General features: G+C 72.3%; 49 protein-coding genes, 1 tRNA gene and 3 pseudogenes (1 of these 53 running past the window's edge). 37 read left to right on the forward strand and 16 right to left on the reverse strand.

The window, feature by feature from the left end:
- Positions 1-339: 339 nt before the first annotated feature.
- Positions 340-999 carry an NAD(P)H-binding protein gene (locus tag AB0J06_RS17870; RefSeq protein ID WP_357429787.1) on the reverse strand — a complete coding sequence of 220 codons (660 nt, stop codon included), beginning with the start codon at positions 997-999 and terminating at the stop codon, positions 340-342.
- 282 nt (positions 1,000-1,281) lie between these two features.
- Here AB0J06_RS17870 and AB0J06_RS17875 point away from each other — a divergent pair, with 282 nt between their 5' ends.
- Positions 1,282-2,376: an N-acetylmuramoyl-L-alanine amidase gene (locus AB0J06_RS17875; protein WP_357429789.1), complete on the forward strand. Its 1,095-nt coding sequence runs from the start codon at positions 1,282-1,284 to the stop codon at positions 2,374-2,376.
- A 12-nt stretch (positions 2,377-2,388) separates the two neighbouring features.
- Here the strand turns inward: AB0J06_RS17875 and AB0J06_RS17880 are convergent, their stop codons facing one another.
- Both AB0J06_RS17880 and AB0J06_RS17885 read right to left on the reverse strand, forming a co-directional pair.
- Positions 2,389-4,359, reverse strand: coding sequence for a sensor domain-containing diguanylate cyclase (locus AB0J06_RS17880; protein ID WP_357429791.1), 1,971 nt, complete (start codon positions 4,357-4,359; stop codon positions 2,389-2,391).
- Positions 4,356-6,353, reverse strand: coding sequence for an EAL domain-containing protein (locus AB0J06_RS17885; RefSeq protein WP_357429793.1), 1,998 nt, complete (start codon positions 6,351-6,353; stop codon positions 4,356-4,358). Before AB0J06_RS17885 ends, AB0J06_RS17880 begins: the two co-directional genes overlap by 4 nt.
- 54 nt (positions 6,354-6,407) lie before the next feature.
- Here AB0J06_RS17885 and mfd point away from each other — a divergent pair.
- The 4 genes and pseudogenes from mfd to AB0J06_RS17905 all read left to right on the forward strand — a co-directional run.
- Positions 6,408-9,911 (forward strand): annotated as a pseudogene (gene mfd / locus AB0J06_RS17890) (transcription-repair coupling factor); the annotation flags it as partial.
- 143 nt (positions 9,912-10,054) lie between these two features.
- Positions 10,055-10,744, forward strand: a complete 690-nt coding sequence (locus AB0J06_RS17895) for a hypothetical protein (RefSeq protein WP_357429796.1) — start codon at positions 10,055-10,057, stop codon at positions 10,742-10,744.
- A gap of 14 nt (positions 10,745-10,758) precedes the next feature.
- Entirely contained in the window at positions 10,759-11,760 is a 1,002-nt protein-coding gene (locus tag AB0J06_RS17900; RefSeq protein ID WP_357429798.1) for a nucleoside triphosphate pyrophosphohydrolase, read from the forward strand.
- 201 nt (positions 11,761-11,961) lie between these two features.
- Positions 11,962-13,578 carry a DUF885 domain-containing protein gene (locus AB0J06_RS17905; RefSeq protein WP_357429800.1) on the forward strand — a complete coding sequence of 539 codons (1,617 nt, stop codon included), beginning with the start codon at positions 11,962-11,964 and terminating at the stop codon, positions 13,576-13,578.
- 31 nt (positions 13,579-13,609) lie between these two features.
- On the opposite strand, the gene nudC is transcribed toward AB0J06_RS17905, so the two are convergent.
- Positions 13,610-14,443 carry an NAD(+) diphosphatase gene (nudC, locus tag AB0J06_RS17910; RefSeq protein WP_357429802.1) on the reverse strand — a complete coding sequence of 278 codons (834 nt, stop codon included), beginning with the start codon at positions 14,441-14,443 and terminating at the stop codon, positions 13,610-13,612.
- A gap of 22 nt (positions 14,444-14,465) precedes the next feature.
- Positions 14,466-15,176, reverse strand: a complete 711-nt coding sequence (locus tag AB0J06_RS17915) for a hypothetical protein (RefSeq protein WP_357429804.1) — start codon at positions 15,174-15,176, stop codon at positions 14,466-14,468.
- Positions 15,177-15,388: 212 nt separating this feature from the next.
- Between AB0J06_RS17915 and eno the strand changes: the two genes are divergently transcribed.
- From eno to AB0J06_RS17995, 16 genes and pseudogenes are all read left to right on the forward strand, one after another.
- A complete protein-coding gene (gene eno, locus AB0J06_RS17920) occupies positions 15,389-16,690 on the forward strand; it encodes a phosphopyruvate hydratase (RefSeq protein WP_357429806.1) in 1,302 nt (433 codons plus the stop codon).
- A 30-nt stretch (positions 16,691-16,720) separates the two neighbouring features.
- Positions 16,721-17,362: a septum formation initiator family protein gene (locus AB0J06_RS17925; RefSeq protein ID WP_357429808.1), complete on the forward strand. Its 642-nt coding sequence runs from the start codon at positions 16,721-16,723 to the stop codon at positions 17,360-17,362.
- A 3-nt stretch (positions 17,363-17,365) separates the two neighbouring features.
- Entirely contained in the window at positions 17,366-17,914 is a 549-nt protein-coding gene (locus AB0J06_RS17930) for a DUF501 domain-containing protein (RefSeq protein WP_357429810.1), read from the forward strand.
- Positions 17,914-18,426 (forward strand): amino-acid N-acetyltransferase, encoded by a 513-nt coding sequence (locus AB0J06_RS17935; RefSeq protein WP_357429812.1) that lies wholly within the window; start codon positions 17,914-17,916, stop codon positions 18,424-18,426. The genes AB0J06_RS17930 and AB0J06_RS17935 overlap by 1 nt, the downstream gene beginning before the upstream one ends.
- Positions 18,427-18,470: 44 nt before the next feature.
- Positions 18,471-19,406 (forward strand): Ppx/GppA phosphatase family protein, encoded by a 936-nt coding sequence (locus AB0J06_RS17940; RefSeq protein WP_357429907.1) that lies wholly within the window; start codon positions 18,471-18,473, stop codon positions 19,404-19,406.
- Positions 19,407-19,508: 102 nt separating this feature from the next.
- Positions 19,509-19,841 (forward strand): PadR family transcriptional regulator, encoded by a 333-nt coding sequence (locus AB0J06_RS17945; RefSeq protein ID WP_357429815.1) that lies wholly within the window; start codon positions 19,509-19,511, stop codon positions 19,839-19,841.
- Complete coding sequence (locus AB0J06_RS17950) at positions 19,838-20,833, forward strand: hypothetical protein (protein WP_357429817.1); 996 nt, start codon at positions 19,838-19,840, stop codon at positions 20,831-20,833. The genes AB0J06_RS17945 and AB0J06_RS17950 overlap by 4 nt, the downstream gene beginning before the upstream one ends.
- Positions 20,834-20,916: 83 nt before the next feature.
- Positions 20,917-21,471 carry a hypothetical protein gene (locus AB0J06_RS17955; protein ID WP_357429819.1) on the forward strand — a complete coding sequence of 185 codons (555 nt, stop codon included), beginning with the start codon at positions 20,917-20,919 and terminating at the stop codon, positions 21,469-21,471.
- Between the two features lie 167 nt (positions 21,472-21,638).
- Complete coding sequence (locus AB0J06_RS17960) at positions 21,639-22,331, forward strand: dienelactone hydrolase family protein (RefSeq protein WP_357429821.1); 693 nt, start codon at positions 21,639-21,641, stop codon at positions 22,329-22,331.
- Positions 22,332-22,414: 83 nt separating this feature from the next.
- Positions 22,415-23,149, forward strand: a complete 735-nt coding sequence (locus AB0J06_RS17965) for a uracil-DNA glycosylase (protein ID WP_357429823.1) — start codon at positions 22,415-22,417, stop codon at positions 23,147-23,149.
- Positions 23,150-23,257: 108 nt separating this feature from the next.
- Positions 23,258-23,962, forward strand: a complete 705-nt coding sequence (locus AB0J06_RS17970; RefSeq protein WP_357429825.1) for a DUF4129 domain-containing protein — start codon at positions 23,258-23,260, stop codon at positions 23,960-23,962.
- 22 nt (positions 23,963-23,984) lie between these two features.
- Complete coding sequence (locus AB0J06_RS17975) at positions 23,985-24,572, forward strand: hypothetical protein (RefSeq protein ID WP_357429827.1); 588 nt, start codon at positions 23,985-23,987, stop codon at positions 24,570-24,572.
- Positions 24,569-25,552: pseudogene (locus tag AB0J06_RS17980) on the forward strand (MoxR family ATPase); the annotation flags it as partial. The gene AB0J06_RS17975 and the pseudogene AB0J06_RS17980, both read left to right, overlap by 4 nt.
- 170 nt (positions 25,553-25,722) lie before the next feature.
- Entirely contained in the window at positions 25,723-27,066 is a 1,344-nt protein-coding gene (locus tag AB0J06_RS17985) for a DUF58 domain-containing protein (RefSeq protein WP_357429909.1), read from the forward strand.
- The gene (locus tag AB0J06_RS17990) at positions 27,063-27,614 is read left to right on the forward strand and encodes a hypothetical protein (RefSeq protein ID WP_357429829.1); all 552 of its coding nucleotides are present in this window, start codon (positions 27,063-27,065) and stop codon (positions 27,612-27,614) included. Before AB0J06_RS17985 ends, AB0J06_RS17990 begins: the two co-directional genes overlap by 4 nt.
- A gap of 104 nt (positions 27,615-27,718) precedes the next feature.
- Complete coding sequence (locus AB0J06_RS17995) at positions 27,719-29,071, forward strand: NAD(P)/FAD-dependent oxidoreductase (RefSeq protein ID WP_357429831.1); 1,353 nt, start codon at positions 27,719-27,721, stop codon at positions 29,069-29,071.
- A 28-nt stretch (positions 29,072-29,099) separates the two neighbouring features.
- Here the strand turns inward: AB0J06_RS17995 and AB0J06_RS18000 are convergent, their stop codons facing one another.
- On the reverse strand, positions 29,100-30,941 hold the full coding sequence (locus tag AB0J06_RS18000) for a hypothetical protein (RefSeq protein WP_357429833.1): 1,842 nt from the start codon (positions 30,939-30,941) through the stop codon (positions 29,100-29,102).
- Between the two features lie 134 nt (positions 30,942-31,075).
- Between AB0J06_RS18000 and AB0J06_RS18005 the strand changes: the two genes are divergently transcribed.
- The 3 genes from AB0J06_RS18005 to AB0J06_RS18015 all read left to right on the forward strand — a co-directional run bounded on the left by AB0J06_RS18005 (position 31,076) and on the right by AB0J06_RS18015 (position 32,505).
- Positions 31,076-31,156 (forward strand) — tRNA-Leu (locus AB0J06_RS18005).
- 112 nt (positions 31,157-31,268) lie between these two features.
- Complete coding sequence (locus AB0J06_RS18010) at positions 31,269-32,090, forward strand: Bax inhibitor-1/YccA family protein (protein ID WP_357429835.1); 822 nt, start codon at positions 31,269-31,271, stop codon at positions 32,088-32,090.
- A gap of 94 nt (positions 32,091-32,184) precedes the next feature.
- Positions 32,185-32,505 carry a hypothetical protein gene (locus AB0J06_RS18015; RefSeq protein WP_357429837.1) on the forward strand — a complete coding sequence of 107 codons (321 nt, stop codon included), beginning with the start codon at positions 32,185-32,187 and terminating at the stop codon, positions 32,503-32,505.
- Between the two features lie 94 nt (positions 32,506-32,599).
- On the opposite strand, the gene AB0J06_RS18020 is transcribed toward AB0J06_RS18015, so the two are convergent.
- From AB0J06_RS18020 to AB0J06_RS18030, 3 genes are read right to left on the reverse strand one after another with little or no spacing between them, the layout of a single operon-like run.
- Positions 32,600-33,862 carry an acetyl-CoA C-acetyltransferase gene (locus tag AB0J06_RS18020; RefSeq protein WP_357429839.1) on the reverse strand — a complete coding sequence of 421 codons (1,263 nt, stop codon included), beginning with the start codon at positions 33,860-33,862 and terminating at the stop codon, positions 32,600-32,602.
- A 55-nt stretch (positions 33,863-33,917) separates the two neighbouring features.
- On the reverse strand, positions 33,918-34,706 hold the full coding sequence (locus AB0J06_RS18025; protein ID WP_357429841.1) for an SGNH/GDSL hydrolase family protein: 789 nt from the start codon (positions 34,704-34,706) through the stop codon (positions 33,918-33,920).
- The gene (locus tag AB0J06_RS18030; RefSeq protein WP_357429843.1) at positions 34,703-35,809 is read right to left on the reverse strand and encodes an SGNH/GDSL hydrolase family protein; all 1,107 of its coding nucleotides are present in this window, start codon (positions 35,807-35,809) and stop codon (positions 34,703-34,705) included. Before AB0J06_RS18030 ends, AB0J06_RS18025 begins: the two co-directional genes overlap by 4 nt.
- Before the next feature lie 209 nt (positions 35,810-36,018).
- Here AB0J06_RS18030 and AB0J06_RS18035 point away from each other — a divergent pair, with 209 nt between their 5' ends.
- A complete protein-coding gene (locus AB0J06_RS18035) occupies positions 36,019-36,375 on the forward strand; it encodes a YkvA family protein (RefSeq protein WP_357429845.1) in 357 nt (118 codons plus the stop codon).
- Positions 36,376-36,492: 117 nt separating this feature from the next.
- On the forward strand, positions 36,493-37,863 hold the full coding sequence (locus AB0J06_RS18040) for a cystathionine beta-synthase (RefSeq protein ID WP_357429847.1): 1,371 nt from the start codon (positions 36,493-36,495) through the stop codon (positions 37,861-37,863).
- 506 nt (positions 37,864-38,369) lie between these two features.
- Here the strand turns inward: AB0J06_RS18040 and AB0J06_RS18045 are convergent.
- From AB0J06_RS18045 to AB0J06_RS18060, 4 genes are all read right to left on the reverse strand, one after another.
- Positions 38,370-38,885: a GNAT family N-acetyltransferase gene (locus tag AB0J06_RS18045; RefSeq protein ID WP_357429849.1), complete on the reverse strand. Its 516-nt coding sequence runs from the start codon at positions 38,883-38,885 to the stop codon at positions 38,370-38,372.
- Positions 38,886-38,934: 49 nt separating this feature from the next.
- Complete coding sequence (locus AB0J06_RS18050) at positions 38,935-39,873, reverse strand: ribonuclease Z (RefSeq protein ID WP_357429851.1); 939 nt, start codon at positions 39,871-39,873, stop codon at positions 38,935-38,937.
- Between the two features lie 323 nt (positions 39,874-40,196).
- Positions 40,197-40,853 carry a peptide-methionine (S)-S-oxide reductase MsrA gene (gene msrA, locus AB0J06_RS18055; RefSeq protein ID WP_357429853.1) on the reverse strand — a complete coding sequence of 219 codons (657 nt, stop codon included), beginning with the start codon at positions 40,851-40,853 and terminating at the stop codon, positions 40,197-40,199.
- A 203-nt stretch (positions 40,854-41,056) separates the two neighbouring features.
- Positions 41,057-41,476, reverse strand: coding sequence for an HIT family protein (locus tag AB0J06_RS18060; RefSeq protein ID WP_357429855.1), 420 nt, complete (start codon positions 41,474-41,476; stop codon positions 41,057-41,059).
- Between the two features lie 73 nt (positions 41,477-41,549).
- Here AB0J06_RS18060 and AB0J06_RS18065 point away from each other — a divergent pair, with 73 nt between their 5' ends.
- The 4 genes from AB0J06_RS18065 (at position 41,550) to ilvA (ending at position 46,306) form a co-directional block, all read left to right on the forward strand.
- Positions 41,550-42,692, forward strand: coding sequence for a cystathionine gamma-synthase (locus tag AB0J06_RS18065; RefSeq protein WP_357429857.1), 1,143 nt, complete (start codon positions 41,550-41,552; stop codon positions 42,690-42,692).
- Between the two features lie 76 nt (positions 42,693-42,768).
- Positions 42,769-44,169 carry an amidase family protein gene (locus tag AB0J06_RS18070; protein WP_357429859.1) on the forward strand — a complete coding sequence of 467 codons (1,401 nt, stop codon included), beginning with the start codon at positions 42,769-42,771 and terminating at the stop codon, positions 44,167-44,169.
- 68 nt (positions 44,170-44,237) lie between these two features.
- A complete protein-coding gene (locus AB0J06_RS18075; protein WP_357429861.1) occupies positions 44,238-45,086 on the forward strand; it encodes a DUF4328 domain-containing protein in 849 nt (282 codons plus the stop codon).
- Positions 45,083-46,306, forward strand: coding sequence for a threonine ammonia-lyase (gene ilvA / locus AB0J06_RS18080; RefSeq protein WP_357429863.1), 1,224 nt, complete (start codon positions 45,083-45,085; stop codon positions 46,304-46,306). Before AB0J06_RS18075 ends, ilvA begins: the two co-directional genes overlap by 4 nt.
- A gap of 79 nt (positions 46,307-46,385) precedes the next feature.
- Here the strand turns inward: ilvA and greA are convergent, their stop codons facing one another.
- The gene (gene greA, locus AB0J06_RS18085; protein WP_357429865.1) at positions 46,386-46,886 is read right to left on the reverse strand and encodes a transcription elongation factor GreA; all 501 of its coding nucleotides are present in this window, start codon (positions 46,884-46,886) and stop codon (positions 46,386-46,388) included.
- Positions 46,887-46,997: 111 nt separating this feature from the next.
- On the reverse strand, positions 46,998-47,432 hold the full coding sequence (locus tag AB0J06_RS18090; RefSeq protein ID WP_357429912.1) for a DUF4307 domain-containing protein: 435 nt from the start codon (positions 47,430-47,432) through the stop codon (positions 46,998-47,000).
- 145 nt (positions 47,433-47,577) lie between these two features.
- Here AB0J06_RS18090 and mca point away from each other — a divergent pair, with 145 nt between their 5' ends.
- The 7 genes from mca to purE all read left to right on the forward strand — a co-directional run bounded on the left by mca (position 47,578) and on the right by purE (position 56,015).
- Entirely contained in the window at positions 47,578-48,459 is an 882-nt protein-coding gene (gene mca / locus AB0J06_RS18095) for a mycothiol conjugate amidase Mca (RefSeq protein ID WP_357429867.1), read from the forward strand.
- A 49-nt stretch (positions 48,460-48,508) separates the two neighbouring features.
- Positions 48,509-48,742, forward strand: coding sequence for a hypothetical protein (locus tag AB0J06_RS18100; RefSeq protein WP_357429918.1), 234 nt, complete (start codon positions 48,509-48,511; stop codon positions 48,740-48,742).
- A gap of 319 nt (positions 48,743-49,061) precedes the next feature.
- Positions 49,062-51,596 carry an EAL domain-containing protein gene (locus AB0J06_RS18105; protein WP_357429914.1) on the forward strand — a complete coding sequence of 845 codons (2,535 nt, stop codon included), beginning with the start codon at positions 49,062-49,064 and terminating at the stop codon, positions 51,594-51,596.
- Between the two features lie 13 nt (positions 51,597-51,609).
- A complete protein-coding gene (locus AB0J06_RS18110; protein ID WP_357429869.1) occupies positions 51,610-52,218 on the forward strand; it encodes an HAD-IA family hydrolase in 609 nt (202 codons plus the stop codon).
- A 64-nt stretch (positions 52,219-52,282) separates the two neighbouring features.
- The gene (locus AB0J06_RS18115; RefSeq protein WP_357429871.1) at positions 52,283-54,310 is read left to right on the forward strand and encodes a thioredoxin domain-containing protein; all 2,028 of its coding nucleotides are present in this window, start codon (positions 52,283-52,285) and stop codon (positions 54,308-54,310) included.
- A gap of 44 nt (positions 54,311-54,354) precedes the next feature.
- Positions 54,355-55,506 (forward strand): 5-(carboxyamino)imidazole ribonucleotide synthase, encoded by a 1,152-nt coding sequence (locus AB0J06_RS18120; protein ID WP_357429873.1) that lies wholly within the window; start codon positions 54,355-54,357, stop codon positions 55,504-55,506.
- Between the two features lie 8 nt (positions 55,507-55,514).
- A complete protein-coding gene (gene purE / locus AB0J06_RS18125; RefSeq protein ID WP_357429875.1) occupies positions 55,515-56,015 on the forward strand; it encodes a 5-(carboxyamino)imidazole ribonucleotide mutase in 501 nt (166 codons plus the stop codon).
- 10 nt (positions 56,016-56,025) lie between these two features.
- On the opposite strand, the pseudogene AB0J06_RS18130 reads toward purE, so the two are convergent.
- A pseudogene (locus AB0J06_RS18130) lies at positions 56,026-57,671 on the reverse strand (permease) (it continues 3,351 nt past the right edge of the window).

Here is a 57,671-nt window from a genome sequence, read left to right on the forward strand (position 1 = left end):
GAAGCTAAGCCCTCCAGCGCCGATGGTACTGCACCCGGGAGGGTGTGGGAGAGTAGGACACCGCCGGACAAACATTCCAGCAAGGCCCACCCCTCCGGGGGTGGGCCTTGCTGCATTCCCACACCAAACAAAAAAGGGGGGGCGGCCCGTTCACGGGACCGGCCCCCCCTTTCTTTTTCGAGTATCCGGGCCGGAGCATCCCACACGCACACAGGCGCCGATCAAGGAACAGTGCGCCGATCACGGCCATATTCACACGATCGGAGATCACACCACGGGAACATGCCCTTGATCCACGGGGCAGGGCCGCGAGCCCGCGGAGACCGGGTGACGCGACGGTCAGCCGCGCCGGCGGATCCGGGCGATCGCGTCGGGGATCGGTGTTTCCCCACCGACCAGCTCCAACGTCTCCCCGCCGGTCGCGACGTCGAGCAGCGCCATGAGCACCTGGGCCACATCGTCGCGGCTCACGTCGCCGCGCTCGACGTGCGGCTCCAGCCGTACCCGGCCGGTCGCCGGCGCGTCGGTGAGAAGTCCGGGGCGCAGGATCGTCCAGTTGAGCGGCCGCGCCCGGAGATCCTCCTCCGCGCTCTTCTTGGCCCGCAGGTAGGCGGCGAACACCTCGTCGTGGGTTACCGATGGTGGGGAGTCCACGCCCATCGACGACACCAGAAGATAGCGATGGACTCCGGCGCGCTGCGCGGCGTCCGCGAGCAGCGCCGCGGCAGCGCGGTCGACCGTGTCCTTGCGGGGGATCCCACTGCCCGGGCCGGCGCCGGCGGCGAACACCACCGCATCGGCTCCACGGAGCTGTGCCGCGACGTCGTCGACGCTCGCCGATTCGAGATCGCAGATCGCCGGGACGGCGCCGACGTCACGGAGATCGGGCACGTGCTGCGGGTTGCGGATCAGACCGACCGCGACGTCCCCGCGCGCGGCGAGCATCCGCTCCAGACGCAGTGCGATCTTGCCATGGCCCCCGGCTATGACGACGCGCATGGCCTCAACCTAGACGAGCCGGTGGACGTCTGCGGCCCACTGCCCGCGCCGTTACCGCAGTTGCGGTACGTGAGCCGCGATCCGGGCGGCTGTTCGGACAGGAGTCGTCGACGAGCGTGTCGCGTTCGACTCGGCATGGGGGCTGCGAACCGGACGCCGTCGAGACTTCGTGGGTCACCGCCGATCGGTTCGGCGGCGCAGGTCGGAGAACTCGGCGGTGATATCGCGAGCGGGTGAAGACGCCAGGGCCACGGGGGCCGGATCGGATTGGGAGGAAGAACCTTGACGAGCAGACGGACACTCCTTACCGCGGCGGCGGGCATGGCGGCCGCCGCCGCCATCCCGCCCGTCAGCGGGATGGCCGGGTGGACCGGCGCGGCAACCGTGCCCGGCATGTTGGCTCGACGGATCAGCCCGATCGTCGGGGGCACCCGCGTGACGCAGACTCCGTTTTCGGTCAGTCACCTCGTCGTGGCCTGGCGCGGAGCCGGTCAGCCGGGCATCCGTACGCGGTCCGGGTCGGGCTGGGGTGATTGGCGCGCGGTGCGGGCATCCCAGCACGGCAGGCACGGTGCGTCCGGTCAGCGGTCGGCGCTGTTGACCGTGCCGGACGGCGTCGGCTACGAGATCGACTGCTGCGGCGGAGCGCAGGACGTCTCTGTCACGGAGCTGAACACGGCGAATCACCCGATCGCGCTCCGTCCGCAACCCGGCAGGCCTGAGCTGCGTATCGCCAACCGCACCGCGGCGGTCCGCTACGTCGACCGCGGGTCGTGGGGCGCCGACGAGTCGTCGCGTCTCGTGGGGGGCGACGAGGCATGGCCCCCGCAGTACGGCTCGGTGCAGACCCTGACCGTGCATTACACCGCCAGCGCGAACGACGATCCGAACCCGGCCGCGACCGTGCGGGCCATCCACTACTACGACGCGGTCACCCAGGGCTGGGGCGACATGGGATACAACTTCCTCATCGACGAGGCCGGCACGGTGTACGAAGGCCGCAGGTCCGGTACGAGAAGCGGGCCGGGCTTCGGTCCGACCACGACGGATGGCCGCCCGCAGGTGGTCACCGGGGCGCACGTCACGGACTACAACCTCGGCAACGTCGGTGTCGTTCTGCTCGGAGACTTCGCCGGCCGACTGCCGACGCCGGCGGCGCGGCACGCGCTGACCGAGGTGCTGGCGCTGCTCGCCGGCGTCGCCGGCCTCAACCCGCTGCGCACCACGAAGTACGCCGATCCGTCTCTGGGCGTCGCGAGAACGGTCGGTACGATCGCCGGCCACCGCGACTACGCGGAAACGGAATGCCCGGGGGCGCTGTTCTATCCGCAGCTGGCCTCGCTGCGTGAGGACGTCAACCGGCGGCTGCACAGCTGACCGCCGACGGCGTCAGCGGCCGCTGACCGTCGCCGAGTGTCCCTCGCTGGTCGGTGGCGCCGCAGGGGAGTCCGGGGGCGGCTGCTCGCCCTGTTCCGCCTTGTTCTCCCGTTTGGCGCGGTACATCGCGGCGTCCGCCTGGCGCAGCAGCGAATCGGCCTCATCGGCGTCACCGGCGACGAATCCCACGCTCGCGCGTACCTGCAGCTGCCATCCCTCGACGAGCATCGGCTGCTCGAGCAGGGTGAGGAACCGCGTCGCGAGCCGCCGCGCGGTCTCCTCGTCCGCGCCGGGCAGCAGCACCGCGAACTCGTCACCACCGAGCCGGGCCGGCGTGCCGTCCCCCGGTACGGAGGCGCGCAGCCGGTCGGCGATCCCGATGAGGACCTCGTCGCCGATGTGATGGCCGTAGGTGTCGTTCACCCATTTGAAGTCGTCCAGATCGATCAGGAGCACGGCGGCGAGCCCTGCGCGGGTCGCCGCGACGAGCCGTTCACCGAAGAGTTCGCGGTTGGCGAGCCCGGTCAGCGAGTCGTGGGAGGCCTGGTGCCGCAGTTGGTCCTGGAGCATGCGCGCCTCGGTGACGTCCCGCGCGTTGCTGACCACGCCGCCGACGCTCGGCTCCGTCGTCAGGTTGCGGCTGACCACCTCCAGCCACCGCCACGACCCGTCGGCGTGGGCGTACCGCGCCTGGTAGGTCAGGGTCGAGTTGGGGGTGAGCATCAGATGCGTCATCTGGGGCATGATCCCCGGCAGGTCGTCGGGGTGGATGTGGGAGATGACCCGCGTGCCGAGCAGCTGTCTGTGGTCGATTCCCAGGACCCGATCCGTCGCCGGAGTGAGGTAGGTGAACGCGCCCCGGTGGTCGACGATCGAGGTGATGTCCGTCGAATGCTGCAGCAGCGACCGCATCAGCTCCCCCTGCCGACCGAGCTCCAGCAGACTGGAGTCGAGGCGGGTGACCAGGGTCGCGTTCTCGCGGAAGGCGAGCATCTGGCGGCCGACGACGAGACAGGTGATGGCCAGCAGCCCGCCCATCGTGACCCAGGCGCGCGCGGTGAGTCCGGCCGGCAGCACGAACGGCAGCAGCGTGAACATCCCGGCCAGGGTCACGTACGGGAGCGCGTCGTACCGGCGTCGCAGCTGGCGCAGCAGTTGCTGCGGGTCGCGTCGCGTGCCGATCTCGTGGATCCGCGGCCCGGCGCAGAGCAGCGCCGCGGGGAGCAGCCGTGCCGCCAGCGCCACGTGGAGCTGGTCGGTGTCGGCGGAGGCGAGGCCCCCGGTGAAGCCCTGCAGCGCCGCCGCGGCGAGCATGGGCAGGGCGGCCGCCGCGGTCACCGGTGCGGCGCCGGTGAGCAGCATCTTCACCGTCGCGAGCGCGGTCACCAGCAGAATGATCGCGCCCAGCCCCGCCGCGAGGGGTTGGCCACCGTTCGCCCCGGGCATCGTCAGGAACCACACCAGGACGGTGACGCCGACCATCACCGCGGCGGCGTCGAGCCAGAAGCGGACGCGGGCCGGGCGCGAGCTGGCGGGCGTCGGATAGGTCAGGATCACCCAGACGATGGCGGCGTTGCCGATGAGGACGCAGCCGGCGTGGAAGAGATTGGGTAGCGCGGCGTGGGGCCCCGGACGCACCCACGCCACGGCCGCCTGACTGATGCCGCCGGCCGCGAAGATCAGGCCTGCGGCGCTGAGGGTACGCCAGAACCGGCGCGCCGCAGGTGGCGTGCCGGGGACCGCGGCGAGCCGGCGCGGGATCAGCCACAGCAGCAGATTGAAGATCGGTACCACCGACCAGAAGACCCGAAGTTGGTTCGCCGGTCCGGTCAGATCGAGCAGGAACCAGCCGGCCAGCAGCGCGCACCCGACGAGCAGCGGCAGAAGTACGGGATCACGCAGCAGCGTGGGGCCGGGACGGGGCGCGTCGCCGGGAAGCAGCGGTACAGCGGGTTGACCCGCCGCGCTGCCGACCGGGCTCACCGCCGCACTCCCGTTCCCACGGGCGAATCGTCGGACGGGAGTTCGGTGTTGCTGGCGGCGAGCGTCGCGTCGACCACGTCCACCGGACCGGGACGGGCGAAGAGGAAGCCCTGTGCCAGCGGACAGCCCATCTCGCGCAGCAGCCGCGCCTGCTCCTCCGTTTCCACGCCCTCCGCGATCGCCGGCAGCCGCCGGCTCGCTCCGAGCTGCAGCACGGCGCGGGTGAAGGCGTGGTCATCGCTCGACGCCGCGCCCGTGGCGGGAACGAACGACCGATCGATCTTCAGGATGTCGACGGGGAGCTGAGCCAGGTACGACAGGGAGGAGTAACCGGTGCCGAAGTCGTCGATCGCGATACGCACCCCGTGCTCGCGTAGCCGCTCGAGCGCGGCCAGCGACCGTCCCGCACCTTCGTCCGCCGAACCGATCAGCACGGTTTCGGTGATTTCCAGGATCAGCGCCTCGGGCGGCAGCCCCACCTCGGTGAGGGTGCGCAGCACCAGGTCGGCGAAGTCTGGCTCCGCCAGTTGTCGGCCGGACACGTTGACGGTGAGCGAGATGCCGTACCGGTCGTACCAGCGGCGGGCGTCGGCGCAGGCGCGGCGAAGCACCCACGCGCCGAGAGGGATGATCAGGCCGGTCTCCTCGGCGACCGGGATGAACTCGGCGGGGGAGATCGGTCCGCGCGCGGGGAGCGTCCAGCGCAGCAGCGCCTCGACCGCCACGGCCCGGCCGCTGGAGAGCTCGACGACCGGCTGGTAGTGCACGGCCAGTTGATCGATGGCGAGCGCATGCCGAAGGCCGTCGGCCAGCCAGGTGAAGGCTTCGCGGGCGGCCCGCATCTCCGGCCGGAACGGTGTGACGCGGTCGCGTCCACCCCGCTTGGCCGCGTAGAGCGCCAGGTCGGCGTCGCGCAGTGCGTCCTGCGGGGTGACCCGGGGGTCGGTGATCTGGACCAGTCCGATGCTGGCGGAGAGGTAGACGTCCCGTCCGCCGATCAACAGCGGCACCTTCATGGCCCCGCGGATCTGCTCGGCGAGGTCCACGGCCTGCACCGGCTCCACGTCCTCGAGGAAGAGCGCGAACTCGTCACCACCGAGGCGGGCGAGGGTGTCGGCGGGCGAAACCAGTTCTCGGAGTCGCAGCGCCACATCGAGGAGCAGTTCGTCGCCGCTGCCGTGGCCGAGCGTGTCGTTGACGTCCTTGAAGCCGTCCAGGTCGAGCAGGAGCAGCGCGTGCCGCGTCCCGCCGTCCCGGCGGCTGAAGGCCCACTCCATGCGTTCGGCCAGCAGGCCCCGGTTCGCCAGCCCGGTGAGCGGGTCGTGCAACGCGTGGTGGCGCAGCTGTTGCTCGAGGGCCTGCCGTTCCCGGAGCGCCTCGGCGAGGTCGCCGGCCTGCCGGTCGAGCTCCACCGTCCGGCGGTCCAGTTCGAGCGTGCGCCGCTGCGCGACGCGGGCTACCAGGCTCAACCGCAGCACCAGAAGCACGGAGAGCGCGCCGGAAAGCGTGGCGGGCACCGCGAGGTGATGCCACTCGGTGCGGTCCCACCCGCCAGGCTCGGTCGTCGCGATCATGCCGAGGAGACACGCGGGACCGATCAGGGTCGCCACCGCGAACGCCATCGTGCGCCGGGCGGTCAGTGGGGTGCGCCGGTTGTCGCCCGGGCGCGCCGTCCACAGCAGCGCCGGATGCAGCCCCGCCACGCCGAGTAGCAGGTAGGACGCCAGCCACAACCCGTTGTCGAGCACCTCGACCGAGCGGTCCGGCGCGCCGGCGGCATTCGCGAAGAACAGCGTGTTCCCCGCGAGCATCGCGCCGATGGCGAGCAGAACGAGCCGGTTGGCGGGGCTCCGCGCGCTGACGCTGAACAGCACCTTCATCGCGCAGGCGAAGAGCGCCAGGTCGAAGAGCGGATAGGCCAGCGCGAGCGCCGGGGCCAGCCCGGTCAACCCGGTGTGGTGCAGGTAGGGGTGGAACAGGAACACCCAGTCCACGGTCGCGAGGGCGGCGGTGACGATGAACGCGTCGAGGAGGACGCGGCGACCACGGCCGAACAAGGCGGGGCCGGCCGGCCCGTGCTGGCGGTCACCGCGACCACGCGGGAGGCCGACGATCTGGCCGCCGCGCTCGGTTGCCTGCTCCCCGCGGAGCAGGTCGCGGTCTACCCGTCGTGGGAGACCCTGCCGCACGAGCGGCTCTCGCCCCGCTCCGACACCGTCGGCCGGCGGCTCGCCGTGCTGCGCCGGCTGGCCCACCCCGACGCCGAGCGCCACGACGGTGTCACCGGGCCGCTGCGGGTGGTCGTCGCCCCGGTCCGTTCGCTGCTGCAGCCGCAGCTCAAGGGGCTCGGCGATCTGGAGCCGGTGCAGTTGGCCCCGCGCGTCGAGGCCGAGCTCGAGGAGATCGCCCGGCGGCTGATCGACATGGCGTACGCCCGGGTGGACCTGGTCACCAAGCGCGGCGAGTTCGCGGTCCGGGGCGGGATTCTCGATGTCTTCCCGCCGACCGATGAGCACCCGTCGCGGGTGGAGTTCTGGGGCGACGAGGTGGAGGAGATCCGCACCTTCGCCGTCGCCGACCAGCGCACCATCGAGGCGGTCGACCGGCTGTGGGCGCCCCCGTGCCGCGAGTTGCTCCTCACTCCCGAGGTGCGGCGAAACGCGGCAGCGCTCGCCCAGCAGCATCCGGAGCTCGCGGAGATCCTCGACAAGCTCGCCGAGGGGATCCCGGTGGAGGGGATGGAGTCGCTCGCGCCGGCGCTGCTGGACGGCAGTGACTCGCTCGAACTCCTCCTGCACTGCATGCCGGAGGGGACCCACGTACTTCTCTGCGATCCGGAGCGGATCCGCACCCGCGCGCACGACCTGGTCCGTACGTCGGGGGAGTTTCTCGAGGCCAGTTGGGCGGCGGCCGCCGTCGGTGGCGAGGCCCCGGTGGACCTCGGCGCGGCGGCCTTCAAGAGCCTGGCGGAGGTACGCGCCACCGCGCACGAGCTCGGCCAGCCGTGGTGGTCGCTGTCGCCGTTCGGCCTGACCGAGGCGGCGCCGGCCCGTCCCGCCGAGCCGTGGCGGGATGCGCCGGAGCTGCCGACGACGGTGACCGGCGACGTGGGGGAGGCGATCGTGCTCGCCGCCCAGGCGACGCCGCTCTACCACGGCGACACCGGCCGGGTCGTCGACGACCTGAAGCGGTGGGTCGGCGAAGGCTGGTCCGTCGCGCTGGTCTTCGAGGGGAAGGGTCCGGCGCAGCGCGCGGTGGCGGTGCTGCGCGACGCGGGGCTGGGCGCCGCGCCGGTCGACGAGATCGTTACGCCGCCGCAGCCGGGCGAGGTCCTGGTGACCTGCGGTTCGCTCAACCACGGCTTCCTCGACGAGGTCTCGCGCTTCGCGATCATCACGGGTAACGACGTGACCGGTGGCCGGGGCTCGTCCACCCGGGACATGCGCAAGATGCCGAGCCGGCGACGCAACACCATCGATCCGCTGGAGCTCAGGGCGGGCGACCACGTGGTGCACGAGCAGCACGGCATCGGGCGCTACGTGGAGCTGGTGCAGCGCACCGTCAACGGCGCGGACCGCGAGTACATGGTGATCGAATACGCCGCCTCGAAGCGGGGCCAGCCCGCCGACCGGCTGTTCGTTCCGTCCGACCAGTTGGATCAGCTCTCCCGTTACGTCGGCGGCGAGCAGCCGACGCTGCACAAGATGGGCGGGTCGGAGTGGCAGAAGTCCAAGGCCCGGGCGCGCAAGGCCGTCCGTGAGATCGCGGCCCAGCTCATCCAGCTCTACGCGGCGCGTAAGGCGTCGAAGGGGCACGCCTTCGGCCCGGACACGCCCTGGCAGCGGGAGCTGGAGGACGCGTTCCCCTATACGGAGACCCCCGATCAGCTCTCCGCGATCGAAGAGGTCAAGCGGGACATGGAGCAGCCGATCCCGATGGACCGGCTGATCTGCGGCGATGTCGGCTACGGCAAGACCGAGATCGCGGTGCGCGCGGCGTTCAAGGCGGTGCAGGAGGGCAAGCAGGTCGCGGTGCTGGTGCCGACGACCCTGCTGGTGCAGCAGCACTACAACACGTTCGCCGAGCGGATGAGCCAGTTCCCGGTCGAGATCCGCCAGTTGTCCCGGTTCCAGACGCCGAAGGAGGCCGCGGAGACGGTCGCGATGGCGGCCGAGGGAAGCGCGGACATCGTGATCGGCACGCACCGGATCCTGCAGAAGTCGACGCGGTTCAAGGACCTCGGCATGGTCATCGTCGACGAGGAGCAGCGCTTCGGCGTCGAGCACAAGGAGCACCTGAAGAGCCTGCGCGCGGCGGTCGACGTGCTCGCCATGTCGGCGACGCCGATTCCGCGCACGCTGGAGATGGCGATCACGGGGATCCGGGAGATGTCCACCATCGCCACGCCGCCCGAGGAGCGGCACCCGGTGTTGACCTTCGTCGGGGCGTACGACGACCGCCAGGTGGCCGCCTCGATCCACCGTGAGCTGCTCCGGGACGGCCAGGTCTTCTACCTGCACAACAAGGTGGACACGATCGACAAGGCGGCGCGGCGGCTGCGCGAGCTGGTGCCGGAGGCGCGGGTCGCCGTCGCGCACGGCCAGATGGGCGAGGACGCGCTCGAGAAGGTGATGGTCGGCTTCTGGGAGAAGGAGTTCGACGTCCTGGTCTGCACCACGATCGTGGAGTCGGGCATCGACATCCCGAACGCCAACACGCTGATCGTGGAGCGGGCCGACATGCTGGGCCTGTCGCAGCTGCACCAGATCCGCGGCCGGGTCGGCCGGGGCCGGGAGCGCGCGTACGCCTACTTCCTCTACCCGGCGGAGAAGCCGCTGACCGAACAGGCCCACGAGCGGCTGGCCACCATCGCCCAGCACACGGAGTTGGGCGCCGGTATGTACGTGGCGATGAAGGACCTGGAGATCCGCGGCGCCGGCAACCTGCTCGGCGGCGAGCAGTCCGGTCACATCGAGGGGGTCGGGTTCGATCTCTACGTGCGGATGGTCGGCGAGGCGGTGCAGGCATTCAAGGGTGAGCGGCCGGAGGAGGAGATCGACGTCAAGGTCGATCTGCCGGTCGACGCACATCTGCCGCACGACTACGTCGGCGTGGAGCGGCTGCGCCTGGAGATGTACCGGAAGCTGGCCGAGGCGCGGGACGACGCGGCGCTGACGGAGATCGTCGCGGAGATGACCGACCGGTACGGCGAGCCGCCCGAGCCGGTCGCGAACCTGGTCGCGGTCGCCCGGTTCCGCCTGCTGGCCCGCTCGTACGGGTTGAGTGACGTGTCGGTGCAGGGTAAGCATGTGCGGTTCAGCCCGCTGCCGCTGCCGGATTCGAAGCAGCTGCGGCTCAAGCGCTACCATCCGGACGCGGTCTACAAGTCCGTGACGGACCAGGTGAGCGTGGTTCGGCCGACGACCCGCCGGGTGGGCGGCGAACCCCTGCGCGACCAGGCGCTGCTGGAGTGGTGCGCGCAACTGCTCAAGGACGTGCTCGGCGACCCGGTCGTGGCGCCGCCGGCGGCCGCACCCACCCCGGCGCGGTGACCACCGACCCGATGATCACGAGGTTGGCGCCATTCGGCACCGGCGAGTCGCGGCGGGCGGCGGCATCATGGGTTCGGAAGAGGGAAAAAGTGTCCGTGGCCCCGGCCCGGGGCCGGCAACCGACGCATGAGAGAGTGTCGTCCATGCAGCGTGCCCGTCGTCTGGTGTCGATCCCGGTCATTGCGGCGGTCGGCCTCCTCGCCCTCGCCGGTTGCCGTTCCGAGCCCGGCGTCGCCGCCTACATCGGCGATACGAAGATCACCGAGGACCGGGTGACGGCCATCGTGGACGACGCCACCACGCAGCTCGGTGAGAACGCCGAGGCGCAGCCGCCGACCCGCGCCATGGTGGTCAGCACGCTGGTGCTCCGCGAGGTCTGCGACCGGCTCAACCCCGTCCCGCCGGCCGGGCAGCCCACCCCGCCCCCGGTCTCTCCGGAGCAGTTGTCGCAGAACCTGGGTGTCCCGCCGACGACCACGTTGGCCAAGGAGAGCGCCGAGCTGCAGACCTGCCTGATGCGCATCCAGGCCGGCCCGCCGATCGCCCCGAGCGCGGAGCAGCTCGCCGACGTGGTCACCCGCGGCAAGGCGGCGGGGGCAATCCCGCCCGATTTCCCGGCGGACCAGGCCGCCGCGCAGCTCGACGGTGAGCAGCTGCGCAGCGCGCTCGCCAGCCGTAAGGCGATCAGCGAGGCCGTCGACCGCTACCACGTGACCGTCAACCCGCGGTACCGCCCGCTGGAGTTCCCGGTGCTGCGCTTCCAGGGCAACGTCACCGCGGTCGGGGTGCCGATCGGCGAGGCCGCGTCGGACGCGGTGATCGACCGCCGCTGAGCGGTCGCCGAGCGATGACAGCACGAGTCGTCCTGCTGGTCACCTCGCCCCGGCTCCCCGCCGGTTTGCTGAGTGCGGCCGCCTGGGACGCCGTACGTCGGCATCCGGTCCTGACCGCGGCGGAGAACGAGCTCACCACGGCGCTGCGGTTGGCGGGCGCCGACGTCACCGTGGTCCCCGAGCGGCCGGTCGATGTGCTGCTGGACGCGATCGCCGCGCACGGCACGGTGATCTGGCTCGCCGGCGCGACCGGCGACGAGGAGCTGGCCCGCCAGCTCGGGCTGCGGTTGGCGCGCGAGCCGGGGTTGGCCGAGCTGGAGCTGATGTACGGCTCGTGGGATCCGGCCGGGGCCCGGTTGCTCGACGCGGTCGCGGTGATGGACCGGCTCGTCTCGCCGGGCGGCGACCCGTGGAAGCGGGCCCAGACCCACGCCACGCTCGCGCAGTTCCTGCTCGAGGAGTGCTACGAGGCGTACGACGCGATCGCCGCCGGCGATCTGGGCGCGCTGCGCGAGGAGCTCGGCGACGTGCTGCTGCAGGTGGTGCTGCACGCGCGGCTCGCCGAGGAGCTGCCCGAGGAGCAGCGCTGGAGCGTCGACGACGTCGCGGGTGGCCTGGTGGAGAAGATGATCCGCCGCAATCCGCACGTCTTCGCCGGGGCGCGGGCGGGGACGGTAGAGGAGATCACCGCCACCTGGGAGCAGATCAAACGCACGGAGAAGGCGCGTGGCTCGGCGATGGACGGGATCGCGCTGGCGCAGCCGGCGCTGGCGCTCGCCGCGAAGGTGCTGCAGCGCGCGTCCCGGGCGGGGGTCGACCTGCCGTTGCCCGCGGCGCCGCAGGGTCTGAAGGACGTGTGTCTCGACAGCGAGGAGGCGCTCGGCGCCGGTCTGCTGTCGATCGTGGCGCGGGCGCAGGCCGCCGGCCTCGACGCGGAGGCGGCGCTGCGCCGGGCCGCGCTCTCCTACGCCGGCGCGGTTCGGGCCGCCGAGGGCGTCGCCGACCCGTCCGACTGACGGTCGTCGCGACTGCGGGTTCGGACGGTCAGGCCGAGCGCCAGGCCGAGCGCCACGACGAGCACGCCGAGACTCTGGCCGGGGTCCGGCAGCCGGCCCGCCTGCAGGGCGGCGGTGGGTGGACCTCCGCCTTGCCCGGACCGCTGCCCGGGCCTCGTCTCGGCTCGGCGGGATCCACGAGACATGGCCTAAATTGATCCCATGCCGCAGTTCGTGCCGCTCGCAGAGCGCATCGTGGACGCCCTCCTGGACAGCAGCCCGGCGCACGCCGCCGAGGCCGGTGACCACCGGCTGGATGACCGGCTGCCGGACCTGTCGCCCGGTGCTGTCGCCGAGGAGGTGACGATGCTGCGCGACGCCGCCGCCACGCTGTCGGGCGTCGATGACGACGCCCTCGATGTGCAGGAGCGGGTCGACCACGCGGTGCTCACGGCCATGGTGGACCGGCGGCTCTTCGAGCTCAGCGAGGTGCGCGAGCACGAGTGGAACCCGTTGGCCCACAATCCCGGCCCGCTGTTGCACGCGCTGCTCGCCCGGCCGTTCGCCCCCGCCGACGTCCGTCTGACCAGCCTGGCCGGCCGGCTGGCCGCCGTGCCCGACGCGCTCGCCACCGCCCGCGCCACGCTGCACGACGTGCCGCAAATCCACGCCGAGACCGCGCTCGGCCAGTTCGCCGGAGCGACCGCGCTGATCCGCGACGAGCTTCCGGCGCTGCTCGCCGAGGCGCCGGGGCTGCGGGCGACGGTCGAGCCCGCCGCGCGCGGGGCGGTCGCCGCCCTGGACGAGTTCGGGACATGGCTGCGTGCCGGCCTCGCCGACGAGGTGCCGGGGCGCGACCCGCGCCTGGGGCGGCGGCTGTGGGAGGCGCGGCTCTGGCACACCCTCGACACCGAACTCTCCGCCGCGCAGGTGCTCTCCCGCGCCGAGATCAACCTGGAGCGGATCACCGGCGAGATCCGCGAGGCGTCCGCCGCGCTGGTCGGTGGTCCGGCGAGCGACGAGACGGTACGCCGGGCGTTGGACCTGCTCGGCGCGGAGCATCCGGACAACTCTTCCATCGTGGAGCTGGCGAGGAGCACGCTCGATGAGACGACGGAGTTCGTCCGGGCACACGATCTCGTGTCCCTGGTCGATGATCCGTGCGTCATCCAGGAGATGCCGGAGTTCGCCCGCGGCGTGGCGGTCGCCTACTGCGATCCACCCGGCCCGTTGGAGACCGCGGCGCTGCCGACCTTCTACTGCATCGCGCCCACCCCGGCCGACTGGTCCGCGGAGCGGGTGGAGTCGTTCTACCGCGAATACAACGACCACATGATCCGCAACCTGACCGTGCACGAGGCGATGCCGGGTCACTTCCTGCAACTGGCGCACGCCCGGCGCTTCCGGGGCAGCACCCGCGTGCGGGCCGTCGGCTTATCCGGTCCGTTCGTCGAGGGCTGGGCGGTCTACGCCGAGGAGCTGATGACCCGGCAGGGTTTCGGCGGGCTGCCGATCCAGCTGCAGCAGCTGAAGATGCAGCTCCGGATGACCATCAACGCCATTCTCGACCAGCTCGTGCACTGCGAGGAGCTGCCGGAGAGCGACGCGATGGCGCTGATGACCGGCCGCGGCTTCCAGGAGGAAGGGGAGGCGGCGGGCAAGTGGCGGCGGGCGTTGCTCACCTCGACCCAGCTCTCCACGTATTTCGTCGGCTATTCGGAGGTCGCCGAAATCGCCGCCGCCCGCCCTGCGGGCACGTCCACGCGGCAGTGGCACGATGCGATGCTCGCGCACGGCTCGCCGCCCCCGCGCCACCTCTGGACGCTCCTCCGCGGCTAGACCGGACCCCGGCTAGACCGGACCCCGGCGATCAGCGGCTGTTTTTCACCGCCTCGTCGATCAGCCACCGCGAGATGGAGTAGGTCGGCGGCAGCTCGTCGGGGAGCGCGTCAAGGGGGAACCAGCGTGCCTCGGCCACCTCGCGGCCGTCGACCACCGGTTCGGCATCGTCGTCCGAACTGACCGCCGTGAAGCCGGCGAGCACCACCCCCGGCCCCGACATCGCCCACGGCTGGCTGCCGAAGTAGGACAGCCCCTGCACGCTCAGCCCGACCTCCTCGCCGACCTCGCGGTGCACCGCCTCCTCCAACGACTCGCCGGCCTCCACGAAGCCGGCGACGAGCGCCCACAGCTCGGTCGGCCCGTACGCGTGCCGCAGCAGCAGCAACTCGTCGACCCGGCCGGGCGCGCCGGGGCGGCGGATGGCGGCGAGCACGGCGGGGGAGAGTTGCATCGGCACGTAGAGATCGCAGGCCGGGCAGCGCCGGGCGTGTTCGCCCGGCACGTCGCCCAGCTCGGCGGTGCACGCGCCGCAGAAGCGGTGGCTGCGCCGCCACGTCATCACCTGCAGTGCCCGGCCGGCCAGGGCGGCGAGCGGCTCGCCCAACTCGCCCGCGAGCGCCCGCCAACTGCGCCAGGCCCCCAGCCCGCTGTCGGGCGAGGGGAGGGCGGCGGCCCAGACCCGGTGACCGTCCAGCGTGCCGAGCGGCACGCACTCGGTCCCGGTGGGCAGGTCACGCACGTACGGGAACGGCCCGTCGGCGCCGACGAGCAGCTTGCGTCCGGCGACCACCAGGCACAGGTCGTCGGCGCCGGCGACGCCGGTCGGCGTCGCGTGCGGGACGAAGCGCGGGCGGGGGGTCATCGCGCCGGCGGGAGCGGCCCCGTCACCTGGCTCCGGGACGGTGGTCGACGATCCGGGCGCCGCTGGGGATCTTGAAGGCGGTGGCGTCGACGGAGTCACGGTACCGGCTTATCGCGATGTCGACCTGCTGTCCATCGACCACCCCGGTGAAGCTGCCGAGCACCCCTTCGGTGGTGATGCAGGCGTCGAAACTGGAGGCGGCGGCGTTCTTGACCTGCCGCACCTGTACGCAGGTGGCGTGCCGTCCCGCGATGGTGGTGTCCTTCTGCTCGACGATCGCGTCGGCGTCGAGCGCGGCGGCGGTCAACAGTCCGATCACCACGGTCGGGGTGACCAGGCCCCGCTCGCCGGCGGTCGCGAACGCGCTCGCCGCGGGCTTGGCGCCCGGCGACGGAGGCGGGGTCATGGTGCAGATGCTCTCCGCGCCGGCCGTCCGGCACTCGGTGGTGGCATCGGCGGTGACGATCAGCCGTCCGCCCGGGAAGATGTACGCCGACCGGGGCGGTTTCGGCGTCTGCGCGATGGTGGCGTTGTCCGCGCCGGGCAGTCGGTAGTCGGCGGAGTAGGTGAGCTCGCCGGCGCGGTCGAGCCGGGCCGCCAGGTCGTTGACCAGGTCGGCGCGTCCGATGACACGGCCGGCGTCATCGAGGGTCTGGCAGCCCGCACCGGTGATCAACACACCCGCGGCGGTCCAGGCCGTCAGGGCTCGGGTCAGGCGTGACGGAGCAGGCATGGGCACCAGCCTTGTCGATGAGGTCAGGCACGCGCAAACAGGTTCGCAATCTCCGCGTAGATAGTCCGAAAATATCCTTTAGTCCACGATACGGCGGCGCCGGTCGCGGCGCGTGGAGGCAACGACCTGAGCGCGGTCGCCGCCCGATACGCTGCCAACGGAACGGTCGCACCGTCGCGGCCCGGAAGAACGACCACGAGGAGCGACATACAGTGGCCACCATTGAGCAGATCGTCGCGAGGGAGATCCTCGACTCGCGCGGCAACCCGACGGTCGAGGTCGAGGTCGGACTCGACGACGGCAGCACCGCCCGCGCCGCCGTGCCGTCCGGCGCGTCGACCGGCGCCTTCGAGGCGATCGAACTCCGCGACGGCGACACCGACCGCTACAACGGCAAGGGCGTGGAACGGGCGGTCGCCAACATCGAGGACCGGATCGTCGACCAGCTCATCGGCTACGAGGCCAGCGAGCAGCGCCTCATCGACCAGCGGATGTTCGACATCGACGGCACCGTCGACAAGTCCGGGCTGGGCGCCAACGCGATCCTCGGCGTGTCGCTCGCCGTCGCCAAGGCGGCCGCCAACAGCGCCGAGTTGAGCCTCTTCCGCTACCTGGGTGGCCCCAACGCCCACGTGCTGCCGGTGCCGATGATGAACATCCTCAACGGCGGGGCGCACGCGGACTCCAACGTCGACGTACAGGAGTTCATGATCGCGCCGATCGGCGCGCCGACCTTCCGCGACGCGCTCCGCTCGGGCGCGGAGGTCTACCACGCGCTGAAGTCCGTGCTGAAGAAGAAGGGGCTCGGCACCGGCCTCGGCGACGAGGGCGGTTTCGCCCCCAACCTGCCGACCAACGCCGCCGCCCTCGACCTGATCGCCGAGGCCGTCGAGGCCGCCGGCTACCGGCTCGGCCGCGACATCGTGCTCGCCCTCGACGTGGCGGCGACGGAGTTCTTCCGCGCCGGCCAGGATTCGAGCGACGGCTCGTACCTCTTCGAGGGCGCCGGCAAGTCGTCCGAGGAGATGACCAACTACTACGCCAAGCTGGCGGAGACCTACCCGATCGTGTCCATCGAGGACCCGCTCGCGGAGGACGACTGGGCCGGTTGGGCGACCCTCACCGCCAGCCTCGGCGACAAGATCCAGATCGTCGGCGACGACCTGTTCGTCACCAACCCGCAGCGCATCGCCCGCGGCATCACCGAGCGCGCCGCCAACGCCGTCCTCGTGAAGGTCAACCAGATCGGGTCGCTGACCGAGACCTTCGACGCGGTCGACCTGGCCCACCGCAACGGCTTCCGCTGCATGATGAGCCACCGCTCGGGCGAGACCGAGGACACCACGATCGCGGACCTGGCGGTGGCCACCGGCTGCGGCCAGATCAAGACCGGCGCGCCGGCACGGTCGGAGCGGGTCGCCAAGTACAACCAGCTGCTGCGCATCGAGGAGGAACTGGCCGACGCGGCGCGCTACGCCGGTGCCTCCGCGTTCCCGCGGTACCGTTCCGCGTAACCTGGCCACGGGGGAGGGGGTGCCACGGCGATGACGCAGCGCCGCACACCGAGTGGACAGGGTCCGGCTCGCCGGCCGGCACAGCCCGGCCGGGTCGGGGCCCGGGGCACCGCTCGCGCGACGGCCCGCGGTTCCGGCGTACGCCTCGACCCGCGCGGGACCGCCGGCCGTACCCCCGGGTCCGGCCGGTCCGCCGACGCCACGCGCTCCGCGAGCCGCCCCGCGGCGGCCCGCCGCGCGGCCGCCGGTGGCGCCGCCACGCGCACCTCCGCCCCCCAGCCGCGCCGCTTCACCGGCCGGGCCACGGTCCTGGTCGCCGTCCTCATCACGCTCGCCCTCGGCTACACCTATCCGGTCCGGCTCTACCTGAGCCAGCAGTCCGAGATCACCCGCATGGAAGCCGCCCAGGAGGCCCAGCGCAGGCGCATCGGCGAGCTGACCGAGGAGGCGGCCAAGTGGAAAGACGACGAGTACGTCCGCATCCAGGCCCGGAAGCGGTTCTACATGGTCTACCCCGGCGAGGTGCCGCTGCTGGTCCTCTCCGACCCGGAGGGGGCCGCCCGCGACGCGGGCACCGCCCCGACCGCCGGCAAGGCGCAGCCGCCGGACCCCTGGTACGACACGCTGTGGTCGAGCATCCGGGCCGCCAACACCGAAAGGCCGAAGGAGTGAGCTGTGACGGTCGTACCGCCGGAGAAGCCGGCCGCTGAGGTCGTACCTCCGCCGGTGCGGGAACCGGCCACCGAGAGCGACCTCGCCGCGGTGGCCGCGCAGCTCGGACGCACGCCGCGCGGCACCCGCGCCGTGGCGCACCGCTGCCCGTGCGGCCGCCCGGACGTCGTTGAGACCACCCCGCGGCTGGCCGACGGCACCCCGTTCCCGACCCTCTACTACCTGACCTGCCCCCGCGCGACCAGCGCGTGCAGCCGGCTGGAGTCGGCCGGGGTGATGAAGGAAATGGCGGACCGCCTCGCCACCGATCCCGAGCTCGCCGAGCGCTACCGGGCGGCGCACGAGGATTACCTGGCGCGGCGGAACGCGATCGGCGAGGTGCCGGAGATCGCCGGAGTCTCCGCCGGCGGGATGCCCGGCCGGGTGAAATGCCTGCACGTTCACCTCGGACACGCGCTCGCCGCCGGGCCCGGCGTCAACCCCTTCGGCGACGAGACGCTCGCCCTGGTCGAGCCGTGGTGGCTGGCGGGCCCGTGCGTGGAGCCGGGCTAGTGGGTCCGGGCATCGTCGTGCGCCGGGCGCGCACGGCGGACGTGCGCGGCATCCGCCGCCTGATCGACACCTACAGCGGCTCCGGGCGGCGGCTGCTGGACAAGGCGACCGTGGTGCTCTACGAGGACCTTCAGGAGTTCTGGGTCGCGGTCCGCGAATCCGACGGCGTGGTCGTCGGGTGCGGCGCGCTGCACGTCATGTGGGAGGACCTCGCCGAGATCCGTACCGTCGCGGTCGATCCCGCGTGCCGGGGCATGCGGATCGGTCACCGGATCGTCGCCGAGCTGCTCGCGGTGGCGCGCGAGTTGGGGGTGGCCCGGGTCTTCGTGCTCACCTTCGAGACCGGGTTCTTCGGCTCGTTCGGTTTCGTCGAGATCGACGGCGCGCCCGTGCCGCAGCCCGTCTTCGAGCAACTGCTCAGCTCGTACGACGAAGGCGTGGCGGAGTTCCTGGATCTGGAACGCGTCAAGCCGAACACGCTCGGCAACACCCGCATGCTCCTGCACCTCTGAGCCCCACGATCGCCGTGATCTCGTAGGGTTGCGCTGTGACGAGAGTGGCGGCGATCGACTGCGGGACCAACTCCATCCGGCTCCTCGTGGCCGACCTGCCCCCGGCCGGGGCCGGATCCGACGTGCCCCTGGTCGACGTCGTGCGGCACATGAGGATCGTGCGGCTCGGCGAGGGGGTCGACCGCACCGGCCGGCTCTCCGCCGCGGCCATCGAGCGCACCCGTGTGGCGCTGGCCGACTACGCCGCCGAGATCGACGCGCTCGGCGCGGAGCGGGTACGGATGTGCGCCACCTCCGCCTCGCGCGACGCCGCCAACGCCGACGAGTTCCGGGCGATGGTGGAGTCGACCCTCGGCGTGCCGCCCGAGGTGGTCACCGGTGACGAGGAGGCGCGACTCTCCTTCATGGGCGCCGTACGCGGGCTCGCCGCCGACACCCGGCCGCCCTACCTGGTGGTCGACATCGGCGGCGGCTCCACCGAGTTCGTCCTCGGCGACTCGACCGTGCACAGCGCGATCTCCGTCGACATCGGTTGTGTCCGGATGACCGAGCGGCACCTGCACGGTGATCCGCCGACGCGTGACGAGATCGCCGCCGCCGAGACCGACATCACGTCCACCGTCGACCGTGCGCTCGCCGCCGTACCGGGCCGGGAGGCGAGCACGCTGGTCGGCGTCGCCGGCTCGGTCACCACGGTCGCCGCCATCGCGCTCGGGCTTCCCGCGTACCAACCGGAGCGCATCCACCGGGCCCGGGTGTCGTACGACGAGGTGGCCAAGGTGACCGCGGACCTGCTCGGACGTTCGGCCGCGCAGCGGATGGAGATCCCGGTGATGCACGCCGGCCGGGCCGACGTGATCGGCGCGGGCGCGCTCGTGCTGCGGGTCATCATGGAGCGCACCGGCATGTCCTCGGTGGTCGCCAGCGAGCACGACATCCTCGACGGCATCGCCTGGAGCCTTTCCTCGACGACTGAGTAGATGTTCCGCCTGTACTGGGCCGGCATCGTTTCCGCGCAGTCATCGCGCCCGCGGTACTGCGTTCTTGACGGTACCTCGTATTGCGCAGTAGCGTCTCTATCCGTGGACACCACCCAGTTGCTCAAAGGCGTACTGGATCTCGCCGTCCTCGCCGTCCTGCGTCACGGGGACGGCTACGGATACGACATCATGCGCCGCCTGCGCGCCGCCGGCATCGAGGAGATCGGCGACGCCTCCGTGTACGGGACGTTGCGCCGGCTCTTCAACGCCGGGCTGCTGACGACCTACGTGGTCCCGAGCGAGGAGGGGCCGCACCGCAAGTACTACGCCCTCAACGCCGCCGGCCGGGACCAGCTCAACCGCTCCGGCAAGGTGTGGCACGCCTTCGCTTCCACCATGGACAGCCTGCTCGATGATCGGGGGGTGGCGGCATGACCGTCACGGAGCAGTCAGAGATCGCCCGCTACGTGGAGCGGGTGCGGGCGGCGCTCGACGACCTGCCGCCGTCGGTCCGTGACGAGCTGCTGGAGGAGCTGCCCGAGCATCTCGCGGAGGTGGCGGCCGAGGCGGACGGTTCGCTGACCGACCGGCTCGGGCCGCCGGAGGCGTACGCCGCCGAGCTGCGCAGCGCGGCCGGCGTCGCCACGCCGGCCAGCGGTCCCGACCTGGACGCTCGGATCGCGGCCGCCGCGGCCAAGGCGCGGGGTCGGCTCCGGGCCGCCGACACAAGGATCGGACCCGTGATCGGGTACGCCAAGGCGAGCGACTTCCTGCGCCTGCTGCGGCCCGCCTGGTGGGTGCTGCGCGGCTATCTGGTCGCGATGTTCGTGACCGTGCTGACCACCGGCGAGCGGTTCGGTCTGCTGCCGCGCCTCGAGGGAAGCACCGCCGCGGGAATGCTGCTGTTGGCCGGGTTCGTCGTCGGCTCGATCTGGCTGGGCCGACGCAGCTCTCGGCTGACCCGCTGGCCGAGGTTCTTCGCCAACGTCGGGACCGGACTCATCGTCCTGTTCGGCGTGGTCGGCTTTGTCGACGTGGACCAGCGCGGAATGTCCGACGGCTACTACGAACAGTCCTACAACGACAACCCGTACTCCAACGTGCAGGACGTCTACGTCTACGACAGCGAGGGTCGGTTGGTGGAAGGGGTCCGGCTGTTCGACCAGAATGGTCAGCCCATTCGGCTCGGTTATCCGTCGTGTCCCGAGGCGCAGGAGGCGGGGGGCGACCCGCTCAAGCTGCCATACCCGTACTGCCCCAGTTCCGCCCCGTTCCGGTTCCCCGCGGCCGGTTCCACCACGGCGGTACCCGTCTCACCGGCCACTCCGGCGCCTGTCCCGGCGACGCCGTCGGGATCGCCGGCTCCGTCCGCGCCGTCCGCGCCGTCCGCGCCGTCCGCGACACCCGCGCCGTCGCCCACCGGCTGAACGGGGGAGAGGTGGGGTGGCGGGTTGGGAACGCCTGTCGCTACGGTGTCCTGCGCTGATAGACCCCTTGAGAGGACCCCTACGTGTCTGAGCAGGTCACCCCGCCCCCGCCCCCGTCCTCGCCCGCGACCGGGGCTCAGGTGCCACCGCCCGCCGGTGACGGAGCCACCCCACCGCCCCCCGGTGACGGAGCCACCCCGCCGCCGGCCGGTGACGACGCCACCCCGCCGCCGGCCGGTGTCGGGCCCACCCCTCCGCCCGCGTTCGGCGCTCCGGCCCAGGAGCCGAAGAAGCCGTCGGTGATGGGGGGTATCGGCAAGCGCGTCATCGGCGCCGTCGTCGCCTTCGCGGTCATCGCTCTCGGTGGTCTGGCGTGGAAGCAACTGACCGGCGCGCCGGAGACCGCCAAGGCGGGCGACTGCATGGTCGGTCAGAGCGCCGACAAGCTGAAGACAGTGGAGTGTGGCGACGCGAAGGCCGAGTGGAAGGTCTCCGGCAAGGTCGACAACAAGTCCGAGTCCGAGGCGAACGACGCCAACGCGATGTGCGCTGCCTACCCGGCCTCCGAGGTGGCCTACTGGGAGGGCGAAAAGGGCGGCAAGGGCTACGTTCTGTGCCTGGAGCCGATCAAGAAGTAATCGATCTCCTTCCGCTGCGGCGGCGGGGCGTACGCCAGATCACGAGGAGGCGTACGCCACGCCGCCGCCGCCTTTCCCCGTCCCGGTTGGCCATGGCACGCTGACGCGCACACATGTGCGCCACTGTGCGACCAGCCAACGATGACTGACCGACAGGAGGACGGCCGATGGGCGAAATGGTGAGCTATCGCAGCAACGGGGGATCGAGCGAGGGCTATCTCGCCCTGCCGGCCACCGGGAGTGGTGCGGGCAGCCCGGCCGTCATCGTGATCCAGGAGTGGTGGGGGCTGGTCCCGCACATCACCTCCGTCGCGGATCGCTTCGCGTCCGCGGGGTTCGTCGCGCTCGCCCCCGACCTCTACCGCGGCGCGCACACCAGCGAGCCGGACGAGGCCGGCAAGCTGCTGATGGGGCTGGCGATGGACCAGGCGGCCCAGGACATCGCGGGCGCGGCCAGCTATCTGGTCGAGCGGCCGGAGGTGACCGGCAAGGTCGGCGCGGTGGGCTTCTGCGCCGGTGGCAGTCTCGCGCTCTGGTCAGCGACCCTTTCGGACCAGATCGTCGCCACGGCCGGCTTCTACCCGGTGATGCCGTGGGAGCGGATGCGTCCGGACTGGTCCGACTACGCCGGCAAGGCCGCACTCATCCACTGCTCCGAGGAGGACGGCACGTCGGCCGCCGAGGGGATCCAGACCGCCAAGAGCTGCATCGAGAACGCCGGCGGGGAGTGCGTCCTCTACGACTACCCCGGCACGAAGCACGCGTTCTTCAACGACGACCGGCCGGAGGTCTACGATCGGGCGGCGTCCTCGAGCGCGTGGGCGCGCACTCTGGAGCTGTTCCGGGCGCGGCTCGGCTGACCGGGTCACGCGTCGTCGATCAGGGCGTCCCACGCGCTGCCCGCGCCGGGGGCGCCCTGATCGCGTACCAGGAGAGGAACCAGGTGAGCCGTACCGCTGACGAGGTCTCCGCCCAGGCTCGGCTGGCGGCCGACCTGATCGAGCTCGACAGCGCGGTGGCCGGTTGTTATGCCTGCCCCAGGCTCGTCGCCTGGCGCGAAGAGGTGGCGGCGACCCGGCGGGCGGCGTTCCGCGACGAGGAGTACTGGGGGCGGCCGCTGCCGGGCTTCGGCACCTCCGACGCCCGGATCGCCATTCTCGGCCTCGCGCCGGCCGCGCACGGCGGCAACCGGACGGGTCGGATCTTCACCGGCGACCGTTCCGGGGACGTGCTCTTCGCCGCCCTGCACCGTGCCGGGCTGGCCAATCAGCCGACGAGCGTGGCGCTCGACGACGGCCTGACGCTGCGGGACACCCGGATCTTCCCCGCCGTGCGCTGCGCGCCGCCGGCCAACAAGCCGACCCCTGCCGAACGTGAGACCTGCGCCCCCTGGTTTCACCGGGAGGTTGAGCTGATCCGTCCCACCCTGCGGGTGGTGGTCGCGCTCGGCGCGTTCGCCTGGGCCGCGTGGTGGCCGGCGCTGACCGCCGTGTACGGCGTGCGCCCGCCCACGCCCCGCCCCGCGTTCGGGCATGGGGCACACTGGTCGGGCGCGGGAGCGCCCGAGCTGTTGGGCTCCTACCACGTCAGCCAGCAGAACACCTTTACCGGCCGTCTGACACCCGCGATGCTGGACGAGGTCTTCGCCCGGGCGAAGACCCTCGCGGGGTTGACGTGACTCGGGCTCACACGGCTAGGGGCGACCGCGCGGCGGAGGGACGGCGATGAGAAGCCGCCGGCCGGAACGCGGAATCAGCGCTACGGAAAATCGGACGTAACCACCACAATGGACTTTGTTGCTCTCCGTCGCCTCTGGCCCCTTGCGGCCGTCGCGCTGCTGCTCGGCCTCGCCTCCCTCGCCGCCGCCCACTCGTCGCTGCAGTTCACCCGGATCGAGGACGTCCCCGCACCGCCGGAATATCCGCCGGACCAGCCGTCGCTCCCCCCGACGGCCCGGGCGGTCGCCGAAGCCGAGCAGAGCAGCCTGCCGGACTGGCTCGCGACCGTCGCGATCGGTCTGTGCGTCGCGGCCGTCGTGGTGGTCATCGTGCTGCTGCTCCGCACCGTCATCCGAGACCTGTTCCGCCGTCGGGCCGGGCGGGTGGCGAAACCGACCCGTCCGTCGGCGGCGCGCACCACCGCCGACGTCGTCGCCGCGCTCGATGCCGGTCTGGTCGACCTCTCCGACTCCGACGCCGATCCGCGCCGGGCCGTGATCGCCTGCTGGGTGCGGTTGGAGCAGGCCGCCGCCGCGGCCGGCACGCCCCGGCAGGTCGGCGACACCCCGACCGACCTGGTGACCCGACTCCTGGCCGGAGACGGCGCCGCCGCCGGGCCCGCCGTCGTCAGCGCCGAGGTGCTCTCCGCGTTCGCGCACGTCTACCGGGAAGCCCGCTACGCCACGCACACCGTCGACGAGCGGATGCGGGCGCAGGCTCGCTCGGCCCTGCAACGACTCCGCGGCGAACTGACCGCCGGAGCGGCGTCATGAGCGGGCGCGGCGGGGCGGCGGCGTGAGCGACATCGCGAGCATCGACGACCTCCTCCAGCACGAGGAGGAGCGGCCGCCGCCCAGGGCGCGCAGGCCGCGTCGAGGCATGGGCTGGTGGCTGCGCACCCTGCTCACCGCGCTGGGGCTCACCGCGCTCACCGTCTTCGGGCTACGCGTCGTCGGCGTCGCGGTCTCCGTCGTGGCGGTGCTCGCCGGATACCTGGCCCTGCTGATGCTGCGGCGGTTCACCGGACAGGTCGCCGCGCCACCGCCGTCACGGTCCCGTGCCTACCGGCGCTCGGCGGGGGACAGCACCCTCTACAACTGGGGTGCGGAGGACGCGCTGCGCACCGTGGTGGCCGGCTGGGAGCGGCAGCTCGGGGGCGTGGGGGGCGAGGCGAAGCGGCTCCCCTCGGCGGTGCAGGCGTTGATCGGTGAGCTCGCCGACGAACGGCTCCGGCAACGCCACGGGTGCACCCGGGCCAGTGACCCGACCCGCGCCCGTACCCTGCTCGGCGACTCGCTCTGGAAGTTTCTGACCACCCCGTCCCCGCGTAAACCGACGCCCCGTGACTGCGCGGCGATCGCGGCGCAATTGGAGAAACTATGAACGACACGGTTTCGGTCCCGACCGCCGAGGTCGGGCGCCTGGCGCGCGCGGTACTCGACGCGGTCGGCACGGTGCTGGTCGGCAAGCGGGACGCGCTGGAACTGGTCCTCTCCGGCATCCTGGCCGGTGGCCACGTGCTCCTGGAGGACCTGCCGGGGCTGGGCAAGACGCTGACCGCGCGGTCGTTCGCGCAGGTGCTCGGGCTGGACTTCCGACGGCTCCAGTTCACCCCCGACCTGCTCCCCGCCGACGTCACCGGCTCCTTCCTCTACGACCAGCGGCGGGCCGACTTCACGTTCCGGGCCGGCCCGGTCTTCACCAACCTGCTGCTGGCGGACGAGATCAACCGGACGCCGCCGAAGACCCAGTCGGCGCTCCTGGAGGCGATGCAGGAAAAGCAGGTCTCGGTCGAGGGTGTGACGTACCGCCTCGACGCGCCCTTCCACGTGCTGGCCACCGCCAACCCCATCGAGTACGAGGGGACGTACCCGCTGCCCGAGGCGCAGCTCGACCGCTTCCTGCTCCGGGTGTCGTTCGGCTATCCGAACCGCGACGAGGAGTGGGAGGTGCTGCGCCGCCGGATGTCCCGACGGCAGGAGGAGGCGGAGCTGGAGCCGGTGGTGGACGCGGCGACGCTGCGCGCCATGCAGGCGGCGCTGGAGAACGTGGTGGTCGAGGACTCCATCGGGCGGTACATCGTCGATCTGACCGCCGCCACCCGCGAGCACGCCTCGGTCCTGGTCGGCGCCTCGCCGCGCGGTTCGCTCGCCCTGCTGCTGCTGTCCCGGGCGCGCGCCGCCCTGGCCGGGCGCGACTATGTGATCCCCGAAGACGTCAAGGAGGTCGCCGCGCCCGCGCTGGCCCACCGGATCACGCTGCGCCCGGAAATGTGGCTGCGCCGGGTCGACCCGTCCTTCGTGGTCAGTGAGGTGCTGGCGCAGACACCTGCCCCGGCCAGCGGCGCCCTGCCCACGTACGCCGGCGGTTTCGGCGCGCCGCCGTCGCCGCGCGCCGGATACGTCGCGGAGGCCGGCACCGCTCACCGTGACGGCTCCCGGCGCACCGCGCCATGACCAGCGCCGCAACGCCGTTACGGGCCGCGGTGCCCCGGCCGGAGCGGCGGGAGCCGGCGACCGTGGCGCCGGCGTGGATGCCGACCCGCGCGCTCGGCCGGGCGGTGCTCCTGACCGGGCTGCTCCTGATCGCCGGTGTGCTGCTCGGCCGGGTCGACCTCATCGTGCTGGCCACCCCGTTCGCGCTCGGCACGGGATACGCGCTGCGCCGCCGCCCGTCGGCCGCGCCGGAGCTCCGGCTCGCCGCCGACGACGTGCACCTGATCGAGGGCGGGTTGGTCACCGGGACGGTCACCGTCGGCAACCCGGATGCGGTCACCTACGACCTCGTCGTCGTCCGCACCCTCGTCTCGCCCTGGCTGCGGATCGACGCGACCGGGCTCGCCGGGGACGACCGGATGCGCAGCCGGCTCCGCCCCAGCCGCGGCGTGCCGGACCGCCCCTTCGCCGTCGCCGTCTCCAGCGGCGACGAGGTCGACCTGGAGCTGCGCGGCACGGCGCTGCGCTGGGGGCGCCAACCGCTCGGCCCGGCGGCGGCGCGGGTGGCGGCCTGTGACGGACTGCTCGCCAGCCGCCCGGCGCTGACCGGCGTCCGCGGCGTCCGCGTCTACCCGGTCACCGAGCCCTTCGACGCCGATGAGGCGATGCCGCGCGCGGCCGGGCTGGTCGGCGGGCACCGCTCGCGCCGGCCGGGGGAGGGCGGCGAACTGGCCGGGGTGCGCATCTTCGGCCCCGGCGACCGGCTGCGCCGCATCGACTGGCGGGTTTCCCTGCGGGCGCGGCAGTTGCACGTGGCGGCCACGCTCTCCGACCGGGACGCCGAGGTGGTGCTCCTGCTCGACGTGCTCGCCGAGGTGGGGCGCTCGGGTGGCGTCAACGGCAGCGCGTCCGTGCTGGACACCACGGTCCGGTCCGCGGCGGCGATCGCCGAGCACTACCTGCACCGGGGCGACCGCGTCTCGATGCTCGAATACGGTCCGGCCGCCCGCCGGCTCCGTCCCGCCAGCGGCCGTCGCCAATACCTGACCCTGCTGGAGTGGCTGCTCGACGTGCGGGTCGAGCCCTCGCCGTACGAGCCCTACGACCACGTCTTCGGTCCGCACCTGCTCTCCTCCAACGCGCTCGTCGTGGTCCTCACCCCGCTCGTCGACCCGCGTTCGGCGGAGATGCTGGCCCGGCTGGCCCGCTCCGGCCGCGTCGTGGTGGCCGTCGACACCCTGCCGGAGGGGAGTGCGCCGCCGCGGCGCGGGCCGTGGACCGAGGTCGCCCACCGGCTCTGGCGGCTCGATCGCGAGAACACCATCGGTCAGCTCCGCGAGCATGGGGTGCCGGTGGTCGCCTGGGCCGGAGCGGGAAGTCTCGACCTGGTGCTCCGCGACGTCGCCCGGCTCGCGTCCGCGCCGAAGGCGATCGGCCGATGATCGATCGGGTGCTCGCCGTCCGTACCATGGCGGCCCGGGCCACCGTCGCGCCGCTGCTGGTGCGGGTCGGCGTCCTGCTCAGCACGCTGCTCGCCTTCGTGTTCGCGTACCCGGTGGAGATCCTGACCGGTCGGCCCCTGCTGCTCCTGCTGGTCGCGGCCGCGCTGCCGGCCCTCGCGCCGCGCAGCGCCGCGCCGACGTTCGTCGCGCTGGTCGCGGTCGGTGGCTGGTTGCTCTCCACCACCGGGTACGGCGAGCGGATCGTGTTGTGGCGGCTGCTCGGCCTCGCGGCGTTGCTCTACGTCACGCACACCCTCGCGGCGCTCGCCGCGGCGCTGCCCTACGACGCCGTCGTGGCGCCCGAGATGGTGGCCCGCTGGGTGTCCCGTGCCCTCGCCGTGGTGCTCGGGTCGGCGGTCCTCTCCGTGCTGCTGCTCTTCGCGGCGGGGCGGGGCGGCGACCGCCTCTTCGTCGGCGCCGCGCTGGCCGGCCTCGCCGTTGCGGTCGCCGTCGCCGCCCTCCTGGCATGGTTGCTGCGCCGCAGCTAGAGCAGGGTGTGATCGCCCCGTAGCGCAGCTCACACCGGCGTCCTCGGTCACAGAAGGCGGTACGGACGGCGTAACGGACCCATGGCCGGGGAAAGATGGGTCTCGTGAATCCGCAGCGGATCCTTGTCGTCGGTGCCGGGCATGTCGGGCTCTATGCGGCCCTGCGCCTGTCTCAGAAGCTTCGGTCGCGGGAGGCGCAGGTAATCGTCGTCGACCCGCAGCCGCACATGACCTACCAACCGTTCCTGCCCGAAGCCGCGGCCGGCAACATCTCTCCCCGGCACTCGGTCGTGCCGCTCCGCCGCGAGCTGCGCAAGTGCCAGATCGTGGCGGGCGCGGTGACCCGGATCGAGCACGCGCGCAAGACGGCGATCGTGCAGCCGATCATCGGTCCGCCCCGCGAGATCGCGTACGACCACGTGATCGTCGCGCCCGGCTCCGTGTCGCGGACCCTGCCGATCCCCGGCCTGCGCGAGCACGGCATCGGCTTCAAGACCATCGGTGAGGCCATCTACCTGCGTAACCACGTCCTGGACCGGCTCGACGTCGCGGCGGCGACGCCCGACCCGGCCGTCCGGCGGCGGGCGCTGACCTTCGTCTTCGTCGGTGGCGGCTACGCCGGCATCGAGGCGCTGGCCGAGATGGAGGACATGGCGCGGGACGCGCTGCGCTACTACCCGGAGCTGACCCCGGAGGACATGCGCTGGGTGCTGGTCGAGGCGACCCAGCGGGTGCTGCCCGAGGTCGACCGGGACATGGGCGCCTACACGGTGCAGCAACTGCTCAAGCGCAAGATGGACATCCGGCTGGACACGCGGTTGGAGTCCTGCGTCGACGGGGTCGTCAAGCTTTCCGACGGCGACTCCTTCCCGGCCGACACCATCGTCTGGACCGCCGGCGTCAAGCCCTCGCCGATGCTGGACCAGACCGACCTGCCCCGGGACGAGCGCCGTCGGGTGACCTGCCTGCCCACGTTGCAGGTGGTCGACGGTGACCGGGTGGTCGAGGGGGCGTGGAGCGCGGGCGACTGCTCGGCGGTCCCCGATCTGACCGGTCCGCCCGGGGCGTTCTGCTCGCCGAGCGCGCAGCACGCCGTGCGCCAGGCATCACAGCTGGCCGACAACATCCGCGCGGTGATCCGCGGCAAGGCGCCGGTGCCCTACAAGCACAAGCACGCGGGAAGCGTCGCCAGCCTCGGCCTGCACAAGGGGGTGGCCCAGGTGTACGGGATCAAGATGACCGGGCTGCCGGCCTGGCTGATGCACCGGACCTACCACATGAGCCGGATCCCCTCGTTCAACCGCAAGATCCGGGTGGTCGTCGACTGGTCGCTCGCCTTCCTGCTGCGGCGGGAAGTGGTCGCGCTCGGCCAACTGCACGATCCGCGCGAGGAGTTCCTGGAGGCGACCCCGAAGCTGGAGACGGCCCCGAAGCTGGACGCGACGACGCGCGTCTAGCTCCGGGGCCGCCGGCCCGGCGCCTGCCTCAGCGGACCTTCCAGATCCAGGCGTCCGCCACGTGGGTGCCCGGGCCGAACAGCGCCTCCAGCGCGGCGCGCAGGTTCTCGCCGTACGGGGTGCCGTCGGCGAGCGCGAAACAGGACGCGCCCCAGAAGTCGATGTCCAGCTGCGCCTGCTGCCGCTCGAAGTCGCCGACCGTGCGGGTGCCGCCGGTGGCGATGTCGTTGAGCAGCAGTGACGTCGGCTGCTTGTAGGTCCCCATCGACGCCTTGCCCTTCGGCGCGTACGGGCCGATGAAGAAGCCCTCGGGTAGGCCGAACTCCGCGTTGGCGGCCGCTCCCCAGCGCATCGCCCACGGCTGCTTCGGGGTGGGCAGCGGCACCGGAACCAGCACGCCGTCGGGCCGGACGCAGCTGCGCCAGTGTCCCGCGGTGATGAACTCGGGCACCGGCGGACGGTCGGTGGTCGGCAGGGGAGCCGGGAGGATCGGCAGCAGCGCGACCGCCACCACGGTCGGCGCGAGCAGCCGGGTCGACTGCGAACTCGCGCGCAGCGCCCGGTCGACGGCGAGCACCAGCAGGGTCGCGATGAGGGGGATCAGCGCGAGCGCGAACCGCATCGGCAGGGCGCCGTCCACCACGGGCAGCCCGACGAGCAGCGCGTACGGGCCGGGGATGGCGGTGCGGTCCCCGTCGATGACGACCCGCGGCCCCATCGACAGGGCCGCCATCATCAGGGCGCCGGCGGTGCACGCGACGGCCAGCGGGCGCCGGCCGAGCCACAAGGCCGCGGCGATCGCGACGAGGAGCAACGGCCAACCGAGGAAGGTGTTGTATTCCGCCGGTCCCGTGCTGAGCCGGGCCGCCTCCGGCGTGCCGGCCACCGACAGGGGCGAGATCGCGCTCCAGCTCGCGAGGTCGGCGGAGAAGTAGTGCGGGCTGAAAACCCCGTTCGGGACGCTCTGCGGGCCGGAGAACTGGAACCACAGCGGATAGGCGAGCAGCATGATCGCCACCGCCACGGCGATCAGCATGCCGGCGACGAAGCCCGGCAGGACGCGCCGCGCGTACGACGGTCGGGTGGCCGCGTACCCGATCGTCATCACGACCAGGGTGATCGCGGTGAGGAAGAGGACCTCCTCGCCGATGAAGACCTGGGCGGTGACGGTCAGGGCCAGGGCGAGGGCCGAGGTGACGAGGCGGCGCCGGTCCCGGCCGGGCGCGTCGGGACGGGCGAGCGGATCGGCCGCGCGCAGCATCCGGACCACCAACCACACCATGATCGGCACCAGCCAGAGCGCGGTCATGTGCAGATGACTGTTGGACTGGGAGACGATGCCCGGGGCGAAGCCGCAGAATCCGCCGCCGAGGGCGGCCGCGAGGCGGTGCGCGCCCAGGGTGCGGCTGAAGAGCAGGTACCAGGCGATCGCGGTGAGCCCGAGGTTGCCGGCGGCGATCAGCGCGAAGGTCACCGGCACCCCGAACAGGACGGTCACCGGCGAGAGCAGCGTGCCGAGCGCGATGACCGTCGTGTTGGCCATCATGTTGACCCCGTCGGGGGCGTTGAGCCGGTCGCTGAGCAGCGCGAAGTCGCCGAAGAGGGCGCGGCTGTCGGCTGCCAGGAACCACTCGTAGAGCGTCTGGTCCTCGGGGTTGAGCGCGAGCACCCGGGTCGCCGGGTCCGGCCAGAGTCCGTGGGTGACCCAACCGGCCATCACCAGGAAGAGCAGGGAAATCGCGAGGTCGGGGGCGAAGGGGCGCAGTGCCGCCAGGACGCGGCTCCGTCGGGACGGCACGGCGTCCGGGTCGCTGGTCGTGGTCGCCATGGCGGGCTCGGCGTCCTGCGCTGCGGGGGCTGTGCTGGTCACGGATCCGACCCTAGTGCCGAAGGGTTGCCGGGGTGCGCCCCGGTGGGCGTGCACCCGCTACGGTGGCATTCTGCGGGCGCGTGCGCGCGCTCGGGGTGTCGGCGACGGCTCACCCGGGCCCGTGCCGACCGCGGGCCCGGGTGGTGGAACGGCAGACACGGCCGCCTTAAAAGCGGCTGCCGCAAGGCGTGCGGGTTCGAGCCCCGCCCCGGGCACAGGTAATTCTCAGCTGCCGGGTTGCCAGCGATCTCCATAATGTCGATGCGGCGGTTTACTCTTGACTCGCACGCCCATCGTGCACTAACCCCCTGAGGGAGGCTAGAGACAGTGAAGACTTCCAACCCGGTGCTGGCCCGGCTCGGCCAGGCGGCCGAGCGGGAGCGGGCCGCCGGGTATGCGCCGGCCGGCCCGTACGGCCAGCCCGGCTACGCGCAGCCATACCCGTCGGCGGACCCCTACGCGGCGGCTCCGCCCGCCGTCCAGCCGATGACCATCGACGACGTCGTCGTCAAGACCGTCACCCTGCTCGGCATCACCGGCCTGTCGGCGGTGGCGGCCTGGACCCTGATCCCGGACGCCCTGATCGGGGCGGCCTGGATCGGGGCGGCCATCGTCGGGCTCGTGCTCGGCCTGGTGATCTCGTTCTCCCGGATGGCCAACCCGGCGCTCGTCATCGCCTACGCGGTCGTCGAGGGCGCCTTCGTCGGCCTGGTGAGCAAGTACTTCGAGGTGATCGCCGGCTTCCAGGGCATCGTCCTGCAGGCCGTGGTGGCGACCTTCGGGGTGTTCTTCCTGATGGCGATGCTCTACAAGGCCAAGGTCATCCGGGCGACGCCGAAGTTCGTCCGCGGCATGGTCGCGGCGATGGTCGGCGTCTTCGCCGTCATGATGATCAACCTGGTGCTCTCGCTCTTCGGCGTGGAGACCGGGCTGCGCAGCAACGGCGGGCTCGGCATCATTTTCAGCCTGGTCTGCATCGTGATCGCCTCGCTCAGCTTCGTGCTGAGCTTCCACGAGGTCGAAGAGGGCGTGCGGATGGGGCTGCCGCAGCGCTACGCGTGGACTGCGGCGTTCGGCATCCTGGTCAGCCTGATCTGGCTCTACCTGGAGATCCTGCGCCTGCTGAGCTTCTTCCAGGGCGACGACTGACGGTCGCCCGACGCGTTACGTCGACGCCCGTCCCCGTTCCGGGGGCGGGCGTCCGCCGTTTCGGCGTCCGCAGCGGCCCCTACACTGGCTCGCCATGAGCGCAGAGGAGCTGGAGCGGGAGGTCGACCTGCTGATCCGCCGGGTGGCGCACTGGGAAGCGCCGCGCTGGGCGGCCGGGGCGGGGACCGGGGACGTGTCCCGTGCCGAGGTGATGCACGCGCTCGTGCAGCGGGTCGCCGACCGGGCCGCCGGCGCCGAGGGGGAGCCGCACCGGCGGGTGCCGCGGTTGCAGAACGATCTCGTTCTGCCCGACCAGTTGCGGGTGCTCGCCGCGGATCTGATCGCCGCCGATCCTCCGCCGCAGGTGCTCGCCGCGGTCGCGGCCGACGTCGTCGAAACCCGCCGCGTCCTCTAACGCGGGATCCGCGTGATCAGGGAACCCCTCGCGCCGTTCTGCGGCGCGTCGCGGTTCAGCTCCCTGATCACGCGGATCGTGGATCAGCGGTTCGTCAGCTCAGGCGCTCCAGCACCATCGCCATGCCCTGCCCGCCGCCGACGCACATGGTCTCCAGACCGATGCTCTTGTCGTGCCACTGCAGTGAGTTGATCAGTGTGCCGGTGATCCGCGCGCCGGTCATGCCGAACGGGTGTCCGACCGCGATCGCGCCGCCCATCACGTTGAGCTTCTCCAGCGGGATGTCGAGCTCGCGGTAGGAGGGAATCACCTGCGCGGCGAACGCCTCGTTGATCTCGACCAGATCGACGTCGTCGATGGTCATGCCGGCGCGCTTGAGCGCCTGCCGGGACGCCTCGACCGGGCCGAGCCCCATGATCTCCGGGGAGAGCGCGCTCACGCCGGTCGAGATGATCCGGGCGAGCGGCGTGAGGCCGAGTTCGTGCGCGCGGCTCTCGCTCATGATCACCACGGCGGCGGCGCCGTCGTTCAGCGGGCAGCAGTTGGCGGCGGTGATCCGACCGTCCGGACGGAACACCGGCTTGAGCCCGGCCACGCCCTCCAGGGTCACGCCGGCGCGAGGACCATCGTCGGTGCTGACCACCTCACCCGAGGGCAGGGTCACCGGGGTGATCTCGCGGGCCCAGAAGCCGTCGGCGATCGCCTTCTCGGCCAGGTTCTGGCTGCGTACGCCGAACTCGTCCATGTCGGCGCGGCTGACGTCGTACGCCTGGGCCAGGTTCTCCGCGGTCTGCCCCATCGTCAGGTAGATGTCGGGCAGTTCGCCGTCGAGCCGCGGGTCGCGCCACACCTCCGCGCCGGCCTGCGTACGCGCCGCGGAGCGGGCCTGGGCGGCGTCGAAGCGCGGGTTGGTCCAGGGACCGCCCACCAGCTCCTGGGCCTGCGGGGGCAGGGCGTCGGAGTTGCCGCGCGCGTAACGCGAGACGGCCTCCACGCCGGCGGAGATGAAGACATCCCCCTCGCCGGCCTTGATCGCGTGGAAGGCCATCCGGGTGGTCTGTAGCGACGACGCGCAGTAGCGGGTCAGCGTCGCGCCGGGCAGGCCGTCGAGGCCGAGCAGGGTGGAGACCACGCGGGCCATGTTGAAGCCCTGCTCACCGCCGGGAAGGCCGCAGCCGAGGTAGAGGTCTTCGATCTCGGTCGGGTCGAGCTGCGGGATCTTGTCCAGGGCGGCCTGGACGATGGTGGCCGCCAGATCGTCCGGGCGGACGTCCCGCAGCGATCCCTTGCCGGCGCGGCCGATGGGGGAGCGGGCGGTGGCGACGATGACGGCGTTACGGGACGAGTCAGTCGGCATGAACCAACGTTAACCCGTCAGTAACTTGTGGCGGAAGCCGGTCGCACCACCGCGATTACCGGCGGGTGGCGACCGCCGCGGCGTTGGCCACGGCGGGCAGCAGCGCGTGCGCCCAGACCCGGTAGCCGTCCGCCGAGGGGTGGTAGCCGTCGTAGCAGAGCGTGCCGGCGTCGGCCCGGAAGACCGCGCCCGTCTTGGCCGCGAGATCCACCACGGTGCCGCCCCCCGCGACCACCGCCCGTGCCTGCGCCCGCGCGGTCCGTCGCCCCAGCCACCCGGCCACCTGGCGCAGCGGCTGGGCGATCGCCCGGACCGCGCCCAGGTCGGGGCAGGTCCCGACGACCACCTGCACCTGCGCGTCGCGGAGCCGGCGCACCGCCGCCCCGAGGTACGCGGCGGCCTCGCCCGGCCGACGCAACCCGGTCGCGTCGTTGGCGCCGATCAGGATCACGGCCACGTCGGGACGCTCGCCGAGCAGCGCCCGCGCGACCTGGGTGGCGAGGTCGGTCGAGCAGGAGCCGGCGACGCCGACGCTGGAGAGCTGCACCTGCCGATCGCCGGAGCCTTCCTCGGCCAGCAACTCGGCGAGCTGTCCGCCGACCGTGTCCATCGCCCGGTCCACGCCGACGCCGAGCGCGGACGAGTCGCCGAGCAGCACCAGGCGCAGCGGCGGGCCGCCCGTGCGCCCCACCGTGGCACGCAGCCCGAGGCCGAGCTCCGGCTGCGCGTACCGGCGGTTGCGGGCCACGATGGCCTCGCCGGCGAGGAGTGCGGCTCCACCGACCGTGCCGGCGATGAGCGTTATCGTGGCGGCGCGCCCGATCCGCCCGGCGAGGCTGCTCATGCGTTCTCCTCCACTGTGGATGATTTTCCGCCGTCCTCCACCGAGGGGGCGGTGTCGGCCTGCGGCTGCTCGCCGCGGGACGTGCCGAACAGCCAGCTGATCGCCCCGGAATGCAGAGCGAAACGGTGCCGGCGCAGCTGCGCCCACCGGCCGGCGGGGCCACGGTCGCGACCGCCCACCTGCGCGCGACTGACCTCGGTCCCGGCGTTGCGGGCCGCCTCGTGGGCCGCCTGCGGCAGCGACCGCAGCTCGCCCGCGCGTGCCGGCGCCGCGGGTGGTTGCCCGGCCGTCGCCAGCGCGGAGAGGGCGGCCGGCAGCAGCGCGGCGGCGGCCACGGCGTACCCCTCCGCGGAGGGGTGGAACCGGTCCCAGGCGAACATCCTCGCCGGCTCGGCGGCGAATCGCGGACCGAGGATGTTGCCGAGCGACACGGTCCGGCCGCCCGCTTCCACGACCGCGACGGTCTGTGCCGCCGCGAGTTGCCGACTCCACCGCCGGGCGACCCACCGCAGCGGCGGCTTGATCGGCTGGATCGCGCCCAGATCGGGGCACGTGCCGACCACCACCTGGGCGCCGGCGGCCCGCAACTCGCGGACCGCGTCGACCAGATAGCGCACGGCCGTGCTCACCGGCGTGCGGTGCGTGACGTCGTTACCGCCGATCAGGATCACCGCAAGATCCGGCTCACGCTCGAGCGCCGCCTCCACCTGGAACGGCAGACCCGCGGAGAGTGAACCGACCACGGCGAGCCGGTGCAGCCGCACCGGACGGTGCAGCCGGCGGGAGATGCCGGTGGCGAGCAGCGCGCCGGGGGTCTCCCGCGGCCGGTGCACCCCGTAGCCCGCGGCCGACGAGTCGCCGAGGACCACCATCGTGATCGGTGGCCCGGGGAACCTCGCGCCGTAGACGCCGTCGCCGCGCGGGGGTGGCGCCTCGGCCATCGGAATGATGCGTCGGGCCCGCTGCGCCTGCCCGAACAGGACGGCCGAGGCGGTCACCGCCGCCCCCGCGACGACACCGCCACCGACAGCGGCCACCTTGGCGACGCCGAGCGCCACGTCCCACCGCGTCCGCCGCCGTACCGCCGAAACGGCCTCACCCATCGAGCGCCCCCCCGCCTGCCACACGCACCTGCCGCGAGATTATCGCGGCCAGGTGACAAGCGAGCGGTGCGCCGCACGGGGCCGCCGCGGTCAGGTCTGGGATGTGACCCCGCTGGGTAGGTTGGAGATGGTGAATATCGCGGCGCCGTTGGCGGCCATCTGCATCATGGGCGGATATGCCTCATGGACTGAGGAAGAGGGGGCCGGAGATGGGTAAGACACTGAAACGTACGGCCGCGTTCGCGGCGCTCGGACGGGCGTTGACCGCCGGGGCGCGCGGCGGTCCGTCGCTGGGCAAGCGGCTCGCGGCGCTTCCGCGCATGATCGGGGCGACGAGGCGTGGCGAGTACGACGGCGGACTGCGGCTCGCGATGATGGCCGCGGCGACGGTCTACGTCGTCTCACCGATCGACGTCGTGCCGGAGGCGTTCCTCCTGATCCTCGGGCTCGCCGACGACGCCGTCATGATCACCTGGCTCGCCGGCAGCGTGCTCGCCGAAACCGAGCGCTTCCTGGCGTGGGAGGCCGCCCGGCCGACGGTGGTCCCCGGCCGCGTCGTGCGCTGACGACACGTAGGCTTGCCCCGGAGCACGGGACAAAACCGCCGGTCCGCCCCTGTGTCGGCCGCCGTGTCGCGGTCGACCTGGCCGCAGGAGCCGGCGCCTTGAGAAGGGCACAACGAGGTGCGCTACTACGACAACGTCGTCGAGCTGATCGGCAACACCCCGCTGGTGCGGCTGCGCAACATCACCGAGGGCATCTCCGCCACGGTGCTGGCCAAGGTCGAATACTTCAACCCCGGCGGATCGGTCAAGGACCGGATCGCGCTGCGGATGGTGGAAGAGGCCGAGAAGAGCGGCCTGCTCCAGCCCGGCGGCACGATCGTCGAACCCACCAGCGGCAACACCGGAGTCGGGCTGGCGCTGGTCGCCCAGCTCAAGGGCTACCGCTGCGTCTTCGTCTGCCCCGACAAGGTCAGTGAGGACAAGCAGAACGTGCTGCGGGCGTACGGCGCCGAGGTGGTGGTCTGTCCGACCGCCGTGGCGCCGGAGGACCCCCGCTCCTACTACAACGTCTCCGACCGGCTGGCCCGCGAGATCCCCGGCGCGTGGAAGCCCGACCAGTACTCGAACCCTGCCAACACCCGGTCGCACTACGAGTCGACCGGCCCCGAGCTGTGGGAGCAGACCGGCGGGCGGATCACCCACTTCGTCGCCGGCGTCGGGACCGGCGGCACCATCTCCGGCACCGGCCGCTACCTGAAGGAGGCGTCGGACGGAGCGGTGCGGGTCATCGGGGCCGACCCCGAGGGCTCCGTCTACTCCGGCGGCACCGGTCGTCCCTACCTCGTCGAGGGCGTGGGCGAGGACTTCTGGCCGGAAAACTACGACCGGGACATCTGCGACGAGATCGTCGAGGTCTCGGACAAGATGTCCTTCGAGTTGACCCGACGGCTGGCCCGCGAAGAGGGGCTGCTGGTCGGCGGCTCCTGCGGCATGGCGGTCGCCGCGGCGCTCGAGGTCGCCCGCCGGGCCGGGCCCGACGACGTGATCGTCGTGCTGCTTCCGGACGGCGGCCGGGGCTACCTGTCGAAGATCTTCAACGACAACTGGATGGCCCGCTACGGCTTCATGGCGACCGGTGGCACGGAGGCGACCGTGGCCGACGCGCTCGCCGGCAAGCCGGGCGGGATGCCCGAGCTGGTGCACGTGCACCCGACCGAGACCGTGCGCGACGCGGTCGACTACATGCGCGAGTACGGCGTCTCGCAGTTGCCGGTGCTCAAGGCCGAGCCGCCGGTGGTGACCGGCGAGGTGGCCGGCTCGATCGCGGAGAAGGATCTGCTCGACGCGCTCTTCACCGGACAGGCCCACCTGCACGACACGATCGAGCGGCACATGGCCGAGCCGCTGCCGATGATCGGTGGCGGTCAGCCGGTGAGTGAGGCTGTCGCCCTGCTGGAGAGCTCGGACGCGGCGTTGGTGCTGGTGGACGGTAAGCCGAAGGGCGTGCTCACCCGTCAGGACCTGCTCGCCCATCTCGGCGCCCGCTGACCCGACCGCATTTCCCGCGCGCCCCGTCGACGAGGGACTTCCCCGTCGATCAAGGGCTTGTTCACACGGTTCGATCTCCGATGCTGTGAACATCCCCGTGATCGGCCATGGATTTCCTGATCGGCGGGGCGCGCATCATTCGCCGTGGTCGCACATCCTGTCCGACCGCCGGCCGCCACGTGGCGTTTGACTCTGTGTACGGAGGGTCCACGCGGTCGGGCACAAGGCGAGCAAGACCTCAATGGACCAGGGCCGGCACGTTGCCCCTTGGCGTGTGGGCCCCCGCTGACAACTACAGACTTCGCGCAGCGGTGAGCCGCTCCGGTGCTCCGCCAGCACCGCGGCATCCCGCACCGCACCCACCCAAGTCAGGGACCGGCCAGCCTCCGCCGGTCCGACGCCTCCGGCCAGGCGTTCCCGCGGTTTGGGTGGGTAGCCGGGCGAGGGCGCGTGACCAGTCGGTTTCCCCCGCATACATGGGTCACGCGCCCTCGCCCGGACAGGCTCTACAGGGAACGGGTGTAGCGCACCATCCGGGTCACGGCCGTGCCGACCGTGTCGTCCCGTTCCACGCCGTCGGTGGCCCAGCCGCCCCGCTCGTAGAAGCGGCGGGCGCGGGCATTTCCCGCCAGCACCCAGAGCGCCGCCCGTGCCCAACCGGCCCGGCGCAGTGTCGCCAGCGCGTCGACCATCAGCAGCCGCCCCACGCCGCGCCCCACCTCGGCCGGATCGAGGTGGATCGCGTAGAGCTCACCCAGCCCGGGCTCGTCCTCGTCCTGCTCGTACGGCCCGACGTAGCTGAAGCCCGCCAGGTCGCCGTCGCGCTCGGCGACCGTCAGCAGGTGCGTCTCCCGCTCCCACCCCCACCGCTCCGTCCACCAGGCGCCCATCATCTCCGGTGAGATGGCGGCCAACGCCGTTTCCGGAATGATGTCGCGGTAGGCGTCGAGCCGGGAGCGGTAATGGAGCGCGCCGACCGCGGCGAGATCGTCGGCGGTGGCGGGGCGCAGGGAGACGCTCACCGGACGAGCCTAATGCCCGGCGGTCGCACGGCCGGCGGGTGTGGGTCGGTCAGCGACGGGCCGGCACCGGTACCCGCATCAGGTCCTCCGCCACCACGAGATCACCGTCGAAATGCTCCCGCGCCTCGTCGACGAAGCGCGCCGGGTCGTCGTACCGCTGCGAGAAGTGGGTCAGCACGAGACGGCGTACGCCGCATTCGGTCGCGACGTGCGCGGCCTGCGCCGCGGTCAGATGCCCGACCTCGGCGGCGAGCGCGACGTCGGCGCTCAGGAACGTCGCCTCGATCACCAGCAGGTCGACCCCCTCCGCCAGCGCGAACACGTTGTCGCACAGCCCGGTGTCCATGACGAACGCGAGCCGCTGCCCGGGGCGCGGCGCGCTCACCGCGTCGAGGGACACCCGTCGGCCGTCGACCTCGAGCTCGCCGGCGCGGAGCAGTTGCCCGACGGCGGGGCCCCGGATGCCGTGCCGGGCGAGCGCGTCGGGCAGCATGCGGCGCGTGTCGGGTTCCACCAGCCGGTAGCCGTACGTTTCGACGGGATGGCGCAGGCTGCGCGCCTCCAGCGTGCCGATGCCCAGGTCGAAGCGGTGCCCGTCCCGCTCGACCGGCTCCTCCCGCAGTTCGGCGGTCTCGTGGAAGAGCGTGGCGTGCCGCAGCCGGTCGAAGAACCGGGCGTCGCCGGCGGGATAGTGGGCCGTCACCGGGTGCGCGACCCGGTCGAGCGAGAGGCGCTGGATCACGCCGGGCAGGCCGAGGCTGTGATCGCCGTGGAAGTGGGTGACGCAGATCCGGGTCACGTCGCTGGCTGCCACTCCGGCGCGCAGCATCTGCCGCTGGGTGCCCTCGCCCGGGTCGAAGAGGATCCCCTCGGCGGCGGTCGCGCCGGAACTCTGGGCGTCCCAGTGCAGGAAGTAGCCGTTGTGGTTGCGGTGGCGGGTCGGCACCTGGCTGGCCGTGCCGAGCACGACGAGTTCGCGGAGAGACACGGTAGATCTTCACCTACGGAGACAAAAAGCGACCCCCGGGGCTTCCGCGCTGTCGCGCGGGCCGACTGGACTGGGTCGGCACCCCGGGGGTCGGGTGGCTGTCGTGGTTTCGCCGCACCGCTGCCACACGGTCTCGACGAATGGAACTGTCAAGGACAGCGGCTAGCGGACAGCCACCTCACGAGTCCGATTGCTATACAAAGCCTGGACCACCTCCCTTCCCGTGTACGGCCAAACTATCTACGGTCGACGGGCGGCGGCAACGGATTTTTCCAGGATCTATGTGACATTTTCCCTCACGCTCAGGGGAACAAGATCGCGAGCTAGTCGCGCACCCTGGCCACCCCGATGGGGCAGCTCATGCCGTTCGGGCCGTGGTTGCAGTAACCGCCGGGGTTCTTGTCCAGGTACTGCTGGTGGGAGTCCTCGGCGTAGAAGTAGTCGCGCAGCGGGGCGATCTCCGTGGTGATCTCGCCATGCCCGGCGGCCGCCACGACCGGCGCGAACGCCTCCCGTGACGCCTGCGCGGTCGCGAGCTGCTCATCACCGGTCGTGTAGATCGTGGAGCGGTACTGCGTGCCGACGTCGTTGCCCTGACGCATGCCCTGCGTCGGGTCGTGGTTCTCCCAGAACACCTTGAGCAGGTCCTCGTAGCTGATCCGCGCCGGGTCGTAGACGACCTGGACCACCTCGGCGTGACCGGTGAGGCCCGAGCAGGTCTCCTCGTACGTCGGGTTGGGGGTCTGTCCGCCGGCGTAGCCGGCCGAGGTGGAGAGCACCCCCGGCAGCGTCCAGAACAGTCGCTCGGCGCCCCAGAAGCAGCCCATGCCGAAGACGGCGACCTGGGCGCCTTCGGGCCACGGTCCCTTCAGCGGGGTGCCCAGGACGGCGTGCCGGTCGGTGACGGGAATCGGGGTGGACCGGCCCGGCAGGACCTGGTCCGGGGACGGCATGGTTGGCGTGATGTGCCGCAAGAACACGGTGTCTCCTCTCGTACATCTCCAGGATGCACCTCTCGCGGCGTACAACGCCGCGGCGGCCGCCATCCTTACCGGCAGCGCGGCGGTCGGCCACTCCGGCGCCGTGTGGATCAAGGACTTTCGCGCCGATCAAGGGCGTATTCACACGATTGGTGATCAGCTAGCGTGAATTTGTCCTTGATCGACGGGGCGGACGACGGGTGCTACCGATCGGGGACGGCGGCGGCGATCTGTGCGGCGTAGGTGCGGGCCTCGTCGTCGGAGTCGTACTTCCTGCGCGGCCAGAAGAACCCGCGCAGGCCGTCGCCCTTGGTGCGGGGTACGACGTGGGTGTGCAGGTGCGGCACCGACTGGGACACGTTGTTGTTCATCGCCACGAACGTGCCGCCCGCCGCCAGCCCGGTCTCGACCGCGACCGCGAGCCGCTGCACGAGGCCGAAGTAGGTCCCGATCGACCCGGCCGGCAGATCGGTCAGGGTCGGCACGTGGGGGCGGGGCACGACCAGCACGTGTCCCCGGAACACCGGCCGGGTGTCGAGGAACGCCATCCCGGCCGGCTCGTCGGCGACCAGAAACGCCGGGAGCTGGCCGGACACGATGTCGCAGAACACGCACGCCGTCACCCCGGCAGACTATGCCGCCCGACTTGGGCTCGCCCCCGGCGAGATCCGCGAGCCATGCCCTAGCCTCGGTTCCATGAAATACGGCTTCGAGACTCTCGCCATCCACGCCGGCCAGAAGCCGGAGGCCCGGACCGGGGCGGTGGTGCCGCCGATCTACCAGACGAGCACCTACGCGCAGGACGCGGTGGGGTCGCCGCGGGAGGGCTACGAGTACAGCCGCTCGGGGAACCCGACGCGGGATGCGCTCCAGGAGTGCCTGGCGGCACTCGAAGGGGGACGGCGCGCGCTCACCTTCGCCAGTGGCCTCGCCGCGGAGGACACGCTGCTGCGCGCGGTCTGCCGCCCCGGTGACCACGTGGTGATCCCCGATGACGCGTACGGCGGCACCTACCGCCTCTTCGCCCGCGTCGCCGAGCGGTGGGGGGTGACCTGGACCGCGGCGAAGGTCTCCGACGTCGACGCGGTGCGGGCCGCCGTGGAGCCGGGACGGACGAAGATCATCTGGACCGAGACGCCGACCAACCCCCTTCTCGGCATCGCCGACATCGCCGCCCTGTCGTCGGTGGCGCACGACGCCGGCGCCCTGCTGGTCGTCGACAACACGTTCGCCTCGCCCTACCTGCAGCAGCCCATCGCGCACGGCGCCGACGTCGTGGTCCACTCCACCACCAAATACGTCGGCGGGCACTCCGACGTGGTCGGTGGCGCGCTGATCGCGGCGGACGCCGCCCTCGGCGACGAACTCGCCTACCACCAGAACGCGATGGGCGCGATCAACGGGCCGTTCGACGCGTGGCTGACGCTGCGGGGTGTGAAGACCCTCGGGGTACGGATGGACCGGCACTGCGACAACGCCGAGCGGATCGCCGACTACCTCAGCCGGCACGGCTCGGTGGCGCAGGTGATCTATCCGGGGCTGCCCGACCACCCCGGCCACGAGACCGCCGCGAAGCAGATGCGGCGCTTCGGCGGCATGATCTCGTTCCGCGCGGCCGGTGGCGAGGCGCACGCGGTCGAGATCTGCAACCGGACCCGCGTGTTCGTGCTCGCCGAGTCGCTCGGCGGGGTGGAGTCGCTGATCGAACATCCGGGCCGGATGACGCACGCCAGCGCCGCCGGGTCGCCTCTTGAAGTGCCGGCGGATCTCGTGCGATTGTCGGTCGGCATCGAGACCGCCGATGACCTCCTCGCCGACCTGGAGCAGGCGGTCGGCTGAGCTCGTGGATCATTATTCCGGGCGGGGCGCGAGCTCCGCCCTCGCACAGCTACATACGCATAGGCCCAATGGGGAGGTGGCCGTGCAGGACATCGTGCCGACCTGGGTGGGTGCGACCGCCAGGCAGATCGCCCGAGCGGTTCGCCGCGGTGACACGTCGGCCACCCGCGTGGTCGCCGATCACCTCGACCACATCGCGGTGGCCGATCCGGCGCTGTCGGCGTTCCGCGCGGTCCGCGGCGGCGAGGCGATCGTCGAGGCCGAGAAGGTCGACGAGCAGGACGACCTGGCCAACCTGCCGCTGGCCGGGGTGCCCGTGGCGGTCAAGGAGAACGCGCCCGTCGCCGGGCTGCCGACCTGGAACGGCTCGGCGGCCGCACGCAGCCCCGTTGCCGAGGAGGATCACGAGATCGTCCGCCGGCTCCGTGGCGCCGGCGCGGTCGTCGTCGGCGTGACCCGGATGCCGGAGCTGGGAGCCTGGGCGCTGACCGACGACGAGACGGCCGTGACGCGCAACCCGTGGCGCACCGACCGTACGCCGGGGGGTTCCTCCGGCGGGGCGGCCGCCGCCGTCGCCTCGGGCATGGTGCCGTTCGCGCACGGCAACGACGGCTTCGGTTCGGTCCGGATCCCGGCCGCCTGTTGCGGCCTGGTCGGACTCAAGCCGGGCAGCGGGGTGGTGCCGGCCCGGCTCGGCGCGGACAGTTGGCTCGGCATGTTCGAAAACGGCGTCCTCGCCACGACCGTGGCCGACGCGACGCTCGGTTTCTCCGTGCTCGCCGGGCGGCGCCCGGACAAGCTGGTCGAGCCGCAGCGGCTGCGGGTCGCCGTCTCGCTGCGCTCGCCGGTGCTGGGCGTCCGCGCCGACCGTCCCAACCGCGACGCGGTCGCCGCCGCGGCGCGACTGCTCGTCGGCGCCGGGCACGGCGCGGTCGCCGTCGACCCGGCCTACCCGCCGTCGCTCGGCCCGCGTGGCCTCTTCACCTGGTTCGCGGGCGTGGCCCACGACGCCCAGCACGCGCAGCTCGACCGCCGGACGCTGCAGCGGCGGACCCGCCGGCACATCGCGCTGGGGGAGTGGGCGGAGCGTCGCGGGTACGTCCGTGAGGCCGACCGGACGGCCTGGCGGGAACAGGCCATCGGCTTCTTCACCGATCAGAACGTGGATCTGCTGCTCACCCCGGCGCTCGCCGCCGCGCCGCCGCCGGCGGTGCACTGGTCGCGCCGCTCGTGGGTGGCCAACATGCTGAGCAACATCCGCTACGCGCCGTATGCGGCGCCGTGGAACATCGCCGGGCTGCCGGGGATCGTGGTGCCGATGGGGCTCCGGCCGGACGGGCTGCCGCTCGGCGTGCAGTTGATCGGTCCGCCCGGCTCGGAGCTGCTGCTGCTCGCCGTCGCCGGACAGTTCGAGCTGGCCGCGCCGTGGGTCCGCCATGCGCCCGGCTGGCCCCGGGTGCCGACGCCGGCCGGCTGACCCGGTCGGCGCCGCAGCCCGGACGAGCAGCGGATGGTCGCGGACGCATGATCGTTTAGCGTGTGTCGATGCTCTGTGAAACCTGCGGCGGCAGGGTGCCGCCGGCCCGGCGTGAGTGCGGCACCTGCCACACCCCCGTGGGCGCGCCGGCACTGCGCGCCGGGGTGCGCACCCGCGCCGTACGGGGCGTCGGGGTGGCGGCCTCCGTGGCGGTCGTCGGCGTGCTCGTCGCCGACCTCGCGCGTGCGCTCTGGCCACTGGCCGGCGGGCGCATGGCCGAGCGGGCCGTGCTCACCGGTCATCGTGCGCTGTTCGAACTGGCGCAGCTCGTCGAGCTGATCATCCCCGTGCTCCACGTCGGCACCGTGATCGTCGCCGGAGTGTTGGTGATCATCTGGTTGTATCGCGCCCGCACCAACCTGGAGGCCTTTCCCGGCGCCAGTCCCACGCTCTCCGGCGGATGGGCCATCGCCGGCTGGTTCGTGCCCTTCGCGAACCTCGTCATCCCGTGCCGGGTGATGGTCAGCATCGCGCGGGACAGCGTGCGGCGCTCCCGTACTCCGTGGCTGGTCGGAATCTGGTGGCCGAGCTGGCTCGTCTACTGGCTGGTGGCAGGGCGGATCGACCGTCGTGATGCCCGGGACTACCCCCTTCTGATGGCCGAGCCGGCCAGCCCGGCCGACTACCGCACGTATGTCGACCACTACGCCGCTGCGCTCGGAAGTGAGCTCATGCTTCTGCCGGCGGGCGGGGTCGCCGCCGCCGCGCTGATCATCCTGATCCGGCGGATCTCCGTGGCGCAGGAGGCCCGGATCGCCCGTGGTGCGACCGGTCCGGTGCCGCCGGGCATGACGGTCCCCGCGCCAACGGTGCCGGGTGGGGCGCCGACCGGCGGTGATGCGACGATCGGGGCATGACGGAGCTCGTCGGTCTCGCCGACATCGTGGCCGCGCGCGACCTGCTCGCCGGCGTGGTCCGGACCACCCCACTGGAGCCGTCCCGGCCGTTGACCGCCGCGCTTGACGGCCCGGCGTGGCTGAAATGCGAGAACATGCAGCGCGCCGGGTCCTACAAGGTGCGTGGCGCGTACACGCGGATCGCCGGGCTGTCGGCGGAGGAACGCGCGCGCGGCGTGGTGGCCGCGAGCGCGGGCAATCACGCGCAGGGCGTCGCCCTCGCCGCCGGGCTGCTCGGCGCCGCGTCGACCGTCTTCATGCCGGTGGGCGCGCCGCTGCCGAAGGTCGCGGCCACCAAGGGGTACGGCGCGCAGATCGAACTCGTCGGGAGCACCGTCGACGAGTCGCTGGTCGCGGCGCAGGATTTCGCCGAGCGCACCGGCGCGGTCTTCATCCATCCGTTCGACCATCCCGACGTGATCGCCGGGCAGGGCACCGTCGCGTTGGAGATCCTCGAACAGTGTCCCGACGTGCGGACGATCGTCGCCGGCGTCGGCGGCGGTGGGCTCATCTCCGGCATCGCCGTGGCCGCGAAGGCGCTCCGCCCCGACATCCGGGTGATCGGGGTGCAGGCCGCCGACGCGGCCGCCTACCCGCCCTCGCTGCTGGCGGGGGCGCCGGTCCGGCTGCCTTCGTACGCCACGATCGCCGACGGGATCGCGGTCGGCTGCCCCGGCGAGCTGACCTTCGCGCACGTCAGCAAGCTCGTCGACGAGGTCGTGACGGTCTCCGAGGAGGACATCTCGCGGGCGCTGCTGATGCTGCTCGAGCGGGGCAAGCAGGTTGTCGAGCCGGCCGGCGCGGTGGGGGTCGCGGCGCTGCTCGCGGGTGCCGTGCGCGTCGAGACGCCGGTGGTGGCCGTGCTCTCCGGCGGCAACATCGACCCGCTGCTGCTGCTGCGGGTCATCGAGCACGGGCTTGCCGCGGCGGGACGCTACCTGCGGTTCACGGTGCGCTGCGCGGACCGGCCGGGGCAGTTGGCGTCGCTGCTCAGCCAGATCGCGGAGCACCGGGCCAACGTGGTCGACGTGGAGCACCAGCGGCAGAACCCGCACCTGCGCCTCGGCGAGGTGGAGGTGGCGCTCTCGGTGGAGACGCGCGGCGCGGAGCATTCCGACAGACTCATCAGCGCGCTGCGGGGCAGCGGTTACGCTGTCACCTTCGCCGCCCAGTCCCGCTGACGGAGACCGGGCGCTGATGCGGAGGTGGCCCCTGGTATGCGCGGCATACTCCGGGGCCACATCTGCGAGATTGCGGAGGTCAGCTGCCGAAGGGGGCGAACTTGACCACCGTCACCTTGATGTCGGCGCCGCTGGGCGCCGTGTAGGTGACGGTCTGTCCGGGGCGCGCGCCGAGGATCGCCTTGCCGAGCGCCGACTCCGGGCTGTAGACGGTGAGGTCGGTGGTGGCGGCGATTTCCCGCGACCCGAGCAGGAACGTCTCGGTGTCGTCCGTGTCGTCGTCGAAGTGGATGGTGACGACGGTGCCGGGCGCGACCTTATCGGCGTTGGGGGCCTCGCCGACCTGGGCGACGCGCAGCAGCTCCTGCAGGTAACGGATGCGCCCCTCCGCCTTGCCCTGCTCTTCGCGGGCGGCGTGGTAGCCGCCGTTCTCGCGCAGGTCGCCCTCCTCGCGGCGGGCGTTGATCTCCGCGGCGATCGCGGGGCGATTGGCGATCATCTCGTTGAGCTCGGCCTGCAGCCGGTCGTACGCGTCCTGGGACAGCCACGTGGTGGGGGCACCCTTGTCAGTCGTGGACACAGACGATCTCCTCATGCGGGTTACGCGGTGAACAAAAGGCGAATTACCAACGTACCAGTGACCCTCACCACCAAGCGGCGGTGAACGGTCACGGAGTAGCCGTTCGGCCGATCACTGGATCGGTCGGCAGCGCAACACTTCGCCGATCAGCGGACGGGCGGTGGTGGCGAGCCGGTGCGAGACGACCGGGGTCCGCTCGCCGGGCGCCGCGGTCACCCGGACCTTCTCGAGGCCGACCTCCGCGCCGTCGCGGGAGCGCGCCCGCAGCATGCAGTCCGCCGACCCGCCGGGCGGCACCGTGACCTGGAAGGTCACCAGGATCTGCGAGTCCGTGATCTCCGTGTAGGTGATCACCTTCGCCTGGTAGTTCGGGTCGCCGTGCTGCTGGTAGAGCCGGACCATGACCGCCGCGCCGAGCACCACCACGGGAACCAGTAACAGCGCGACGAGCCAGGGGCGCCGCCGCTGCGGCGCGCGCCGCCGCCCGTACCGGCCGGGTGGGAACACCGGCGGGTGCGTGGGGGTTGTGGCGTGCGTCTCGGTCACCGGCTCCGGGCTCCTGCGGTTCTTGTCGGCACCATCGGTGAGAATGGCAGAGTCCATCTTCGCAGCCGGTGTCCGCGACGAGTCCGGCAGGTCAGCCGGTCGGGCGCGGATCGCCCGGCAACGGCACGGATGAGGGAGCAACCCGTTGGCAGAGCAACTGCGCCTCATGGCCGTCCACGCGCACCCCGACGACGAGTCGAGCAAGGGCGCGGCGACGACCGCGAAGTACGTCGCGGAGGGCGTCCAGGTGCTGGTCGTGACGTGCACCGGCGGGGAGCGGGGCAGCGTCCTCAATCCCAAGCTCGACCGCCCCGACGTGTGGGAGAACATCGCGGAGATCCGCCGCGCGGAGATGGACGCCGCCCGGGCCATCCTCGGCATCGAGCAGGCCTGGCTCGGCTTCGTCGACTCCGGGCTGCCCGAGGGCGATCCGCTGCCGCCGCTGCCGGAAGGCTGCTTCGGGCTGGAGGACCCCCGGGTCGCGGCCGGGCCGCTCGTGCGGCTGATGCGCGAGTTCCGTCCGCACGTCGTCACCACCTACGACGAAGACGGCGGTTACCCGCACCCGGACCACATCATGTGCCACAACGTCACCGTGGCGGCCTTCGAGGCGGCCGGCGACCCCACCCGCTTCCCGGAGCTGGGCGCGGTGTGGCAGCCGCTGAAGCTCTACTACGACGTGGGCTTCTCGAAGGGCAAGATCATGGCCCTGCACGAGGAGATGCTCGCCGCGGGTCTCGAATCGCCCTACCTCGACTGGTTGAAGCGGTGGGACGACCGACCCGACAAGGGCGAGCGGATCACGACGCGGGTTCCCTGCGCCGAATACTTCCCGGTCCGCGACGACGCGCTGCGCGCCCACGCCACCCAGGTCGACCCCGACGGTTTCTGGTTCCACGTGCCGATGGAGGTGCAGAAGCGGGCCTGGCCGACCGAGGACTTCCAGCTGGCGCGCTCGCTGGTCGAGTCGGAGCTGCCCGAGTCCGACCTGTTCGCCGGCGTACGGGAGACCGTGCGCTCCGCCTGATCCGGCGGGAGCTACCGTTGAGGCCACGCCCCCACATCGGAGGATTCCCATGCTGACCGCTGCGCAGGTGCTCGCGGTAAACAACTTCGGTGACACCCGGTCGGGTGGGTTGGCCGGCCCGATGGGGCTCTTCCTCATCCTGCTGCTCACCGCCGCGACGGTGTTCCTGATCCGCAACATGAACCGCCGGCTGCGCCGCCTTCCGGACCGGTTCCCCGGTCAGGGGCCGGAGGAGCCGGCGGAGGGCGCCGTCCTGCGCCGCGCCGACGGCGATCCGCGCTGACCCGAAGCCTTCTTCCGCCGCTTTGACCTGCGTCGCAATCGGTACGGCAGGGCACGGTTCGGCTAAACCGGCCCTGCGACCACTGTTGCGCCAAACCGGTTTGGCTTAGCCTTCCGCCGGGGGGACCAAAAGTTCCCACGACCGCGCGCGGAAGGGGGGCGACGATGGACGGCAAGATCGGCGCCTGGCGTCACGGGCAACGCAGACCCGTTCCGCACTCCCCACCGGTGGTCGGAGTCGACCCGTGACGTCCGGAGCGGGCGGCACGCCGGCCGCCCCGCGCCGGCCCTCCGAGCCCACCGGCGTCGTCCCGTCGGGCCTGCCCCCGCGTGTGTCCCCGCCCGCCGTCGGCTCGACCGGCCACCCGAAGCGCCTCACCGCCGCCGTGCTGGCCGTCGCCCTCTGCGCGGCAGGCCTGGGCGTGGCGGTCGCCGAGCTGTCGCACGGCGGCGCGTCGACGCCGTTCGTCCGGCTCGCCGTGGTCACCGCGGTGATCGCGCTCGCCCAGTTGGCCCGTCTGCGCCTGCGGATCGGCTCCGGCACCGTCAGCGTGACGTGGAACGAAGCCGCCCTGATCATCGGGCTCTACCTGGCGCCGGCCGGCTGGCTTCCCGCCGCCACCCTCGTCGGCGCGGGTCTGGCCTGGACCCTGCTCTCGATCTTTGTCGATCGGCGCACCGCGATCGAGGTCGTGCATGCCGCGGCCTCGCTCACCGTGGCGGTCGCGCTCGCCACGGCGGTCACCACCGCCATCGTCGACCCGCACGGCGTTCCGCCCGATGCGGCACTGGCCAGCGCGCTGATCGTCGGCGCGCTGACCTATCTCGTGGTGAGCGCCGCGCTCGCCGCGCTCACCCTGTCGCTGCGGCACGCCCAGCCGGTCTGGCCGATCCTGCGGCGGGCGCTGCACAGCAAACTGCTGATGTTCGTCGGCAACGTGCTGGTCGGCGTCGTCGTGGTCGTCATGCTCGACCACGACCCGCGCTGGCTGCTGCTCCTGCCGCCCGCGCTGTGGCTGCTGCAGCAGACGTACGGCCACCGGCTGAGCGCCGACGACGAGCGCCGGGCCTGGCAGGAGTTCGCGCAGGCGACCGGTGCGCTCAACCAGCTCGACGAGCGGAGCGTGGCAGCGGCCGGGGTCGCGGGAGCGTTGACGCTGTTCGGCGCGGAGCAGGTCGAGGTGCACGTCATCCGCGGTGAGGGGCGGCACGGTTACCGTGGCGATCGCAGCGGCCTACTGAGCGACGGGGATGTGATCGACGGGGGGACGGAGCGCTCGTCGGCTGTCGACGCGCAGACCCTCGTCCGTTCACTGATCGTCGGCGGGCAGGCGGTGGGGGAGTTGCGGGTCCGCCTGCCGCGTTCGGTCCTGCCCGGACCGCGCGATCAGATGGCGCTCTCCGCGTTCAGCGACGCTCTGGGTGCGGCGCTGCACGACGCGGCCACCCACCGTGAGCTGCGGATCATGGCCGCCCGCTCGTCGTACGAGGCGGTCCACGACCCGCTGACCAACCTGATCAACCGGGCCGCGATGCTCAGCAAGGGCGACCTCGCGCTGCATCAGCTCACCCACGATCATCCCGTCGCGCTGGTGCTGCTCGACCTCAACCACTTCAAGGAGGTCAACGACACCCTCGGCCACGCCGCCGGCGACGAGCTGCTGCGGGTCACGGCCGCCCGGTTGGGCGCGCTCGCCCGGCCGGGCGAGTTGCTCGGCCGCCTCGGCGGCGACGAGTTCGCGTTACTGGTGACGGCGCTGCCGGTTCTCCGCGAGCCGGACACCCCCGACGACGGCGCTGTGCCGGTGCCGCAGGCGATGCGGCGGGCACGGGAGATCGTCGACGGGCTGGCGGCGCCGACCGAGATCGCCGGGGTCAAGATGTCGGTCGAGGCCTCGATCGGCGTGGTCGTGACGGGTGCGGGGACGGCCGACATGACGGAGCTGCTGCGCCGGGCGGACATCGCGATGTACCAGGCGAAGGAGGGCGGCAGCAGCGTCGCCGCGTACGACAGCGCCACCGACGCGGCGAGCACGGATCAGCTCGCGCTCCTCGCCGAGCTGCGCGAGGCGCTCGCCGTCGACGACCAGTTGGTGCTCGCCCTGCAACCGTCGGTCAGTCTCGCCACCGGAGCGCCGACCGGCGTGGAGGCGCTGATCCGCTGGCAGCACCCGCGCCGCGGCTGGCTCACTCCGGCCGAGTTCGTTCGGGCGGTGGAGGGCAGCGACCTGCTCGCGCCCTTCACCCGCTACGTGGTCGACAAGGCGCTGGGCGTGGCGGCCGACTGGGCGCGGAACGGCCTGAATGTGCCGATCTCGGTCAACGTGTCCGCCCGTAATCTGCTCGATCCGCGGCTGCCCGCCCAGATCGGTGAATCGCTCCGCCGTCACCAGGTGCCGCCGCACCGGCTCGTCCTGGAGATCACCGAGACGGTCGTGATGAGCGAGCTGGAGGTCATCGACGAGGTGCTCGGTGCGCTGCGGGAGATGGGCGTGCAGCTCGCCGTCGACGACTTCGGCACCGGTTTCTCGTCGCTGACATTCCTGACCCGCATCTCCGTCGACGAGCTCAAGGTCGACCGCTCCTTCGTGGTCCGGATGGCCGACTCGCCGGAGGCCGCGGCGATCGTGCGTACCACGATCGAGCTCGGCCGCGAGCTGGGCCTGCGGGTGGTCGCCGAGGGGGTGGAGACCGCCGATCAGCGCGCGGCGCTCGCGGCGCTCGGTTGCGCCGCCGCCCAGGGTTACCACTTCTTCAAACCGATGCCGGCCGACAAGATCGTCGCCGTGTTGCGGTCGCTCCTCGACTCGGCTCAGGCGCAGGTCCTCCCGTTGCGTGCCGACGGTGCTTCCTGAAGGCTTGGCTCTCGTGTCCCCTCGATGGATCCTGCTGGACTACGGCGAGGTGATCTCCCTGCCGCAGTCCGCCACCGACATCGCCGCCATGGCGGCCCACGCCGGTCGGTCGCCGACCGACTTCCACGACCGCTACTGGCGGCACCGCCTTCCGTACGACCGCGGCCAGCCCGCGCATTCGTACTGGAGCGCGGTGCTGGGGCGGACGCTGGCGGTCGACGACCCGCTCGTCGCCGTGCTCGACACGGCTGATGTCGCCAGCTGGTCGCGGCTCAACCCCCACACGTTGCGGATGATCAGTGAGTGGGAGGCGCACGGCGTGCGCCTCGCGTTGCTCTCCAACGCCCCCGAGTCGTTGGCGCGCGCCATCGACGGCGCCGGCTGGGCCGCCGCTTTCACCCAGCGCTTCTACAGTTGCCGGTTCGGGCGGGCGAAGCCGGACCCGGTGCTCTTCGAAGAGGTGCTGCGCCGGCTCGACGCCGAACCGGCCGAGGTCACCTTCTTCGACGACCGCGCCGACAACGTCCGCGCCGCCGCGGACCTCGGCATCGACGCCATTCTCTACCGTGGACAAACGCCCGTTTCCCCGAGATCCGGGCCCGTGCCGGCGCAGGAGTGGTAGTCACCCGAGCGGCGTGCGGCGGGAGCTGACAGGCTAGGGGGGTCCCGCAGTGAGGAGCGTCCGCATGAACCGGCTCGCCAACGCGACCAGCCCCTACCTCCAACAGCACGCCGGCAACCCGGTCGACTGGTGGCCCTGGTGTGCGGAGGCGTTCGCGGAGGCGCGCCGCCGGGACGTGCCGGTGCTCATCTCGGTCGGCTACGCGGCCTGCCACTGGTGCCACGTGATGGCGCACGAGTCGTTCGAGAACGAGGCCGTCGGTCAGCTCATGAACGACGACTTCGTCTCGATCAAGGTCGACCGGGAGGAACGGCCGGACGTGGACGCGGTCTACATGACGGCGACCCAGGCGATGACCGGGCAGGGCGGTTGGCCGATGACCGTCTTCGCCACTCCGGACGGCACCCCCTTCTTCTGCGGCACCTACTTTCCACGCGCGAACTTCGTCCGGCTTCTGCAGTCGGTCGCCACCGCCTGGCGCGACCAGCGCGAGGCGGTGCAGCGCCAGGGTGCCGCGGTGGTCGAGGCGATCGGCGGGGCGCAGGCGATCGGGGGGCCGACCGCGCCGCTCACCGCCGAACTTCTCGACGCCGCCGCGGTCCAGCTCGGCAAGGAGTACGACTCGACCAACGGTGGTTTCGGCGGCGCCCCCAAGTTCCCGCCGCACATGAACCTGCTCTTCCTGCTCCGCCACCACCAGCGCACGGGTGACCGGAGCAGCCTGGAGATGGCGCGGCACACCTGCGAGGCGATGGCCCGGGGCGGCATCTACGACCAGCTCGCCGGGGGGTTCGCCCGCTATTCCGTCGACGCGACCTGGACCGTGCCGCACTTCGAGAAGATGCTCTACGACAACGCGCTGCTGCTGCGGGTCTACACCCACCTGTGGCGGCTGACCGGCGACCAGCTGGCCGGCCGGGTGGCCCGCGAGACGGTCTACTTCCTGCGCGACTCGCTGGCGGTCGAGCCGGGCGGGTTCGCCTCCGCCCTCGACGCGGACACCGAAGGGGTCGAGGGCGCCACCTACGCGTGGACGCCACAGCAGTTGATCGAGGCGGTGGGGGAGGACACCGGCGCCTGGGCGGCCGATCTCTACGAGGTCACGCCGGGCGGCACCTTCGAGCACGGCACGAGCGTGCTGCGGCTGGCGCGGGACATCGATGACGCGGCCCCCGAGATCAGACAGCGGTGGGCACAGGTCCGCGACGCGCTGCTCGACGCGCGGTCGCGGCGCTCGCAGCCGGCGCGGGACGACAAGGTGGTCTCGTCGTGGAACGGGCTGGCGATCACCGCGCTGAGCGAGTTCTCCCAGGTGGCGTCCGCGATCGGTGATGACGGGAACGGCGATGCCCCGGCCGCCGCCGCGCTGGCCCGCAGCCTGGCCACCGAGGCCGGCGCCTTCCTGGCACAGACCCACCTCGTCGACGGTCGGCTGCGTCGGGTCTCCCGCGACGGCGTGGTGGGCGAGCCGGCCGGGGTCCTGGAGGACTACGGCTGCGTCGCGGAGGCGTTCTGCGCGCTGCACCAGCTCACCGGGGAAGGGCGCTGGCTGGAATTGGCCGGCGAACTGCTCGACGTGGCGCTGGCCCGCTTCGCCACCGGTTCGGGCGCCTTCTACGACACCGCCGACGACGCGGAGCAGTTGGTCACGCGCCCGGCAGACCCGACCGACAACGCCACCCCGTCCGGACTCTCGTCACTGACCGCGGCGCTCACCGCCTACTCGGCGCTCACCGGCGAGCCGCGCTACCGCGAGGCGGCGGAGGCGGCTCTCGCCACGGTGGCGCCGATCGCCGCGCGGCACGCCCGGTTCACCGGCTACGCCGCCACGGTGGGCGAGGCGCTCCTCTCCGGCCCGTACGAGATCGCGATCGTCACCGACGGTTCGGCGTCCGACCCGTTGGTGCTCGCCGCCCACCGGCACGCCCCGCCCGGCGCGGTGGTGGTCGCTGGTGCCCCGGACCAGCCGGGGGTGCCGCTGCTGCGGGACCGGCCGCTGCTGGAAGGGCGGCCGACGGCGTACGTCTGCCGCGGTTTTGTCTGTGACCGCCCGGTGACCACGACCGCCGACCTCGTCGCCCAGCTCGGCTGACCTGCCGCGATCGGCTCCGGCCGGCGCGGCTAAGCTGGCGGCCGATGGATACCCGTACCGGTCTGCCCGTTGTCGGCATGGTGGGCGGCGGTCAGCTGGCCCGGATGACCCATCAGGCCGCGATCGCCCTTGGTCAGTCCCTGCGTGTGCTGGCGCTGGCGCCCGACGACGGCGCCGCGCTGGTCGCGGCCGACGTGCACTACGGCGAGCACACCGATCTCGCCGCGCTCCGGACCTTCGCCAAGGGCTGCGATGTGGTCACCTTCGACCATGAGCACGTGCCGACCGAGCACATCCGGGCCCTCGCGGCCGAGGGTGTGGTGCTCCATCCGGGCGCCGACGCGCTGCTCTACGCCCAGGACAAGCGCGCGATGCGGGAGCGGCTCGCCGCTCTGGGCGCGCCGGTGCCGCGGTGGCGGCCGATCGTCGACGTGGCAGACCTGGCGGCGTTCGGCGCCGAGGTGGGCTGGCCGGTGATCGTCAAGGCCGTCCGCGGCGGCTACGACGGGCGCGGCGTCTGGCTGTTGTCGAGCCCCGCCGAGGCGGCCGCGCTGCTGGCCACCGGCACCCACCTGATCGCCGAGGAGCGGGTCCCGCTGCGGCGTGAGTTGGCGGTCCAGGTGGCCCGGTCGCCGTTCGGCCAGGTGGCGGCGTACCCGGTGGTGGAGACGGTGCAGCGGGACGGCATCTGCGTGGAGGTGCTCGCGCCGGCGCCGCGGCTTCCCGAAGAGTTGGCGCTGCGGGCCCAGCAGCTCGCGATCGACCTCGCGACCGCGCTCGGCGTGGTCGGCCTGCTCGCCGTGGAGCTCTTCGAGGTGGAGCAGGGTCTCGTCGTCAACGAGCTGGCCATGCGTCCGCACAACTCGGGGCACTGGACCATCGAGGGGGCGCGAACCTCGCAGTTCGAGCAGCACCTGCGGGCGGTCCTCGACTATCCGATGGGGGACACCGCGCTGACCGCGCCCGCCGTCGTGATGGCCAATGTGCTCGGCGGGGCCGACGGCGGGATCTCGATCGACGAGCGGCTGCACCATCTCTTCGCCGCGGACCCCGGGGTGAAGGTCCATCTGTACGGCAAGCGGACGCGGCCCGGCCGCAAGATCGGGCACGTCACGGTGCTCGGCGACGACCTGACTGAACTGCGCGCGCGTGCCGCGCGTGCGGCAAGCTGGCTGCGCGACGGATCAGGGGAGTGAGGGGCGCGATGACCAGCGTCGGCGTGATCATGGGCAGTGACTCCGACTGGCCGACCATGAAGGCGGCGGCCGAGGCGTTGGACGAGTTCGGGGTCGCCCACGAGGTGAGCGTGATCTCGGCGCACCGCACCCCGGTGGCGATGATCGAGTACGCGCGCGCCGCAGCGGGCCGAGGACTGCGGGTGATCATCGCCGGTGCCGGTGGCGCCGCCCATCTGCCGGGCATGGTCGCGTCGGCCACGCCGCTGCCCGTGATCGGTGTGCCGGTGCCGCTGAAGCACCTCGACGGGATGGACTCGCTGCTGTCGATCGTGCAGATGCCGGCCGGCGTGCCGGTGGCCACGGTCTCCATCGGCGGGGCCCGCAACGCCGGTCTGCTGGCGGTCCGCATTCTCGCCGCGACCGACGAGGAGTTGCGGACCCGGATGTTGACCTTCCAGGACGACCTGGCGGCGCTGGTGGCCGAGAAGGACGCCGCGCTGCGCGCCGCCATCTCGATCAGCGAATAGGTCGGCGCGCCTACCGCATGCCGCGTAGGGCGCCGCGCACCCGGTCCTGGGTGCGGCGGCGCCGCTCGTTCGTCGCGCCCAACGCCAGCAGCACGATGCCCACGGGAATCAGCGCCAGCCACGGCCCGACGAGCGTCAGCACGTGCAGCGCCGTGATCGCGGTGACCACCGCCCCCACGACCACCGGCGCCTGCTGCTGCCGCATCGACCCCGCGATCAGCGTGGCGACCGCGCCCAGCAGGAGCAGCACCTGACGCAGATCGCTGGTGTTGGTGGCGAGCACGAGCACCAGCGTGGGCACGAAGGCCGCCAACAGCGCCGGCCCGTACGCCGTCCAGCTGCTCAGGTCGGGTCGGTGGCGCAGCTCCAGCACCCCGACGAGCAGGGCGAGCGCCGCGAAGGGCAGCGTGTAGGCCTCGGTCAGCGCGACGTCGCTGAGGCCCATCAGCAGCCACCACGCGATGATCTCGCAGCCGACCGAGGCCCAGAAGAGCACCCGCCGTTCGACGGGCTGCCGGCCGGGACGCGTCGCCACTACGCCGAGCACGGCGCCCCAGGCGGCCAGCAGCGCGGCCACGTGGCGGGGCGAGTCGAAGGCGAGCGCCAGCGCGAGCAGCGCGGCCCCGTATCCGCTCCACTCCACGACGGACTCCTCCCGGATCGCCTCCGGACGGCGTAGCCGGGGCAGCCGCGTCGCGATCACCAGCAGGGCGGCGCCCACGGCCAGCACCCCGAACGCGGACCAGGTCGGCGGGAGTCCGGCGACGAGTCCGACGGTGAGCACGAAGAGCTGCGCCATCACCGAGGCGAAGAGCCAGCCGAGGATCCGGGCGGTCTGGGTGCGGCCGAAGAACGCGGCGATGGCGCCGACGCCCACCGCGCTGCCGAGCGTGAAGAGGGTGAGCTGCTTCGTGGCGAGGCTGCCGGCGAGCCCGGCGCCGCCGGCCGCGAGGCCGATGGTGAAGACGACGATGCGGGCGATCCGGGCCGGGCGGCCACGGTCGGTATCCGCCGGTGGCGGGGTCAGCGCGAGGCCGAGCATCGAGATGGTGAACACGGCAAGGGCGGCCATCGTGCCATGCGGCCAGCCCAGACCGAACGAGATCGGCGCGATCAGCAGCGTGATCGCGACGCCGGGCAGCACCACGGGGATCGCCTCCGCCGGCCGGCTCCCCGTGAAACCGGTTGCGGCCAGCGCCGCCGCGATGGTCAACAGGAGCGCCGCCAGGACGTTCGTGCTGTCCATGGCGTCCGTCGATGGGTGGAGGAGCTGCGGCGGCGGTCCCTGCCAGATCCGGCTGAGCGTCTCGTACGGCCCGACGATCGCGGTGAGCGCGGCGGGCGCGATCGACACCACGGCGAGCGCCGTCGGCAGGGCCACCGCGGCGATCACGCCTCGCTCGGGGCTCACCAGCCAGCGCCCCTGCGGCCGGGCCTCGGGAAGTCGCTGCGTCGGGCCACCGAGCACCGACCAGTGGTGCGCCGGCTGGGCCGGACCGCCGGGCGGCGGCGTGCTGGCCCGGAGCAGTTCGGCGAGGACGGCGAGCAGCGCGGCGCCGGCCGCGTAGAGCCCCGCGGGCAGGGCGGTGGGGAGCGCCGCGACCGCCGTCACGGTCGCGCCGCCGGCGACCCCGACCGTGGCGTACGGCAGGTAGT

It is taken from the genome of Micromonospora sp. NPDC049679 (assembly GCF_040659735.1).
GTDB lineage: Bacteria > Actinomycetota > Actinomycetes > Mycobacteriales > Micromonosporaceae > Micromonospora_I.

Coding starts and splice junctions, on each gene's coding strand:
- AB0J06_RS18020 (WP_357429839.1), bottom strand. CDS start 33,862: ATGCCGACTGACTCGTCCCGTAACGCCGTCATCGTCGCCACCGCCCGC.
- AB0J06_RS17870 (WP_357429787.1), bottom strand. CDS start 999: ATGCGCGTCGTCATAGCCGGGGGCCATGGCAAGATCGCACTGCGTCTG.
- AB0J06_RS17970 (WP_357429825.1), top strand. CDS start 23,258: ATGGACTTTGTTGCTCTCCGTCGCCTCTGGCCCCTTGCGGCCGTCGCG.
- AB0J06_RS17900 (WP_357429798.1), top strand. CDS start 10,759: ATGACAGCACGAGTCGTCCTGCTGGTCACCTCGCCCCGGCTCCCCGCC.
- AB0J06_RS17985 (WP_357429909.1), top strand. CDS start 25,723: ATGCCGACCCGCGCGCTCGGCCGGGCGGTGCTCCTGACCGGGCTGCTC.
- AB0J06_RS17960 (WP_357429821.1), top strand. CDS start 21,639: ATGGGCGAAATGGTGAGCTATCGCAGCAACGGGGGATCGAGCGAGGGC.
- AB0J06_RS17925 (WP_357429808.1), top strand. CDS start 16,721: ATGACGCAGCGCCGCACACCGAGTGGACAGGGTCCGGCTCGCCGGCCG.
- AB0J06_RS17905 (WP_357429800.1), top strand. CDS start 11,962: ATGCCGCAGTTCGTGCCGCTCGCAGAGCGCATCGTGGACGCCCTCCTG.
- AB0J06_RS18075 (WP_357429861.1), top strand. CDS start 44,238: ATGCTCTGTGAAACCTGCGGCGGCAGGGTGCCGCCGGCCCGGCGTGAG.
- AB0J06_RS18030 (WP_357429843.1), bottom strand. CDS start 35,809: ATGGGTGAGGCCGTTTCGGCGGTACGGCGGCGGACGCGGTGGGACGTG.
- ilvA (WP_357429863.1), top strand. CDS start 45,083: ATGACGGAGCTCGTCGGTCTCGCCGACATCGTGGCCGCGCGCGACCTG.
- AB0J06_RS17915 (WP_357429804.1), bottom strand. CDS start 15,176: ATGCCTGCTCCGTCACGCCTGACCCGAGCCCTGACGGCCTGGACCGCC.
- AB0J06_RS18115 (WP_357429871.1), top strand. CDS start 52,283: ATGAACCGGCTCGCCAACGCGACCAGCCCCTACCTCCAACAGCACGCC.
- AB0J06_RS18035 (WP_357429845.1), top strand. CDS start 36,019: ATGGGTAAGACACTGAAACGTACGGCCGCGTTCGCGGCGCTCGGACGG.
- AB0J06_RS18065 (WP_357429857.1), top strand. CDS start 41,550: ATGAAATACGGCTTCGAGACTCTCGCCATCCACGCCGGCCAGAAGCCG.
- AB0J06_RS18120 (WP_357429873.1), top strand. CDS start 54,355: ATGGATACCCGTACCGGTCTGCCCGTTGTCGGCATGGTGGGCGGCGGT.
- purE (WP_357429875.1), top strand. CDS start 55,515: ATGACCAGCGTCGGCGTGATCATGGGCAGTGACTCCGACTGGCCGACC.
- AB0J06_RS18025 (WP_357429841.1), bottom strand. CDS start 34,706: ATGAGCAGCCTCGCCGGGCGGATCGGGCGCGCCGCCACGATAACGCTC.
- nudC (WP_357429802.1), bottom strand. CDS start 14,443: ATGACCCCCCGCCCGCGCTTCGTCCCGCACGCGACGCCGACCGGCGTC.
- AB0J06_RS17895 (WP_357429796.1), top strand. CDS start 10,055: ATGCAGCGTGCCCGTCGTCTGGTGTCGATCCCGGTCATTGCGGCGGTC.
- AB0J06_RS18100 (WP_357429918.1), top strand. CDS start 48,509: ATGCTGACCGCTGCGCAGGTGCTCGCGGTAAACAACTTCGGTGACACC.
- AB0J06_RS18015 (WP_357429837.1), top strand. CDS start 32,185: ATGAGCGCAGAGGAGCTGGAGCGGGAGGTCGACCTGCTGATCCGCCGG.
- AB0J06_RS17950 (WP_357429817.1), top strand. CDS start 19,838: ATGACCGTCACGGAGCAGTCAGAGATCGCCCGCTACGTGGAGCGGGTG.
- AB0J06_RS17990 (WP_357429829.1), top strand. CDS start 27,063: ATGATCGATCGGGTGCTCGCCGTCCGTACCATGGCGGCCCGGGCCACC.